Source organism: Candidatus Eremiobacterota bacterium, assembly GCA_031082125.1.
In the GTDB taxonomy this organism is placed as follows: domain Bacteria; phylum Vulcanimicrobiota; class CADAWZ01; order CADAWZ01; family Ess09-12; genus Ess09-12.
Map to the genome: position 1 here is coordinate 1 of JAVHLM010000008.1, position 57,671 is coordinate 57,671.

Here is a 57,671-nt window from a genome sequence, read left to right on the forward strand (position 1 = left end):
AAAAGAGCCTCGCCGTAAGCGCGCGGGCTCCTTTTTCTGTTGCCGCGAAATGGGATCGGGCCCTTGAGGTCTTCCGCAGGATCGAGGAGTCTGAGCTCCCTTCGGAGAGCTTCGTGGAGGCCCTTCTTGCGGAGTTCGCCGCTTCGGCGCCGCTCGGGGGTATCGGGGATCCTGGCACAACGGTGCAGTCTCCGGAGGATTCCGATTCCGGGACAGGGAAACCGGGGGCTCCTGAAGCTGCGGGAGCTGCTCTCTGCCGCCTGCAGGGGAATGGCTCCCAGGGAGCCTGCGCCACCCACGGCGAGGGGGCACACTCTCGGAATAGCCTTGATGCTTCCGACACAAGGGAGAACGGAGCCGATCCCGCTATCGAGGAGAAAGCCCTTCTCCTCGGCGCCCTGGCGGGTGCCATCGGCTCCCCCGATGACGAGGCCTCCTTCGGCGAGCGGGACAAGGAGCTTGCCCGCCAGGTCCACAAGGACCTCGAAGAGGTCTCTCATCTGTGGGAGTTTTTGCCATGGAAGCCCGTCACGGTGGAGCTTCCGTCGGAGTTTCAAGCTCCCGGTGGCTCTGCGCCTCCTGCCGCCGATCCTTTCGAAACGCTCGCACGGCTGAGGTCGATGGCGGCGCTCCGCCACTCCCTCTCCTTCTACCAGGGAAGGCTCCTGCGGACTCTCAACAATTTCGGACTCTATAAGGACATGCTCTTCCTCTCCCTGGGGCATTACACCAGGGAGCGCCTCGGGATGTCCCGCAGCACCGCGTATTCCCTCATCTCAACAGAAAGGAGCTATTTAGAGTATCCGGATATGCTCGACCTCGTCAAGGTGGGGAAGCTCACGCCCGAGCAGGCGCGGCATCTTGCCAAGGTCTTCAATGAGGGGACCCGCGTCCAGGGGGCGTGGCTTGACTACGCCCGGGAGGTCCCTGTGGCCACCCTCATGCAGGCCGTCGAGGGGTTTCTCCGCTTCGCGAAGAGAGCGGTTCACAAAAAGTGGGGCATCGCACCCGAGGCTTTCGAGGTGGCCGTCACGGGGAGGTCCGTCAAGAGGGTCCCCGCCCCTGCTTCGAATGGCACAGAACCCAATGGGGATATGGGTTTGGATGCCGCAGTCCAGATGTTCGCACACGAACTTGGGGTCCTCCCCTCACAGGACGGGACTTTCCCCGTTGCCTGGAAGGTCACCCAGGGCAGGGAGCATTCTGAGCTCCCTGAGATTCTCTCGATCCTCTCGGGAGAGACCCCGAAAGAAGGGACCTTCGGATCAAATCCCTCAGACCGGGGCGCCATCATCCGCTTCTTCATCAAAAAAGATCTTGTCCCCCTCTGGAACCACGCCGTGAGGCTCTGGGAAGCCTGCAGGCCGGAAGGGGCCGCCGAGGGCGGAGAGGTACTCCCCCTCTTCATCGAGGCCCTCCTTGATACCTTCCTTGCAACCTGGGACCTTCCCGAAAAAAGGGACCTCCACAGCCGCGTCCTCGCCCGGGACCATTACCAGTGCCAGGCTCCCGGCTGCCGTTGCCGGCGGAATCTCCACGGTCATCACATCAGGTTCCGCTCCCACGGCGGCCCCACAACCGAAGCGAATCTCATCACCCTCTGCAGGGCCCACCACCTCAGGTGCGTTCACGAGGGCCATCTCATCATCAGGGGCCGGGCACCCCACCGCCTCACCATCATCTTTCCCCGCCGAAAGTGAAAATGTGGTCACTGATGACGATACACGAATGCAGGGACTGAATTTATGCCAGGAGTCCAGGGGACATTCTCCTCTTCCACCGGCGTTTGGAATTGTCCTACAGGTGTACCGGAACGCAGACAATGCCTGCCGGCCGGGAGAATTCCCCTGGACTCACGGTGCACCACAGGGCTTCATGGCAGAGACTATTTTAACCTGCTGGAAATTAGTTATCTGTCCCTATTTTTCGATGAGCCAGCGGAGGGAAGAGCCCCAAAAAGGGCGAATCATCATTGAGAGACTTCAGGGGGGTGGCTGCCTGTGGGGGCCCGGTTCATTATCCTTGCGCTATTGACCATTATCCTTTTCACAGGCTCTGCCTGTGCCGATGAATCACTCTCCCAGGCAATACGGGAAGGCGATTTTGGAGAGGTGCAGGCCGTGCTTACTTATAACAGGGGCCTTGTGAACAGCCCTGACAAACACAAATCGATGCCACTTCACGTGGCAGCCAGGGAAGGAAGGCTGGAAATCGCACAGTTCCTTATCGAGCAGGGCGCTGATATCAATGCCCTTGACGGCGAGAAGTTCACCGCCATTAAAATCGCCCTTCTCAAAGAGCATTATGATATTGCTGAGGTGCTGAGACGGCAGGGCGCCGTGATGGATATCTTCGTGTACGCCATGATTGGCGAGACCGGGGCCATAGAAGCGCTTCTGGCAAAGGACAGGACCATGGTGAATGCAAGGGACCATGGGCTCCTCTCGCCGCTCCACTGGGCTTCCTGGGGAGGGCAGGTGGAAGCGGCGGGGCTCCTCATCGAAAGAGGGGCTCACATCTATGGGAAAAGCGCCACCGGCTCAATGGCGCTCCATATGGCCAAGAACGGCAGGATTGCTGAGTTCCTGCTGAAAAAGGGAGCCCGGCTTGAAGCCCTCAATAACTATGGAGAAACACCTCTTCACACCCTCTCAGGCCTCGGAAGGGTGGAAGCGGTGAAGGTGCTTCTCGATCAGGGCGCCAATGTCCTGATACAGGACACCCTGGGAATGACGGCCCTCCATATTGCGGTGAGAAAAAACCATCTTGACGTGGTGAGGCTCCTCATCGAGAGGGGTGCTGATGTGAACTGCCACGACAAGCAGGGAAACAGCCCCCTCAGGTACGCCAACCTCCTCAAGAGAAACGACGTGGGGAACATCCTGCGCGCCCATGGGGCAAGAGACTGAAAGGGTTTCGGGAAGGGACAGCTTCATCACCTGAAGAAAGGAGCGGGGACGAAATGGAGCCTATATCACGGAGGAGATTCCTCCTTTCGGCGCTCTCTCTCGCAGCCTTTGTCGCCCTTGACACCCTGCCCGCCGGCCCCCTTACGCCGGCTCTTGCCGCCGTGGGAAAAGAGGAGGGAAGCCCCCTTTCGGGTGACGCTCACTTTATAGAGATGCACACGGAGCTGCTGGGAAGAAAACGCGACGGGAGAGCCCGCTCCTACCCTTCGACGCCGGTCGGCGAGAAAATCGACATCCTCATCGTGGGCGGAGGCGTGGCGGGACTCGACACGGCCTATTATCTGCTTACCAATCCACGGATAAGGGAAAAAGGTGCCACCGTGAGGGTATTTGAGATGGATGACGAGCCGGGAGGCACCTCCAAGGAATACGAATGGTCAGGCATCCCCTACACCAATTCCGCCGCATATTTTTACGTGCCTGAGCCTGGAACGCCCGACAGGAAGCTCTACAGCGAGATCGGGGTCCTCGATGCAATGGTGCTGCCCTCGTCGGCCGACAAGGATTCAGTCATCATAGGCAGTAAAGGGTTTCCCGACCTCTTCGTCAAGGGAAGGGGGAAAGGCTTTGAAGGCGAGAAAGCGGCTTTTGAGAAAGCCCTTTCATTTTTCCGCCACATCGAGGAGAATACCTACCCCGGTGTTCCCTTTGAGCCGGGAGGGCCCTATGGAAAGGCTGATTTTACGGCCCTTGACAGGCTGAGCATGGGAGAGCTTATCGAGAAGGGAGGCACCATCAAGGCAGGGAAAAAGGTGGTAAAGGTTCCTGCGCCCTTCCCGCCCCTCCTCTGCGAGTATATTGAAAATTACTGCTACTCGTCGTTTGGCTGCTCGTCCTACCACGTGTCGGCCTGGCAGGCCCTCAACTGGTTTGCCGCGGAGTTCAGCGAGGGCGGCGTGGGAGTGCTTCCCGGGGGCAACGGCCGCATCTCCACTATGCTTGCCCGCAAGATTGAATCCCTTGATGCAGGGTGCCTCAAATGCGGCCACCCCGTCGTTGACGTGGCTTTCGATGAGAAATCGCGGACCAGCGCGGTGACCGTCGCTTTCCGGGAAAAGGAGGGGAGCTCATCATACAGGACTTACCAGGCCCGCTTCGTGGTAATGGCCTGCCCTCTCACGGTGACCAGGCGCATCCTGAACACTGAGCTCCCGGAAAGCGTGCGACAAGGTCTTGGAGAGCTTGCTTACAGCGGTTACGTGGTCGCCAATGCCCTTATCAACAGCAGGGTATTCACCAGCTACTGGGATACATACTGCCTCAATGATTACGGGACCATAGGAAAAGCCGGCGAGTCCTTTTACCGGCAGAAGCCCTTCCAGGACCTCGTCAATGCCACTTGGGCCCTGGAAAAGACCCTCGAGAGGCAGGGGAAACCATCAAGGCAGGACAAAACCGTCATTACCATCTATTCGCCCCACCCCTTCGACGGGCAGCGGAAGCTCCTTCTCAGCGACGATTATATGCACAACCTCAGGGTAAGGATAAAAGACGATCTGCTCTCCCGCCTTGCCCCCCAGGGCCTGAAAGAGCAGGCCATTGAAAAGATCACCCTGGCACGCTGGGGCCACGCCATGCTCCAGGCGCGGCCAGGGCTCCTCTCGGGGGGGCTTATCGACAGGCTCCAGGAATCAGTTGCCTCAAAAGGGATCTTCTTTGCCGGCACGGAGATAATGGGTGCCCCCACTATTGAGAATTGCCACATCACCGCAAGGGCTGCCGCGGCAAGCGCCGTCTCGGCCCTCTCGGGCAGGGCCAAGGCCTTTGCCGCCAATGACAGAGAGGAATGGGCCCGCTTATGATGAGGAAAATCAGGGACTTTGTAAAGACCAGAGGGCTCCTCTGCGCGGCAGCCTTTTTCGCGGGGGTCCTTTTCTTGTATCTTGCCTTATTTTCCATAGAATGGACTTCGAAGACATCTTTCTGCATGAAGTGCCACGAGATGAGGGAGACTCTCGGGGAGCTTGAGCACTCATCGCACTGGATCAACCGCTCAGGCTACCAGGTGCATTGCAGGGAATGCCATATTACGCCGGGGACGGCGGGCATGGTGAAGGCAAAGATGAACGGGCTCCGTGAAGTGGCCGTCCACTTCGCGGAGCAGCCCTCGAAACACCAGGAAAAGTGGAGGGCACGGCGCCTCGAGCTCAGGGAGAAGCTGGCAAAAGAGCTGCCCCAGCAGAACTGCACGCGGTGCCACGACCTTGCCACCATGGTGCCCTCAACGAAGGAGGCCGTGAAGGCCCACGACACCATCACGGGAAAGATGCGCTGCCTTGACTGCCACAGCGTCAGGGGCCTCACAAGGCTCGTCCATTCCACGGGGGAAGGCAGGAGAAAATGATATGATTTTGTATCATTTGATATTTACTCACCTTCCTTATGGGTGTATAATATGACTATCAAAATTACGGGGGTGCTTGGAGAGTGAAGAGACGGAATGTTTTGTCGGATTCAGGACTTATGGCAAAGCTTACCATGTTCATGGTGTGCCTCTGTATGGCAGGCCTCATTATCGGGGGGTGCGGCAGCGGAGGTGGAGGAGGCAGCGCTGCCGGCGGATCACAACAGGGCACCGTGCAGGGAACACGGGGGATTATTGAGATCACGGCGCCTTTCCCCGGGAATGCAAAGGCAGCCCCTAAATACATTCCCAGCAACGTGGCTCTCTATACGATAACAGTATGCGAGCTCGACACTACCACGGCAGTCATTGATCCGCTGGTCATCAACAGTCCCACCGACGGCTCCCAGGAAGTGACGCAGGTCATCCAGAACGTGCCCATCGGGTGGAAGACGGTCCGCATAGCGGCTTACGACAGCAGCAAAAACCTGCTCGCCCAGGGGGCTTCCGACGCCGAAGTGGTCGCGGGGACCACGGGCACGGAGGTCACCGTCACGCTGGTGCCCCTGAGCGAGCCCCCTTCCGTCTCAAGCACCACCCCGCCTTCAGGGGCCACCGGGGTGAGCATCAACACGCAGATATCGGCGTTTTTCACCACCACGATGGACCCCTCTTCCTTCACTACCGATACCTTCACCCTTACAGGCCCCTCGGGGATAGTACCAGGCACCGTGAGCGTCACGGGAAGCACGGCGGTCTTTACTCCCGGAGCAGCATTGTCCCCCCTCACTTCCTACACTGCGAAGATTTTCAGCTCAGTGAAGAACAGCGCAGGCGTCGCCATGGGCTCAGACTCAGCCTGGTCTTTCACTACCGGAGAAAAGCCCGACACCACGCCGCCCAAAGTGCAGACGACATCGCCTCAGAGCGGAGCTACCGGTGTTGCCCTCACTGAGATTATCTCGGTGGTCTTTACCAAAGACATCGATCCCGCCACGGTGAACGACACGACCTTCAAAGTCACCGCAGGCGGCGTTCCCGTTTCAGGCACCATCTCCACCGTGGGGAACTCCGTCACTTTCATTCCCACTACGCAGTTCACGGGCCTGACGAGTTACACCGTCACCCTTTCAGGGCAGATTAAGGATCTCGCGGGAAATGCCATGGGCACCGACTACACCTGGTCATTCACCACGGCCTCCTCGGGCGGCGGGGGCGGCGGGGGCGGCGGGTCATCCTACTCGTGGTATGTGGAAAATCAGCAGCCAACGAATAACAAGCTCAACGGCGTGTGGGTCGATCCCACCCTGAAAGACACCTTTGCCGTGGGAGATGGCGGCACTATAATACATTTCAGCATGTCCTCCAGGACATGGACCAACTCGACGAGCTCGAGCCTCACGACGGCTAATCTCAACGCCATATGGGGCGAGCATGTCGCCGGGAAATCATATGTGTGGGCCGTTGGTGACGGTGGTGTCATCCTTTATTACAATGGTTCATCATGGACTACTCAGACAAACCCCACAAGCACAAATTTATACGGAATCTTTGGAATCAACGGCTCGAGCATCACCGCAGTAGGTGCTGATGGAACTATAGTGTGGTTTAACGGTACCATCTGGGCCGATAAAACCATTTCTCCTTCAATTTCTGACGACTTCAAGGCGGTCTGGGGAACATCCGCTCCATTTTATTACGCGATAGGCCAAAACGGGATTTTTTACGGAGGAAATCCAAGTGTGGGAAGCTTCAGCAGTCTTCCCTCCCTGCCCTCGGCCGGTCAGACCGGCACGTGCATTTATGGATATGCGGGCAATGACATATATGCAGGCTGTACTGACGGAAATGAATATCATTATAATGGGGGTGCATGGAATACTCTCACACCGATTAATCTAGGATATGCAATTCGAGGGCTCTGGCTCTGCAGCGCTCCGAACAGACGATTTTTCGCAATGGACTATAATCCATCATCTCCCTCGAACAACATCTATTATTTCAATGCAACACCAGCCCTAAAGCAGATGCAGACTCAGAGTATCAACATCAATTTCAACGCGGTATGCGGCAGTGCCTCCGACCACGTGGTTGCCGTCGGCGATGGCGGCCAGGTGAGGACCTATGACGGCAATACCCTTGCCGGCCCATCAGGCATGGAAGGCATGTGGAACTCAAATCCCCCACAGTGGTGGGATGTGTGGGGCACAGGTGCCTCTGATATTTATATCTGCGGTGATTCAGGGGGAATAGGGCATTACAACGGCTCCTCGTGGTCAAATATAAGCGTTCCCACATTGGATCCATATCCTTCGTCATATGTCTTCAATACCGTCTGGGGAAGCAGCGCCACCGATGTCTATTTTGGCGGCGACTATATGTATAATAGCTCTCTCAGCACGAGGATTCTGCATTTTGACGGAAGTTCAGGATGGAATAACAACTCAATTGGAGGAGGTACTTCAGCGGCGATCTATAAAATGCTTGGATTCAACAGCTCCACGATATTTGCCACCGGTGGCATGGGATACGGGCTTACATTGAACGGTGTAAACACATGGATTCACAATGACATACCCACCACTGCTTCGCCAAACACGAACTTTGACGGCTATGGAGCCTGGGGTACCAGCTCCACTCAGGGATGGGTGGCAGGTTATGATCAGTCCGCCGGAGGCTCAGGGCTTGTTTATTACAATAGTGGCACAGGCTGGAGTATTGTCTATTCAATCTCGGGCAAAAAGCTCAATGACATCTGGGGCTCATCAGCCTCAGATATTTTCGTCGTCGGTCAGACCGGCACGATAGTCCATTTTTGCGGCTCTGCATGGACTCCCATGACGGGAATTCCCACATCAGAGGATCTTTTCGGTGTATGGGGCTCCTCGGGGAGCGACGTATTCGCTGTCGGTAACAACGGCACCGTAATCCACTACAATGGGAGCACTTGGAGTACTCAAAGCAGTGGTGCTGCTCCCCACAGTCTACGCGCCGTGTGGGGCACCTCGAGCAGCAATGTCTATGCGGTAGGCTCTGAAGGCACAGTAATCCATTACAAGTAACAGCAACATGACCAGTGGGGGCCGCGCAAAAGCGGCTCCCTTTTTATTTCTCCCGGGGAACCCTACTCCAGAAGCAGCCCCGCCAGAATCATCGCCCTGTCCGAGACCCCTGCACAATGAAATGTAATCTGTCAGCTTTGCTCCACATGCCTGCTTTTGGTTAAAAAGTTGCGGGTTTTGGAGCATTTTGAGGCAATAATTTACCCGAATTCACCCCTTATGCCGGCAAAACCGGCATAAGGGCATACTAACCCCTATGCGCTCGAAAATTTCAAGTTCCTCCTTGTCGTTGAATCCAGTAAATTCATTATTCTCTTAAAATTCATCGCCAGGAACGTAAATACAACCTGAAATGCTACCTTGCGAATGCCTCTGAACCTCGTCCATCTGAGACCGTGAAACATCTTGTCTTCACCGAACTTCTGTTCTATCCTGTATCTCAAGGCCAGCCCCTTTTTGTAAAAAGGCTGAGCCTTGAGATTTTCCCAGTTTTCATTGAGCTTCTTGGATTTATGCTCCGTCCCATGCTTTCTTATGGCAATAGCGGGGAATATACCGTGTTTCCCGCATAACCTGAATTTTACCCAGTGTGATGCCAATGCGCGGTGCACGCATAAGCACCCTGGGCACATCCTGATGGAGTCCCAGACCGACGAAGAACCGGGCAGGCATATTGTCTCTCACATAGTTCTCTGTCTGTTTGTCGCTTAAATTGGAGAGGAAAGAGAGAACGGTCATTTTCAGTAATGCTGCGATAGGATAACCGTGGGGGCCGTACTCCTTTTCACCTGCGTTATCGTCAAATTTTCAAAAGAATTCGGGTCCATGAAGGCTCTCTGCCTGTCCTGTGGAATCCGGAGCAGCCTGCGGAGTTCATGGCAAGAGCATCGGGCGCAAGCCGGCCGATCCTTTTGCCACTGTGTGAGCCCCGCAGGGGCGAGTTGTGGCAAAAGAGGCCGGCGAGCCCAGATGCACTCCAGGAATGGAGCCCAAGCTGCGGAGGATCCACAGGACAGGCACTTCACAGGCTGCATGGCTGCAGGTTCCCCTATTTTTCGGAAGTCTGCATGTTGTGTCCAAAATCTCCCACAGGCATTTTCACCGCGAGTTATGCAGGGCTCTCATCTTATCGTCTTTACTCTTCACCCTTTAAGGGTGTATAATATATCTATCATATTGATGGGGGTGCGTGGATAGTGAAAAAATGGAATGTTCCCTTGGCTTCGGGATTTACTGCGCAGCTTGCCATATTCATGCTGTGCCTCTATATGGCGAGCCTCCTTGCCGGCGGATGCGGTGGAGGGGGAGGCGGCTCAAGCTCCGGAGGCGGCGGCTTCTGGGGAGGCGGAGCGAGAACCGCTAAAATGGAAATAACGGTACCCTTCCCCAAAAAGGGCACCGAGGGAATCGTGAAACTCCAGGGCGGTATTCCCGGGGGAAAAGAAGCGATCCTCATGCGTGAGATCCCCGCGGGGACCACGTACTTTGCCATCTATATCTATGAGCGCGGCACCACCGAGAACGCCGTGCCCCCCGTGCGTATCGACAAGCCCGCCACGGGTGACACGGCCACAGCCACTATCAACGGCGTACCCATCGGCTGGAAGACCATCAGGATCCTCGCAAGCAACGCCTCTAACGAGGCACTCGCCGAGTCCACCTTCGACGTTGACGTAGTCGCCGGCGACAATCCCGAGGTCACCATGGTGCTCACGCCTACCATGTCGCCCCTTGTTTCGCCTTCAATAATGCCCACGCCGACGCTCTCACCGTCGCCGTCACCGACACCATCACCATCGGAATCGCCGCAGCCGTCACCATCACCAACCTCATCGCCCGGAGGAGGAGGCGGTGGAGGAGGCACGTCCTACACCCCCAGCCTTTCAAATGTGAGCCCCACTACGATTGCCCCCGGTGATTTCATCACTGTGACAGGCTCAAACTTCGGCGCGACAAGGGGCACACTCATCCCAAAAAGTAGCAGCAGCTATGTTCTCTTCGAGAAGATCTCTGACGGATCTTTTATCTCTGCCTTTGCATATGCTTCGTGGAGCGATACTCAGATAGTATGTGCCTCACCCAGTCTCGTAGACGGAGAGAGTTATTGCGTTTCGGTAAATCGCGTGGTCGGGGGGGTCACTTACACCTCATCGTGCTTGGTCATCTCCTGCTCGGCTGTTGCTCCTTTACCTTCAATTGCAACCGTTACTGATCCGGCGAGTGCAGGGGGCGCAATCACTATCTCCGGCGCTAATTTTGGCGCCACCCAGGGTCAGGGATATGTGGGCCTGATCAGTGGAAGCAACCAGTCAATATCAGCTACCGTGAATTCATGGGCAACCGGAACGATAATCGTCATAGTGCCTTCCAATTTTACGAGCGGGAGCATGGATGTCTTCGTGCATGTGGCAGGAAGGGGAAATTCAAGCACATATACTGTCACGTTGAACACCGATCCTATCATCAACTACGCGAGCAAGATACCGTTACGAAACGGCATACAAATCCTCATTGCGGGCTCCAACTTCGGCGCGGCTCAGGGTACTGGTTCAGCAACAATAAGCGGCAGCGGTACTTTGACAGTCAACTCCTGGAGTAATACCCAAATTCTGGCCACGCCATCCGGTCTCACTGTAAATACAAATGAGAGCATTACAGTGACAACAGACGGCGGCTTGACTTCTCTAGCCTTTCCTGTGCATGTTGACAACACCACCACCGATCCCACAATCACCACCACAAGACCATTATCGACATTAATTCCAGGTGAGCCTCTCCTCATCAATGGCACAAACTTCGGCGCTGTTCAGGGTGCCGGGACAGCCAAGGTGCAAGGCTATAACCTGACAGGCATAAGCTGGGGAGCCTCTAATATTACAGGGAATGTCCCTTCATCAGGCTTCGCTGCAGGTGAGGCGGTAGTTGTGCAGGTCACTGACAATTCAGGGCTCAAGGCAAATACCATGCCCTTCTCTATTTACAATCCCGCTACCGATCCTAAAATCACGAGCGCTCCCCAGAGCATCTTATCTTCATCGACAGGCCCATTGACGCTCACAGGCACCAACTTTGGTACAATTTCTGGCTCAATATTCATCTTGGACGGTACTACAGCCGTTGTCACTCCCTGCACTGTCTCTGCATGGAATGACACTTCGGTAACCTTCACACTTAATTCTTCAATTGGTTTTACGGGAACATTCTATATCTGGTTTATCACGGACGGGGGCAAAGAAGCCATACAGACTCTCACGTCCATTTAGCAGGAATCGACCTGGAAGGGCTTCTTGCTTGAAAGGGCTGAGGACTGTATTTTACCTGCAGTGACAGGGGAGTTGCACTACGCGCGGCTCTCCTTTTGTTTGTCGAAATCCGGGGCTCTCCCAACGGGGCATTCACTCACTCCAGAAGCAGCCCCGCCAGGATCATCGCCCCCTGGAGCTTCACCTGTTCTGCCAGGGGGAGCACCCGGTACGTCATCCTTTTTTCATACTCATTCCATGCCTTCTCAAAATCCCTCTCAAATCCAGCCCGCGCCTTAAGAGCCTTTACATCTCCGAGGCCCTGGAGCCTCCTCATCGCCATGAGGCTCAGCATGACCTGATCATGAAACCTCCCGAGGAAAAGGCTGTACAGGTGGCGCATGGCAGCCTTCTTCCCCTCGAAGCGCCCGAGCGATCCGCGGAGAGCCTTGATCTCACCGGGCTCCCTCGCGAGCATGAACTCATAGTAGTCATGCCAGAAGGCATTCTCCCCTGTCACGGCATATTCCCTGAGGCTCTCCCACAGGCTCACCATCGCCGAAAGCGTTTTCTCCTTATGGCGTATTATCTCTTTCCAGTAGTCCACCAGGGAGAACTCAGTCTCCTCGTTGCAGTTGAACTCCTCGTCAACGAGAAAAGGGAGCTCGGCGATGAGGGCAAGCTTTGCGCCGCGGCATCTCTTCATATACTGGATCAGGGACATCTTCACTTTGCGCCCCATCTCAGGATTGTCCCTGTAGTACTCGCTCATGTCCTCGTGGCGGGAGGAGGTGAGGAAGCCGGGAGCGAGCTTCCTGATGCCGTAGAGGCCATGAAGGTCGGCATCATCCATTGCAAGGCCGGACTCAGAGGCCCTTTCCCTCAGGAAGCCCATTATGGGCGCAAAATCAGCGCATTCGTCAGCCTCGATGAGGAAGACGGCGCCGCCCAGCACATGGGTCGTGTGGAGGGAGGCAAAATACTCCGTTGAGGGCAGCCCGTCCACATAACGCTTGAACGCCTCCACCTCGGGCCTCATCTGCTGCTCCTCGAAAAGGGGGATCCCGTGCTCCACATCCTGTGCGGGGTCATTCTGGCGGTAGCGGTATAGGGTATACTCCCTGTAGGAATAGGGGCCTTTCATCCAGCGCCAGTTGAGGTCAGTCCCGTCGGGATCAAGCTGTGGAATGAAGCAAAAAGTGCAGTCCGCCATGAAGCCCCTTTGCTGAAGGTCTGCAAGCTCACCTGCCAGAACAAGGAGCGTCACGGTGCCCGTGGGCTCATCGGCGTGGCTCCCGGCCGCGGCCACGATTACCCGGGGCCCCTTCCCCGCCTCAAGGGCAAAGATATCCCGGCCCCGCCTTGAAAGGCCGATTCTTATCCCCCGGACGCCTCTCCTCCCCAGCGCTTCTATCCTCGAAGGCATTTCGTCGGGGTGGACAAAGTGCAGATCCCTCTCATCCCAGGTGATCTCTGAGAGTATTGCGGTGAGCTCAGTAAAATTGGCCATTCCTTCAACCTGCCTCTTTAAAATGCCACTGCCTCCCTTTAGTTCTTTGCCGCCACGGGTGAGAGTTCCTCTTACGGCGCCTCCTCGGAAAAGGAAAAAAGAGCGCTGAGCAAGAAACTAGGAACAATGCGGCACCCGGCACTGAAGAACCGCCCCTTTCCCCCCGCCCTCTTCGCGGTCTTTGCGCTGCTTGTGCTGGGGATCTTTTTTATAGGTTTTCTTTCCTATACCCATGTCAAGTCAGTGACAGAGCGGGATGCGGAGAAAGACCTCACGGCCATTGCAAACCTCAAAGTGACGGAAATAACCCGGTGGCGCAATGAGCGCATTGATGACGCGCGGATGGCCGCAGCCTCCCTTGCTTCTCTCGGCCAAGACCTGCCTCCCCTCACTCAATCCGCTTCACCTGAAGCAGCCCGGAAAACCGAAGAGATCCTGACACTCTACAAGAACATCTACAGATACAATCATGTTTTTCTCACAGACACCTCCGGAACAGTTATCGCAAAGGCTGACTCTGCCGAAACAAGGCTCGAGGAAGAGGAAAAAGCTGCGCTTTCAAGGGTGCTTGGCTCCGGCGGGGCCGTATTCTCGGACTTTTACCGCCAGGGAAAAGAGGGCGAAATCTTTCTTGACGCCGCGGCGCCTGTCATGCAGGGAGATGATAAGAAAGCGTCCTTTGCCGGCGTCATATTCCTGCGCATCTATGCCCAGGAGATCTTCCCCTTCATCCAGTCATGGCCCACGACAAGCACGACAGCCGAGACGCTTCTTGTCAGGAAGGAGGGAGAAAATGTCCTGTTCCTTAACGAGCTGCGCCACAGAGAGAACACGGCGCTCTCACTCCACCTCTCCGCAGGCAGCGGGGAGCTCCCTGCTGCCATGGCAGTCCGGGGAATACAAGGAACAGTGAAGGGGAAAGATTACCGGGGCACCGATGTGCTTGCCGCCATAACCCCAGTGCCCGACTCGCCGTGGTATCTTGTGGCAAAAATGGACTCAAGCGAGATCCTCAGCCCTCTCAAGGCACGCCTTTACACCAGCATTTTCACAGGCATCATGCTCATCATCGCCTCGCTCCTCGGCATCCTGCTCCTCTGGGAAAGGCGGGAGGCCCGCTTTGTCTTGAGCCAGTCGAAGATGGAGAGCGAGCGCAGTCGGGCAGGAGAAGCCCTGCGGGAGCGCGAGGCGCTCCTCTCAACGGTCTTTGATAACCTCCCTGTGGGCATCTGGATCCTTGACCAGAGGGGAACGATCATTTTCGGCAATCCCGCGGGCAGGAAAATATGGGCCGGGGCCCTTTACATCAATGTTGAAGAGTTCGGGGAATACAAGGGATGGAAGCGTCCTTCGGGAGAGCCCATAGAGCCCGAGGAATGGACAGCCGCGCGGGCATTCAGGAAAGGTGAGTCCATTATTGATGATGAAATCGAGATCGCGTGCTTTGACGGCACCAGGAAGATAATCCTTGACTCGGCACTGCCACTGCTCGACGAACAGGGAAAGATTTCAGGCGTAGTCGTGGTAAACCAGGACATCACGGAGCGCGTCCGCATTGAAGAGAAGATAAAGAAGCTCAATGAGGAGCTTGAGGAGCGCGTCAGGGAGCGCACCATGGAGCTTGAGGCATCAAACAGGGAGCTCGATGCCTTCGCCCACTCGGTCTCCCACGACCTGCGGTCCCCTCTGCGCGGCATTGACGGGTGGAGCCTGGCACTGATAGAGGACTATGGAAGCGCTCTCAACGAGGAAGGGAGGCAGTACCTCATGCGCGTAAGGTCAGAGACACAGCGCATGGGGCAGCTTATCGATGCGCTCCTTCAGCTCTCCCGCGTCACCCGGGCCGACATAAGCCACGAGAAGATCAGCCTGAGCGCCATTGCGTCGGCACATATGGACAGCCTGCGCGAAAGGGACCGCAGCCGCCGCGCAGTGACAATCATTGCCCCCGGCCTTACCGTGGAAGGAGATGACAGGCTCCTCACTATTGCCCTCTTAAACCTCCTCGACAATGCCTGGAAATTCACCGGGAAATGCGATGAAGCGCTCATTGAGGTGGGCAAAGAGGAAAAGAGCGGCAAAACCGTCTATTTTGTCAGGGACAACGGGGCAGGCTTCGACATGGCCTATGCCGGGAAGCTTTTTGCACCCTTTCAGCGCCTGCACCGCCCATCACATTTCCCCGGGACCGGCATCGGGCTCGCCACGGTGAAGCGCATCATCACCCGCCACGGAGGGGACATCTGGGCTGAGTCTGAGCCGGAGAAAGGCTCTGCCTTCTTCTTCACGCTATGGGAAAGGCCATGATTACGGAAATTGAAAGGAGACGCCATGGATCAAAAAACCATCCTTCTTGTGGAGGACAACGAGAGCGATATAGGGCTCACCAGGAGAGCCCTCGAAAAGCACCACATCGGGAACAGGCTCGTCGTGGCCGAGGACGGGCAGGATGCCCTCGACTATCTCTTCGGGACAGGTCCCCATGGCGGCAGGGACACATCCCTCATGCCGACACTCGTGCTGCTTGACCTGAAGCTCCCCAAGATGGACGGTCTTGAGGTGCTCAGGCGCATCAGGGCCGACAGCAGGACAAAACGGCTCCCCGTGGTGATCCTCACCACCTCGAGCGAGGAGCAGGACGTGGCGGAAAGCTATGACCTGGGCGCAAACAGCTATATAAGAAAACCAGTGGACTTCACGCAGTTTGCGGAATCAATAAGACAGCTCGGCCTTTACTGGCTGGTGCTCAATGAGCCGCCGCCTTCCGAGGTATAAAGGCTCCCGTATCATAGTATCGTCTTACCGAAGGCCGAATGGGCCAGCTCCACGGCAAGCTCTGCTGACTTGTTGCCGTTATCCAGGATGGGGTTCACTTCCACGACGTCCATTGAGGTCATCTTCCCTGTCTCGGCTATCATCTCCATAACCAGGTGCGCCTCGCGGTACGAGAGTCCGCCCCGGACCGGCGTGCCCACACCGGGGGCATAAAGGGGATCGACGCTGTCCACGTCAAAACTCACGTGAAGGTAATCCACGCTCCGGGAGAGGGAGGCAAGAGCGCGCTCCATCACGCGGTGCATTCCCAGGCGGTCCACATCCTCCATGGTATAGACCGTCACCCCATGGCCGGCAATAAGGCTTCTTTCCCCGCCGTCAACCGTTCTGACCCCCATGATGACCAGGTGCTCCGGAGCAATCTTCGGGAAGCTCCCCGCCACTGAAGCGAGTCTTGCCGGCCCAAGACCAGTCACCACCGCGGCAGCCATGCCGTGAATATTCCCGGAAGGCGACGTCTCCGGCGTGTTGAAATCTCCATGGGCGTCAATCCAGAGAACTCCCGCAGATCTGCCGATCTTTCTGCAGTATGCGGCTATTCCGCTGATCGAGCCGATTGATATGGAGTGGTCGCCTCCCAGTATGAGCGGAAAATGGCGCTTTGCCAGGATTGCCTCGGTTTTTCCCGCAAGAAGCCCCGCCACTCTTGCAATCTCGGGGAGGTACCGGGCCCGCTGATCGAAAATGCGCTGGCGCTCCTGGATTTTCACCGGGAGATCACCCAGGTCAGCAACAGAGTGGCCGAGGGAGCGGAGCTTTCCAGAGACGCCGGCTATGCGGAGTGCCGAGGGACCCATGTCAACGCCTCTCCTCCCCGCGCCGAGATCAATAGGGACCCCAAGAAGATCAATATCCACAGGTGCTTTTCCTTTCCCCCCTCAGATGGGCGGCTCAAAGGCTTTCTTCCATGTTTTCACCAGGACGCGCCCGCCATTTACGCGGCGCGTCATCCCCTCGGTATCAAAGGACTCCAGGAGGTCAACGGCATAATGCCTCCCCGATCCGAGGCTTGCGCGTAACTCGGCGATGGTGACCGACTCCCGGCTCCTGAAAAGCTCCAGGAGCTTTTCCCTTATGGCTTCATAGTGGCGGACATGGATGACATGGTTCCCGAAGAGCCTCACCTGCCCTTCTTCTATCAGAAGCCGGAGAAACTGGGAGAGCTTTCCGGCATCAAGGCCGAATCGCTCCATGATGGTTCCCTGGGCCTGGGCGTCAAGGCCTCCCTTTTCAATAAAAGACAGGATCTTTTCCTTGAGCTCCATGTCAAAGCTCTTGAGAGAGGGCTTGAAATCGGGAAGAGCATAGCGGTTATGACGGAAAACGATCCTCCCTCCGGCCGCCAGCACCTCAGGGAGCTTCGGAAGGCTTCGCGCTTCAATCCCCATGAGGCGGCACACGTACGGTGTATCAATTCCCCATGACATGGGCTTGGTGCGGTGGTATCCCTCAAGTATCTTTACCATCTGGCTCTCGACAAGAGGAAGCCTCTCCCTCACCAGGAAGGCTCCCCCGCCAACGTCAATGAGGCTGCCGCTCTCCATCAGGGCCTTGAGAGCCGGCGCTGCATCCTTTTCCTCCATATGGGCCTTTTCGGCGAGATCGCCTTTCGTGACTACCGTGAAGGAGCCCGCCATAAGCTCACAGAGCAGAAGGTTCCCCTCGAGGGCCGCCAGGTGGGCCTTCTGCAGCACTTCCAGGAAGTTGGGCGCCGTTTTTTTCTTATGGAAAGGCGCCGTGGAGAGGATATCGCCCCCGCCGAAGGTCACCATGGGATTAAGAAGCCTTATCACATAGCGGTCTCCTGCAGCAAGCACCACAGGCTCTTCCAGAGCCATGTGCACAAAGGTCTCAACACCAGGCGGAAGCTGCGAGCCCTCCAGGAGCCTCACCTTAACCCTTGTCTTCGAGGTGCCGGAAAGAAACCACGCATCGGAGAGCCTCGGCAGCTTCAATGAATCTGTCGTATTTTTCAGGCTCGCCACCGCTGACGAGGTTGCCCCATAGAGCCCCGGAGCCCCGATGGTCATGCCCCTTGCCACTATCTCCGCTTCAATGTCACGAAGGTTGATGGCGGCGCATGCGTGGGCAGGGGCGATATCCAGATCATGCTTGTAAGCCTGGATGGACCTGATGACGTAATGGCGGCGTGCCGGGTGAAGCTCGACAGTGTCGCCGATATGGCCGCAGCCCGATATGGGGATCCCTGTCACTACCGTGCCGTATCCTTTCGCTGAAAAGACGCGCTCCACGTTCATCCGGAATGCCCTTGCATCGGGAGCAAAGGAGACCTGCGACGCAAGCTTGTCTATGGTGCGCCTCACCTGCTGATACCCCTCTCCCGTCACCGACGAGAAAGGGATCAAGGGCGCATCGGGATAGCCGTTCCTCGCCAGGAACTCCCTTACCTCGAGGGTCACCGTCTCGCGGATTTCGGCATCGACCAGATCGACCTTGGTGAGGACCACCATCACAAGGGGAGTTTTAAGAAGCTGCACAATCTGCAGGTGCTCCCGAGTCTGGGGCATGATGCCGTCGTTTGCCGCAATGACAAGCATGAGGACATCTATCGAGGCAGCCCCGGCAATCATGTTCCTTATGAAGTCCTCGTGGCCCGGCACATCGACGATTCCGACGATGCGGTTTCCCGGCAGGCGGCAGGGGGCAAAGCCCAGGTCTATGGAGAGGCCGCGGAGCTTCTCCTCGGGGAGGCGGTCCGTATCGCATCCCGTGAGGGCTTTCACAAGGCAGGTCTTCCCATGATCGACATGGCCTGCCGTGCCGATAATGACCTGCATGATCTCCGAGGGGGGGGCATTTTTCACTTCACCGGCCATGGAAGTACTCTCCTTTCCAGATTCTTTCTCTTTTTCCCCTGTGGCTCCTGCCTGTCAGGGTCCCGGGAACGGAATGGAGAAAAAGTTACGAATTGTTCATAGATAAAGCAGCAGGCCTGTGGTATAATGTCCTGTGCCATTGTGAATATTCCATTGGAACAGGTGATAGCATGCACATAGAACGCACCGGACTTCCTTCAGCTCCCCTCACCGGCTTCAGCAAGCCTCCCCAGCAAAACCCCGGGGAAGAGGCTCCCGATGCCCCCGGCGACAGCTACGACAGCACTGCTGCAAAGTTTCACAAGGAAACCTCATACACGTCCCTTGCTATTCCAGGTGAAAAGCCCATATTCTGCGCAAGAGACGAGGTCTCAATGGCCCTGGGAACCTCATCGCGCCATGCATGCTCGATGGTCCCCCCGCCTTTCGCCACTACCCTCGGCTCCCTGGACATCCTTTACACCAACGATATCCACGGCGCCATCACTCCCAAGCCCGACGAGAAAAACCCCGGGAATACCGAGGGGGGAGTGGCTTACCTGGGAGGGCTCATCAGGAAGAGAGAGGAAGAGAGCGGCGGGAACTTTGTCCTGCTTGACGGGGGCGACTGGGGGCAGGGCTCCTATGAATCAAAGCTCACCAGGGGCAAGACCCTTATTGACGTGATGAACAGCCTTCGCTACGATGCCGCAGAGATAGGAAACCATGAGTTTGACTGGGGAAGAAAAGCCTTGAGCGAGATGATGAGCCGTGCCTCCTTTCCCATCCTGGGTGCCAACATCATTGAGGACGGCGATATCATAAGCGGCGCGAAGCCTTATACCATCAAGGACGTCAATGGCCTCAAAGTGGGGATTATCGGCCTTATTACCCCGGAGACGCCCGGCACCGTGGACCCCAGGAATATAGAGGGGCTCACCTTCAACGATACGGCTTCAACGGTAAAGAAGCTCCTCCCCGAGCTCAAGAAGGAAGGCGCGGAGCTTTTCATAGTGCTCTCCCACGAGGGCGACGCCGCCGATGAGAAGCTCGCGAAGGCCGTACCCGAGATTGACGTCATTGTGGGAGGCCACAGTCACACGGCGCTTGCAGAGCCCAAAAAGGTGGGCAACACCCTCATCGTGCAGTCAGGCACGGGCGGCGTGGCCCTGGGAAGCCTCTCGCTCTCCCTTGACGATGAGAGCGGGGAGATCCTGTCCTTCAAGAATGTCCTCATCCCCGTCTCGAGCAAGGACATAAAGCCTGACGCCGACGTGGAAAGAATCATCGCCCCAGTCGTGAAGGAAGCCCAGGAGACCATGGGAGTCCCCGTGGGTAATACCGATGTAGATCTTACCCACGACAGGAAAAAAGTCTTTGAGACCGTCATGGGGAACGTGGTGTGCGATGCCATCAGGGAGTCTACCGGCGCTGACATCGCCATGCAGAACTCCGGCGCCATCCGTGACCAGATAATGAAAGGCGACATCAACTTCGGCGATCTTTACCGGGTGATGCCCTTTGATAAGTACATGGTAACCATTGAGCTTACAGGGACCCAGATCAAGGAGATAATGGAAAACAGCTCGGCCCGCAAAAAAGGGAACATGCAGGTCTCGGGCCTCACGATGGATATCGATCCCCGCAAGAAAACGGGGAGCAAGGTCTCCAACATCAGGGTGAACGGCGCAGCGCTCGATGAAGGCAAGACTTACCGCGTCACCGTCGATGATTTTCTCGCCGCAGGCGCCAACGGCTACGGCACCTTCCTTGCAGGGAAGAATGCTGCCTACAACGGCCTCTGCATCGACGCCTTCAAAGCCTATATGGAGAAGCACTCGCCCCTCACGGAGGAGTCGGCCCGCATAGAGGGAAGGCTCAACTTCCTCGTGCCGCCCCGGGAGACCAAATAGCGCCCATGAAGAGGCTGGCTGCTTTCCTTGCAGGCATGCTTTTCGCCGTGCTTTGCAGAGAGGCCTCCCCGGCAGGCGAGGCGCGGGACCCTGCCCTCTGGCAAAGAGCCCTGGCAATCCACCGCGGCGCCATAGTGATAGACACGCATTGCGACACGCCGCTCCTGATGGTCGATGAGCATTTGGACATCGGCACAGGCTCGAAAGATTCGGAAGTCGATATTCCCAAGATGATCGAAGGCGGCCTCAGCGCCTCCTTTTTTGCCGTCTTCGTCCCCAACTCGCTTGACGGGAAAGGCCCGGCGAAAAAAGCCCTGGAGATTATTGACGAGATCTACCTGCAGGCCGGGAAAAACCGGAAAAAAGCTGAGCTTGCCTTTTCGGCCGATGACATAGTGAGAGTCCACAGCACAGGCAAAAAGGCAATTCTCATCGGCATGGAAAACGGAGGACCCCTCGAGGGGAGCCTGGGCCTCCTCCGCGATTTCTACCGCCTGGGAGTCCGGTACATCACGCTTACCCACATAGAGAACAACGATATCTGTGATTCCTCGACGGCGCAGAAAGCCCGGTTCCACGGGCTGAGCCCCTTCGGGAGGAGCGTGGTGAGGGAGATGAACCGCCTGGGAATGATCATCGACGTCTCCCATATCTCCGACGAGGCGTTCCGCCAGGTTATGGACCTTTCCGAGGCACCCGTCATGGCATCCCATTCGTCGGTGAGGGCTCTCTGCTCCCATCCCCGAAACCTCTCCGACGAGATGATGAAAGCCCTTGCCGCGAAAGGCGGCCTTGTACAGATCACCTTCTATTCCGAATACCTTGATGAAGGCTTTTTAAAAAAGATTGCCCTGCTGAGGGAGAAGATCAAGCCCGAAAAGGAGCGCCTCAAGAAAAAATACCGGGATGATCCTGCGCGCTACCGCGCAGAGCTCACAGCCCTCTGGAACAGGGAGCTGCCTCCCCCTGTTCCTGTTGAGGTGCTCATCAACCATATCGACTACGCGGTAAAGCTCGTCGGTGCCGATCACGTGGGGCTGGGGAGTGATTATGACGGCGCGGGAAGCTACCCCGCAGGCCTCGAGAACGCGGCGCACTTTCCCCTTATTACCTACCATCTCCTCAAGAGGGGCTACAAAGAGGAAGACATAAGGAAAATCCTGGGAGGGAACGTGCTGCGCCTGATGAGGGAAGTGGAACAGCGCCGCACACACTATGAAAATAAAAGCGGCACTGAGCACCCGGCCAATGCCGCTTATCAGAACCTCAAGGACCCTTCTATATCTGCTGCATGCCTCCCTGGAAATATTGGCCTGCGAGGGGATTGGCCTGGAGCGACTGCTTCTGCTCGCTCACCATCTCCTTGATACGGGGCGCATCGATTCCCGCCTTTGCCAGCGTCGTATTGATGAGCTGCTCCGTCTCCGGCTTGAGGGGAAGCTCCTGGAAAAGAGCCTGGTAGTAGGTGTAGTAGAGGGCAAGCGTGGCATTCCCCCACTGGGCCTGGCCGCCTCCCTGGATAAGGGCCTGCTGGGACTCTATCTCTTTCATGGCCTCTTCACAGAGAAGGGTAAGCTGCTCGTCGATATTCGCTCCCTGCGGATTGAAAGCCATGGAATCCGGGGCCTGGGCGCCGTATGGCGAGCCATACTCGGGCGGCATGTAGCCTTCGGGCGCATGGGCAGTGTAAGGAGCCGTCTCGTGATAAGGCGCTGCAGTTCCTCCTGTCGCCGCCGGAGCTGTTCCGTGCGGCGTGATCGAAACCCCTCCCGTGCCTGTGGCAACGGGGGTATTGGGCACTCCGACGGCCTCCATGGCGGAGTTCACCGGCGGGAGGTTGGCGCTGTCCACGAGAGTGTAGCCGAACTGCTTGTTGGGATCCTGCTGGATAAGGGACTGGAAGGTGCCGTACTGATCAGGCCTTATCACCTGGCAGCCGGCAGACCACGAGCCCACATTCTCTCCGCTGCCGCCCGGATGGAAATAGATGCCCCACCCGGCGCCTTCTGTCTTGTTGAGCCGTTCGTTGTCCTGGATTACCGCGTCATTGTTGAAATCCACATTGATCCGCACGTCGCCCGACTGCCCCAGGGTGGTGTCAACACCCCACTTGCCGCCGCCCCGCTTCTCAAAGGTGCCTATGGGGTAGGAGCCGTCCGCCACGTGGGAGAACCCGCTTCCCTCGGGCCCGCTGTAACCGTACCCCGTGCCGCCGGGGTCCCTCCCCGCATCAACGGTGCCATTGAAGGCATATACCTCGGGGTTCCCGTTCACCATCCTCACGGCGTAGATGGTATCGTTGTACTTGTTCCCTTCCGTGGAGCCCGCCTGGCCATTCTGCCAGCTCCTTATGCCGATGAGGTTCAGCTCATTCTCTCCGGTGCGCCACTGGCTCTCGTCACCGCCTGCCATGGCCACTGCCACGTCATGGAGGTAATTGTACTGCTGCTCGGGCGTCATATCATTGAAATTCGCGGGCATGGTAGGCCCCTGGGCCTTTGTCATGTCGGTCTGGTATTTTTCCTCGATGGCCGCATTCTTCTTGGCCGCCTCCTCCTCTATTGCTTTTTTCTTGGCTTCAACTTCGGCCTTGAGGGCTTCCTCCTTCTTGAGCTTCTCCTGCTCTTCAAGCTGCTGGGCGTTGATCTCTTCCTGCTTACGCTTCTCCTCTTCCTCGAGGGCTTTCAGCTTTTCCTGGCGCTCCTTTTCTGCCTGGGCAAGGGCCTCCTGGCGCTCCTTCTCAACACGCGCCTTTTCAGCGTCCTTCTGGGCCTGATCGGTGAGGGCCACATTGTCCCCCTGCTCCTGGGGCTTGCTCTCTGCCGGTTTTGCCGCCGTATCGGTCTTGGCGGCCGCCGTTGTGGTTGCCGGTTTTGTCTGAGCAGCCTGTGTCGTGGATGCCTGTGAGCTTACTTTGTCGCTTATCATAGGTGCTCCTCCTTGCCCTCATCCTTGAAAAGTGCATTTTCTTCCTATTCACTATATCACGAAAAAACTCAATAAGTAAAGAGCACGAATAATTGGGACAAACTCATTTTCCTGCAAATTACGGCGATCGGTTCGAAGAAAACGAGTCAGTCCCCAAGTGTTTGCATATTTTTAACAAAGCACAGCCTTATCCCATGATATATGGAAGCGGTGCAGAACCAGATCCGTTCCCAGGGAGCATAGGTGCGGTGATCGCCCGCACAGGATTCAGGAGGCGGGGCACAGAAGAATAAAGGCATAATCATGGCAAAACTCTTGGACATCTTCAGGCCGGCGCCCTTCAAGCCCCTCCTTCCCCTTGAGGAGATTAAAGCCACCTATAGAAAATACCGAATCCAGATGATCTCCACCATTTTCGTGGGCTACGCGGGGTACTACCTGGTACGGACCAATATCAACATTGTGAAGCCCCTTCTTATTGACAATCTGGGCTTCTCCAAGGGCGACGTGGGGCTCCTCGCTTCGGCCATGACCATCGCTTACGGGATAAGCAAGTTCGTCATGGGCAACGTGTCCGACCGCTCGAATCCCCGGTACTTCCTGGCGACAGGCCTTATTCTCTCGGCTCTTGTCAACCTCTTCTTCGGGTTCGTCCCCGGTCTTTTTCTCATGACATGCTTCTGGTTCGTGAACGGGTGGTTCCAGGGGATGGGATGGCCTCCCTGCGGCAGGACCATGGTCCACTGGTTTTCCGACGGCGAGCGCGGCACCAAGATGGCCATATGGAACCTTGCCCACAACGTGGGAGGAATGTTCGCCCCCATAATCGCGAGCTATGCAATCCTGCTCACGGGAGCGTGGCAGAGCGGCTTCTATGTACCGGCCATATTTGCCATCATACTGGGATTCGTTATCCTCATCTTCCTGAGGGACACGCCTCAGTCCGTGGGGCTCCCGCCCATAGAGGAGCACATGAATGATTACCCCCCCACGGCGGCTGAAGATCCCGAGCGCGAGCTCTCAGGGAAGGAGATCCTCTTCAAATACGTGCTCAACAACAGGTTTCTCTGGATCTTCGCCATGGCCAACGTGCTTGTCTACATAGTGCGCTATGGTGTCGTCAACTGGGCCCCCACGTATCTCATGGAGGTCAAGCACTGCACGATCACCCACTCGGCCTGGCAGTCCTTCCTCTACGAGCTTGCCGGGATCCCCGGCATGCTCTTCTCGGGATGGGCAAGCGACAAGCTCTTCCATGGCCGGCGCTCGCCCATCATGGTCATTTTCATGACCCTCGTGACAGGCGCCGTGATGGTCTACTGGCTCAATCCCGCGGGGCGAGGCTGGGTTGATTCCCTTGCCCTCACTGCCATAGGCTTTCTTATCTACGGGCCTGTCATGCTCATCGGCATCGCCGCCGTGGACCTGGTGCCAAAGAAAGCGGCAGGTACCGCAGCAGGTCTCACGGGCCTCTTCGGCTACGCAGGCGCCACGGGGGCGGAGCTCGGCATCGGGAAGATAGTGCAATACTACGATTGGGACGCGGGTTTCATGGTCATTATCGCCTCGGCAGTGCTGTCGATAGTGCTCCTTGTCATGACATGGAACGTCCACGACAGGCGCCAGGCCCACAAGTGAAATAAAAAGAGGGACAGCTTGAGGCTTTCCCTCTGGTGCTGTCCCCCGGGGTATACGCTTTCTACATCTCGTCAATCAGGACCATGTTATGGCCGCAGCAGATGAGATCGCACTCTTCATCAACGCACTCGCAGTCCTGCTCGATTATGGCCTTCATGCCGCACGTGGGGCAGCGGTACATCTCGCCCTCGTGTGACATGACAAGCTCGGGCTCCTGCATCGGCTCGCCGCAGCAGAGAATCTCGCACTCATCCTTCCTGCACTCATCGTCAAGAAGAACGACCACCCTGCCGCATTCCTCGCAGACCAGGTACATGAGCTCATCATCGTAATGCTCCTCTTCAGGAGGGGGAGCCGCTTTCTTTGCCGGCTTCTCTTTCGCGGGCTTTCCGGGCTTTTCCGTCTTGGTGAGAGCCTTGCTCTCCTTCTTGGCGCCCTTTCCCTTTTTCTTCTCTTCCTTCTTTCCCTTCTTTTCCGCCTTGGCAGGCTTCGCAGGCTCTTTCTTCTTTTCTGCCATTTCACACCTCCTAATCGTCACTCTTTTCCCCTCATAGTAATTACTCACCGGCGCTTCCTATCCCTTCTCACTGACAAGAAGTTTCAGGGAAATGCGGCGCTTCCCGTAATCGACAGCCAGAACCTTCACGGTCACGATGTCACCGACTTTCACCACCTCGGAGGGATCGGCCACGAAGCGCTCCGCAAGCTGTGACTTGTGGCAGAGGCCGTCTGTGTGGACTCCTATATCGATGAATGCGCCGAAATTGGTGACGTTGGTGACCCTACCCTCGAAGAGCATCTCCTCCTTGACATCATCAATTCCCTCTATCCCCTCACGGAACGCCACGGTGCGGAACTCCTTCCGTGGATCCTTGCCTGGATTGAGGAGGCTGTCAAGGAGGGCGTCGAAATTATGGGCCTGGCAGGTGGCGGTGAGATACCTGCTCCTGTCGAGAGCCTGAAGGACATTCCTGTTTCCCAGCAGCGCGCTTACAGAGAGATTGCAGTCACCGGCCATCTTTTCAACTACACCGTAGGACTCAGGATGGACGCCCGTGCCGTCAAGGGGATTCTTTCCGCCCCTGATTCTCAGGAAGCCGGCGCATTGCTCATAGGCCTTCGGCCCCAGGCCTTTCACCTTCAGGAGCTCACCGCGGCTCTTGTAAAAGCCGTGATTTTTTCGGTGCTCCACGATGCTCCTGGCCACCTTGTCTGAAAGCCCTGAAATATAGGTGAGTATGGCATGGGAGGCCGTGTTGAGATCGACACCCACATGGTTCACGCAGATCTCGATCACCCTCTGGAGTGCTTCACGGAGCTTTTTCTGGTCAACATCGTGCTGGTACTGCCCTACCCCTATGGATTTGGGATCAATCTTCACGAGCTCGGCAAGGGGATTCTGAAGGCGCCTGCCGATGCTGATGGCTCCCCTCACCGTCACATCCAGGTCGGGGAACTCCTCGCGGGCCAGCTCAGAGGCCGAATACACCGAGGCGCCGGCCTCATCGACAAGGGCTACGATGATATCGTGGGAGACCTCCTTCACCGCATCCCTCACAAAAGCCATGGCTTCGCGGGATCCTGTGCCGTTGCCCACGCCCACGGCACCGATGCTGTGCTTTTTTATCAGGGCCACGAGGGACTCCTTCGCCTTTTTCGCTTCGCCGGCCGACAGGATATGGAAGACCCTGTGGTCCAGAAAGGTCCCGTCACGATCGAGAACCGCCACCTTGATCCCCGTCCTGAGCCCGGGATCCATGCCCAGCACGCTCCGGTAAGGGATGGGCGGCGCCATGAAAAGGGCATCGAGGTTGCGGGCAAATACCTTGATGGCCTCCATCTCGGCGGCTTCAGAGAGCTCATTCTGAATCCTCGTCTCCAGGGCCGGGCGTATATACTGCGAATAGGCAATCTCTATGGCCTTCTCCACGTATTCCTGGTAATAATAGGAGCGCAGCAGGAATCTCTCACGGAGCGCAAAAAGATGGGCTCCTTCGTCAACCTCGGCCTTCATGGAAAGAGCACCCTGCTCGGCACCGCGCCTGATGGCCAGGTACCGGTGGGAGTTCCTGGGAAGGCAGAGCGCCTTGAGAGCCTCGGTAAAGTCGTAATAATCTTCGAAGCGGTGGTCCTCCCCGTTGTAGCCGCGCTTCTTTTTCGAGATAAGCACTCCCGACGAGAAGGAGCTCTTGAGAAAAGACTCCATGAGATTGACAGACTCAAGAACCTGCTGGGAGATTATGTAAAGAGCTCCCTCAAGCGCCTTCTCCACGGTGTCATAATCGGTCCCGGCTTTTGCAAAGTCAAGGGCAAGGACTTTCGCGTCGCCAAGGTTTTCCTTCGCAAGAAGCATCCGGGCAAGGGGCTCAAGCCCTGCCTCCCTCGCCTTGTCAGCCTTGGTCTTTCTTTTTTCCTTGTAGGGGAGATAGAGATCCTCAAGTATCCTCGCATCGGTGCAGGTCTCGATTGCTGCCCGGAGCTCCATTGTGAGCTTTCCCTTCCTCTCAATCTCTCCAAGGACAAAAGCCTTTCTTTCAGACAGGTCCCTGAAATACTTTATGGCATCATAGACCCGTGCCACGCCCACTTCATCAAGGTTCCCCGTCTGATCCTTCCGGTAGCGCGACACGAAAGGGATAGTGGCCTTGTCGTCATAGAGAGCCACAAGGTGCTCCACATACAGTCTCTGCACTCCGGACTTTGCCGCTACAAGATCAACAAGCTGCGCTTCCATTGCCCCTCCTCAGTTAAATATCAATGGGATGTTCGACAGGAAAAGAACAAAGGCCTGCTGTGGCAGGCCCTTATAGAGTCCATCAGATGGCGGAGGTCTTATGATTTCAGGGGGTACCGCGGCACCACGGCGTCGCCATCGACCTTGAGATCGCATGTGTTGGTGATGAAGCCCACGACGGACCTGGCAATCTGCTCGAGGTCCTTGATCTTTGCATTTTCGAGCATGGTGTGCACGTCGTTGACTCCCGTCCCTATGGCGACGCTTTTCACAAGCTTGTTGTTCAGGGCCGGCGAGTTCGCATCAGTTCCGGCGCCGGCGAGGATAGGGCCATGAACAGGCTGAGGCTTTATCCCCGCGTCGGCCATGGAGCGCATGCTCACCTGGATGAGGGGATCCTCCTGGCTGAAATTGTACTTGGTGGGCTTCGAGGTGATGATGACGCCGTCATTGGTGAGATAGAGGGATCTCTTGTCGGTGGAATCAATCACAAAGCCAAGGGTGGGCCTGGTGGCAATATCTTTCGGATCGAGGGCCATCGAGCCCTTGAGGCCCACTTCCTCGCCGACGGTAAAGACAATCTTTATCTCAGGGTGGTCCATGCCGCGCTCCAGAACTGACTGCACCCCTTCCATGATCTGGGCGATGCCGGCCCTGTCGTCACCGCCGAGGATATGGCGCTCGTTAGTCTTTATCTTCTTGCCGTCATTGATGATGGCATCGGCCGATGTGGGCGAGACGGTGTCCATGTGGGCCGAGAGCATTACCGTGGGCGCATCCTTGGCGCTCTCCGTCGCCGGGATGGTGGCGATGAGATTTCCCGCCTGGTCCTTGGCGTGGTTCACTTTCATGGCGTCAAACTGTCTGCCGAGCTCAGAGGCTACGGCATCTTCCTGCTTGTACTTCGCATTGATGCCGGCAATCTTCGTGAAATTCGCCACGAGGCGGTCCTTGTTGACAGCCGGGAAGGGACGCTCCTTGAAATCGATGGTCTGCACAGGCTTCTCGGTGAGAAGGAGGTTGCAGAGCTTACTGGTATCGATGAGAAAACTCATAAGGGGCTCAGCCATTACGCTGTTAAGGCCCATGAAAGCCTTGCCCGCATAGCCCAGAAGAGTGCTGATGGGATTCTTTCTCTCCGGCGCTTTCTTTGCAGCCTGGACATCGAGGGAGAAGGTCTCTGTCGCCTGGTGGGCATTGTCCTTCTCCTGGACCTTCTGCCCGCTGCCCGTAAGCTTCCTGATGCCCTTGCCCACGGCACTCACCACCGTGCCCACGGCCTCGCCGGCAACCCTCCCTATTCCAATCGTGTTCTCCTCAAGGCTTCCTCCCACAATACCTATGAGAGAACCAATCATGGTGCCCATGATTGTAGCCACAGGCCCCCCGATGAGGGTTGCAGCGATTGTAGGTATCACCGAAGCAGCCACCAGAGAGGATCCAAAAAGGCCGATGGTTTCAGCGCGCTCTATCGCTCTCGTGCGCTCCGGCACGTGGCCGAGAATGGCCTTCTCCGCCTTGTGCAGCATCCTGGGAAGGAGAGGCTCCCAGGGGCCTTTCCCCTGGGGCGGGGCCTTGGGAAGCTCCACCTTCCTGTCGCCCTCATTGGGATCCGGGGGATTCCCGTGATTCAGCGCCGCCCTGACAAGACCCACACCAGCACCGACGGCGCTTCCTGCAAGTGCTCCGGCATGCTTCCCGATCCCGATGTATTTCTCCTCAATAGCAGCCACCACGAGGGCGCCTATCATACCGGCGGGGCCGAGGACCGTTCCCGCTATGGCCGGCGCTGCCTGTGCCACCATGAGGGGAAGGGACGCAGCCCCGGCTGACGCCGCGAGCAGCATGCCGATCTTCTTTCCCTGGAGCCGGCCGTCCTCGACCGATTCACCCACTGTATCCTTGATGCCCTGCCATGTGGAATGAGGCTCATCGGCTGAGGGAGCCTGCGCTGCCACCCCCGCCTGGGCCTTGATTCCCCTTGGTGAGATGTCTGAAGCGCTGAACTGCAATGAATCCATAAGACTTTCTTCCTTCCTCCCGTCCTGCATATGCAGGCTAGAGTATCCCCTCATCGTATCAATTCTACCATAGAGAGGGCATATTAAAGCATGCCTTTTTGTTAACATTATATTAAATATTGTCCACCTCCCGGCGGCAGGAAAAGTATGCTATAATTGGAAAGCCATGCTGCATATCGAAGTGAGCAGAGGAGCGAGTATGTCGGTAAAAGAGCTCCATTATTATGTGCAGAACGGAAAGCCTGAGGAGACGATAGCCCTTCTTACTGCAAAGCCGGACCTCGTCAACGCACCTGACCGCTCAGGCATGACAGCTCTTCACCTCGCATCAGCCGGGGGGCTGGACAGGATGGTGGAGCTTCTTCTCTCCCGCGAGGCCGATGCAGGCGCGGTCAACAAGTGGCGCCAGACTCCCCTCCATTATGCCGCGTCGGGAGGATTCGAGAGCGTTGCAGAGCTTCTCATATCCCGGGGCGCTCCCGTCGATGGCCGTGACAGTGACGGGCAGACGGCCCTCCACCTCGCATGCGCCTCAGGGAGTCTTTCCATGGTGAAAATCCTTCTCGATGAGGGAGCCACCCTCAACGTGGCCGACAATTACGGCGTGACGCCTCTCTTCCCCGCTATCAGCAGCGGAAACTGCGAGCTGGTGAAATTCCTCATCAGCAGGGGAATCAGCGTGAAAAGCATATCCCGCTCAGGCGTGGCACCACTCCACCTGGCAGCCCAGGGCGGCAGCAGGGAGCTTGCCGAGCTCATTCTTTCAGGGGGAGCGTCCTGTGCCGCGAGTGATCTTGAGGGAAGGACTCCGCTCCATTACGCCGTCGCAGAAGGCCACCTTGATGTCGCGGGAGTTCTCATTTCAAGCGGAGCCGATATCAACGCGATGGAGTGCGGCTTCACCGTGCTCCATGACGCCGCCGGAAAGGGGCTCAACGAGTTTGTAGCCTTCCTGCTCTCCTGCGGCGCTCAAGCGGATATCGCCAATGCAGGGGGCTTCACCCCCCTGGAGTATGCAGAGCGCAGCGGCCATGACTCCGTGGCGAAACTGCTGAAGAACGGCGCTGCAGAGACACCAGAGGACTCTTAATGAACTCTGTGAAGGATTTGCAGCCTTTCCGGGCGAATGGAAGGTGAACCTTTCAGAAAGGGGGGCTCCATTGATGGCTCAGAAGATTACCCTTATTCTCCTCTGGAGCATCTGCACCGTGGGCATGAATCTGGGCGCCAAAAAGCTTGCCATGATCTTCTCAGTGGAAAAAGGAATCCTCCATGGCATTTTACTGGCATTGAAAAATCCATGGTTCTATCTCTTCTTTTTCACCGCCATAGGCACTGCCGTTTTCTACCTCTGGCTTCTGAAGCTCATGCCACTCTCGATAGCCGGAGCCATCGTGTCGTCCCTCGGTATCGTGCTGGTGGTCATTACCGGCGCCGTATTCTACCAGGAGAATGTCCTTGATCCCAGGACAATGATCGGCCTCTTACTGGCCCTTGCCGGCGTCATTACCCTCCAGAGCGCCGGCGTACAATAAAAGCCGCCTGAAAGGACGGCTCTCATGCCGTCCCCAGGGGCTCCTTCGGCGGAAAACCCATTCTAAAGCATTACGTAGCGCGTGCGCTCTTCGGCGGCATCCTCTTTCTTGTCATCGTCAAGGAGAGCTTCTGCTTCCTTGCTGCTGGAGAGCTGTTTTTTCTTGCTGGCCATCGTGGACTCTCCTTTCATTTCATCTACACGAGGACAAAAGCCCTTATGAGACCCTGCCCGCAGGTGTCGCTATTGTTGAACCCGGCCTCCCTGCCATGGGCATCCACTTTCCCGCCATGCACATAGACTGCGTGCTGGTAGCTCCATGCCACGGCATTTTCCGCGTTTCTCAGCTCGCTCATTCTGTTGAGGTGCTTTATATTGTTCTTCAGTCCAAGGAACTTCGCGCTGTCATTGGGATCCTCTCCGTTGTTGAGGCTGTGGCAGGCCCTCGCAAAGGAATTTGCGCCTTCATGGCCCGCCATCTGAGCACGCTTGGCCATGGCGGCATAGCAGAGATTGGCATAATCCCTCGCTTCGCCGCTTCCCCTGAAACGGTTCATGCGGTTCGCCGTCTCCATTTCCTGGGCGGTGAGCTTGACGTTTGTGCCGTCTTTCATAGTGAGGTTATAGCCGCCGTCGGCGGATTTCTCGGTCTTTGAGAAGACCTGGTCGCCGTACTTGTTCATTGCCGCCTTGATCATGGCCACGGAAGAGCAGTTTCCTTCCGCTCCCTGGGCCCAGCCGTTGAAGAGGTTGCCCCAGTTCTTGCGGGTGCCGTTGTTGTTCATATTGTTGTCAACTGGATTCACGTTGTTGTTGTTTCCGCCGTTATTGTTGTTTCCGCCGCCGTTCGGGCCTTTGCCGTTATTGTTCATCTGCTGCATCATGGTCTGCATCATCTGCGTCATCATCGTCATCATCTGGGTCATGGTCTGCATCATCTGCGTCATCATCTGGTTCATCTGCTGCTGATTGTTATTGGGATTCGTGTTCGGCGTGTTATTCGGCGTGTTATTCGGCGTGTTATTCGGCGTGTTATTCGGCGTATTGTTCGGCGTATTGTTCGGCCTGTTATTTGCAGCGCCGGCAGGCAACGCCGTGCCCCAGACATTCCTGAAGCTCTCGCTCTGTGCCGCGCCTCTTTGCTGCGCCCCTTCAGTCCCTGAGGAGGCCTCGCGGGAAAACTGCGAATTGTCGGAAGGCCTCTGGTAAGCCCCCCCCGATGACTGTCCATCGTCTTTCTTCCCCTGGAACTGCTGTGAAGGCTGCACTGCAGCGGAGGACTGCACAGTGCTCTCCCCGGGACGCCCCGTGTCCCTCCGTGAGTTGTCTGATGATGACTGGATGCTTTGTACCTCGCTCATATCTTCACCTCGTTAGCTTGATTCTGCCCCTCCCGGTACCGTGCCCCCCGAAAAATGTAGTATGATCACTGCATGTTTCATCTCAAAGCCTGAAAACCAGGTGAAATCAGCCTGAAAAAAACCTGAAATTGTTACCACCTCTTATTCTTTTTGTTAACTCTTGCGCCGGGGAATGCCCGCTGCTGTTAACAAAAAGAGGCGGCATTGCGCCGCCTCTTCTCATATTCCATAAAGACCTGTGATCCTCAGACGAACATGTAGGCTTCCGTGAGGCGCCTGCCATTGGTGTCGGTTCCGTTGAAGTTATAGGCGCTTCCATAATGATCGACAGTGCCGCCTCTCGTGTAAACGGAGTGGGTGGCAGAAAGCCCTATTCCGCCGGCCCCGCTGTTGAGGGCGCTGGGATCCACCTTCTTCATCTTGTTGCCGAGGCCGAGAAACCTTGCCGAGGCCATGGGATTCTGCTCACCGTTATTAAGGGCATGGAGGGCCCTTGCGTAGGAATTGCGGGAGCCTTCATAATTCTCTCCCTGGGCTCTCTTTGCCATGGCGGCATAACAGAGCGTGGCATTATCCTTCTCTGCGCCGCTTCCTTTGAAATTGCTCATCCGCTCGGCCTGGGCATATTCTTCGTTGGAGAGCTGCACCTTTTTTCCGTCCTGCATGGTAATATTATAACCGTTGCCCGTCCTCTCCACATTTTTGAAAATGTTGTTGCCGTATTTATCCTGGGCCGCCTTGATCGTTGAGACGGCCACGCAGTTTCCCTCTCTTCCCTGGCCCCATGAGTTAAAGACATTGCCGCCCTGCTGGCCCATGGGGTTGGTGCCGTTCACTCCTCCGCCCTGGCCGTTGATGCCGTTCACCGCGGGATTGGCGCCGTTGGTGCCGCCAGGCTTTCCGCCCATCTGCTGCTGCATCATCTGCATCATCTGCGTCATCATCTGCGTCATCATCTGCATCATCTGCTGCATCATCTGCTGCATCTGCTGCTGCATCTGCTGCTGGTTGTTGTTCGGCTTGGTGTTGGGCGTATTGTTAGGCGTAGTGTTAGGCTTGTTGTTCGGCGTGGCGTTGGGGCCTGCCGCTGCAAAAGCGCCATTGGGACCGGAAGAGGCGAAGGCGTTGGGGCCTGCCGCCGCAGCCGTGCCACCGGGGCCTGCCGCTGCTGCAAAGCCACCCTGGGGCTGTCCCTGGCCCGTATATGAGCCCCATGTGTTCCTGAATGAGTTGATGGCGGGATTTCCCTGAGCCTGCATAGGGCCTCCACCGCTCATCTCCCTCGAGAAGAGGGAGGAATCGCCCGGCATCCCCATGCCTCCCTGAGGAGGCGCCATAGGTCCCGGGGGGGGAGCGGAGCGCATAGGCGGCGGCTGAGAAGGGCCTGACACCTGGGGGCTCTGGAAAGACGGAGCTGATTCGATAGGCCTCATTTCTTCATTCATGGTACTGTCTCCTTATCCCTCGTGCTGCCTCTCGTACATGGTACATGATACCCAAATTCCATGCACTTATCTGTTTTTCATCACAGGCTATGAAATTTTCGTGAAAAACCTTTGAAAAAAAACTGAAATTGTTACCATAAATCGTATTCTTTGTTAAAGTTTCCGCACCTGCCGGAATGCCCCCTTGATCCAAAAGATGCGGAAGGGAAGAGCGGACCGGGAGAGAATACCAATATTTCGATACAAGGAGTCCTATGGACGGCAATTTCATCAAATTTCTCGGCACTGCAGGGGCGCGCTACGTGGTGGCGCGCCAGATGCGCTCTTCGGGGGGGATTCTGATCTGCCTCGGGGGGCGTAAAATCCTGATAGACCCGGGGCCGGGGTCTCTGGTGCGCTGCGCCCTCTCGCGGCCTCCCATAGACGCCTCGAAGCTTGACGGCCTCGTGCTCACCCACTCTCACATTGATCACTCCAATGATGTGAATATCATGATAGATGCCATGACCTTCGGAGGAATTGAAAAAAGGGGAGTGCTCTTTGCTCCCGGTGAGTGCATCCAGGGCGCGAACCCGGTGCTCTTCAACTACCTGCGGCAGTGCATAGGCGACATTGTGCTCCTTGAGCCAGAGCGCCAGTATTCCCTCGGGGAGATCACCTTTTCCACCTCGATAAGGCACCGGCACCCCGTGGAGACCTACGGCCTCCTCTTCCGCCATAACGGCCTCACCATATCGTTTCTTGCCGACACAAAGTATTTCGAGGAGTTGAAGGAATGCTACCGCGGCTCCGACATACTGGTCCTGAATGTGGTGCGCGACACGCCCTTTGAGGATGACACCATAATGCACCTCTCCTTTGAGGATGCCCGCGAGCTTGTAGGGGCATTAAAGCCAAGGAAAGCCATTCTGACTCACTTCGGCAAAAGGATGCTCGCCGCAAAGCCAGCGCTTCTTGCAAAAGCCCTCGCCAGGGAGACAGGTGTCGAAGTATACGCCGCTTATGACGGCATGAGATTCCCCTTATGACTTCGGCGGGGCGGCCTTTTTACTGCTGAGCCATTCGCTCCATCCGGTCCTGAACCCGTCCTGGTTTTCACGGCAATACTGATAAAATTTCCTGACGAACTCCTCCCGCTCCTTCTCATAGGGATATTTCCAGCTTCCCGGCTCTGTGTGGGGGAAGAGGTTGGCACCGCCGAGGAGGTACTGCCTCAGGACAATGTCGTCAATGCTCACTTTCCTGGCGTTCCGCATCATGTCCAGCATTGCAAGGAAGGTGGCTGTCCTTCCTTTTCCCGCCTTGCAGTGGAAATGAAGCCACGTGCCCTTCTTCATGTCCCTCACGTACTTGACAAACCTGTCCACCGTGTCGTCGGAGGGTCTCCGGTGATCGGTGACGGCGATCCGCGAATACCACACTTTTTCCTTCTCGCAGGCCTCCTTTTCGCTGGCCGCCGATTTCACCGCCATCGACTCGGGAACGTACTCATCGTCATCATCCTTATCTATCACCCGGTAGATCACAATTATCTCATCGTTGAAAGCCTTCCTGAGCCTTTTGTTTTCCTCGGCAGTGACCTCGGCAATGCTCTTTCCCACGTTTTCCCAGTTATGGACGGCCTTCCAGCTCACGGGAGTGCCGTTAAGAAAGCCATGGCACTCCTGCCTGAGGTCCATGATGACGATATCCTTTCCCTTGAGTCTCTGCTTGATTCCCCTGAGGCCTTCCTCAGAAAACTGGGCGCTCCCCGAAGCCTGGAGGCTGTCGAGGCCTTCCCTTGAAGGGAGCTTCCCGGCGGTTTTTACAAAGGGATCGCTCATCTTCCTGAAGTTATGGATGTCCTTGTCATCGCCCACATTGGTGTCAATTATCAGAAGGGGAGTCTTTTCCGTGGGCGCCGGCTTCTGGCCGTAGCCCCACTGGAGAGCGACCAGGACAAACAGCAACGCCAGCACCAGTGAGTGAAGGGGGAAAAACTTCCTGTTTCTCATGTCAGTACCTCCTTATGGTAAGTTCCCGCTGTTATTCGACCCGGAGGTCATCAACCCCCCCCAGGCGCTCAGCGCGTCCTGGGGGAGCTCTTGTCACTGCCGCCGGAAAGCCTTCCCGCATGGGCCTTGATTATCTCAAGCACCGACTCTCCCCTTGTGTTCCTTATTATTGCATGATGTTTCTCCTCGGTGAGCTGCACTTCTCTGATGAGCTTCTCCAGGAACACGGGGTCATTATAAAGCTCCATGAGACCCTCGCGGTGGAGGGGGATCCGCAGGATAAGGTTCTCCAGTACCAGCAGAAGGGAATAATGGGAGGGACTGTCCAGGCTGTCGCCCACGTCTCCGCAGGAGCACCTGGAGTATACGGGCCTGCCGTCGAGGTCCGTGCAGGTAGCCACTCCCTCGAGGTAAAGCTCCCTGTAGGTGACGGACCGGGCGTCAAGATGGGAGAGGTCGGTGTAGGGAAGGCCGGGAAGGAGGCCGTCAGGGCTCACATGGATCGCGCTCCCCATAAAGGTGAAGGAGAGCCTTACGCCGTACTTGGTGCACACCTGCCAGGCTCTCACTGCCGTAAGGGTGCTTCCAAAATTGATATAGACGAAGACCCACGAGGGGAGCTTTTCTCCGGCGGACCTGAGGGTCTCGAAAATATCCACCAGCGTGGACTCCACCGTCTCGCCCGACGCCCCGGCGCCTTCGCTGATGACGAGTATATCGGCCTTGAAATAGTCAATGCCTCTCGCTTTAAGGACTTTCTCCTTGGACATGAAAGGATATTTCCTCTTTTCCTCGTCACTCAGGGGCTTGAAGGACTCCGCCATTTCAAAGTGCGGCGCATATCCCCAGCAGGATATCTCCCATCCCCGCTTCATCTCTTTTGCCGGCTTTCTCTGGTTCTTGAGCACAATGGTGCCCGGCACACTGGTGCGGTCAACGTGACTGCTGAAATGCATGGGGAAGTGAAAGGCCCTCGCTCCGAAAAGGATAGAGACCCACTTTATTGAGAGCCCCCTTGCGACAAATTCCTTGAACTGCCCGGAATGGACACAGACCCAGTCACCGAAAGCCTCATTCATCACCGCTGCCTTCGCGGCCCCTGCAAGGGAGCGGTCATAGGATCTCTTCCCCGCAGGGCTTATCATGATCGACAGAGGAATCTTCTCCTTGCCGCCGGGCCCATAGATAAAGCCGCTTCTTGATATTATACCTCTTTCGCGGTCCTCAAACTCAAGCACTCCCCATTGATCAGCAAAGACTCGCGGCATTGCTCTCTCTCCATTTCCCTGTATACTGACTATAAAAAAGGGGCTTTCTCAGCCCCCGGCGAATGGAAAACCTCTCCACGTCCCCTTAATGCTCAAACTGCCGGTGCTCCGTCTTTCTCTTCCAAAGGCAGGCAAGCTCTGCAGTGGCACTGTTGAAATGGATCTGCACAAGCTCCCAGCCTGCTGAGCCGCGCTCATTCAGAATCGCCACGAGAGCCTCCCGGCTCGCCGTGGGCATATCGCGGTACAGGCAGACCCCCTTGGGATCACAGGCAATCACAGTGGCCTTTTTCTGAGCCTCACCGACAACCTCTCTCACAGGATACGACTCAATCTCATATTCCCAGCGGTCCATCTGAATCCCTCCCTTGTGCGTGCTGTGTCATTGTCAGAAATTCTCCCTGCCGGGCCAAAAACCTTTTTGGGGACAGCCGACCGGTTTCTGTATGGGGAAAAACAGGGCAGCTGTGGCCTTTCATTGACAAAAGAAAGGCCTCTTGTTATAATGATTTGAGTATCCGGGAAGAGCCCCGCAAAAGAACAAGAAAGAGGATTAAGAGATGCTCCAGCGACTTCGTGGTCTGTTTCCTTTTACCATAACCGCTTTTTTACTGATCATCCTCAGCGCTTCCGCCCTCAGGGCCGAAGTGCTGCAGAGCGCCGAGGAGAAAGAGCTCCAGGCCTTTGCCAGGGAATATACCGTCAAAATGGCGCCGCTTGAGCGCGAAGCCAACCTTGCCGAGTGGAACGCTTACCTCACCGGCACGAAAAAGGATTATGAAAAAATGGCGGAGCTCTCACTGAAGCGTGACCTTCTCAATTCCAGCCGCAGGGACTATAGGAAGCTCATCAGGCTCCGCGATTCGGGGAAGATCAATGATCCCCTCCTGGCGCGGGAGCTCACCCTTCTCATCAACGAATTCGGCCCCAAGCAGATTGAGCCAGGCCTTCTCAAGAAGATAAATGACAAGGAGGCTGAAGCCCAGCGTGTTTTCAACACCTACCGGGGGATTATCAAGGGAAAGGCGGTCTCCGAGCGCGATATCTATGACATCCTCAGGACAAGCAACGACCGGGCGCTCAGAAAACAGGCCTGGGAGGCTCAGAAAGGCGTGGGTCCGAAAGTGGCCCCCCTCCTCATAGATCTGGTGAAGCTCCGCAACAAGGCTGCTCATTCCCTGGGTTTCGCCAATTATTATGTGATGAAGATTTCCTTTAATGACCAGAGTGTCGATGAGCTTGCCGGAATCTTCAACAAGCTTTATGAAACAACGGAAAAGCCCTTCACCCATTACAAGGGAAAAATGGATGAGGTCCTCGCCGCCCGCTTCGGAGTGAAGCAACAGGAGCTGCGCCCATGGGACTATCCCAACCCCTTTTTCCAGGATTCATCGGGGACCTTTGCGAAAAACCTTGACAGGTTTTTCAAGGGAAAGAACCTCCCCGTAATTGCCACCGCCTTTTACAGGAGCGCCGGTCTTCCCCTTGGCGATATCCTCTCAAGAAGCGACCTGTATGAGAAGCCCGGCAAGTCGCAGCATGCATTCTGCTACAGCATAGACAGGGGCCTGGACATAAGGATTCTCCTCAACATGCGCCCCGATGAGGAATCATGCGGCACGCTGCTCCATGAGCTTGGCCACGGAGTGTACGATCTTTATACCCGCAAGGATATGCCATGGCTGATAAGGGAGCCCTCCCATACCTTCACGACAGAGGCATCGGCAATGATGTTTGAGCGTCTTACCAAAAATCCCTCATGGCTCGTCAAGATGCTGAAGGCCCCCGCTTCTGAAGTGGAGGCCCTGAAAGAGGGCCTCGCCATGGACCTGGCCCTCAACCAGCTTGTGTTCTGCCGCTGGACCGAGGTGATGTTCAACTTTGAGCAGGAGCTTTACCGCGATCCCGGCCAGGATCTCAACAAGCTCTGGTGGGATACGGTGGAGAAATACCAGCACCTTGTGCGCCCTGAGGGGCGCACGGCGCCGGACTGGGCCTCGAAAGTCCATTTCGCCAGCGCCCCCGTCTATTACCACAACTACATGCTTGGCGAGCTCATGGCATCGCAGATGATGCATGCAATAGGGACCGGCGTGCTCAAGCGGAAGGACTGGTCGTCGATGGACTTCGTCGATATTCCCGAGGCAGGGGTGTGGCTCCGTGAAAACATTTACGGGCCTGGTTCTCATTACCGCTGGAACGATCTCCTCATCAGGGCCACGGGGGAGACGCTCAATCCTCAGTATTTCGCCGAACAATTCATCACGGAGAGCACGCAGTAAGGGGGAAGATATGACTCAGACTCCTGACAGCACAAAGCAGGGCAAGCTATTCGAGGTAAGCGATCAGAAAACCATAGAAAAGCTGATAAAAATCGGCACGGCCCTCTCCGTCGAGAGAAACCTCCCGAAGCTGCTGAACACCATCATAGGGGAGCTGAAATTCGTCGTCGCCGCCGACAAGGCCTCGCTCTTCCTGATAGACAAGGAAAGATTCGAGCTCATCTTCTTCATCACGAGCGATATCTCCCTCAAGGAGATGCGCCTCCCCCTCTCCAGGAAAAGCATCGCGGGCTTTGTGGCACTTACAGGTGAGATCCTGAGGATTGATGACGTCTATCTGATCCCCTCAGACTCGCCTTACAAGTTCAACAAGGACATTGACAAGCAGACGGGGTACCGCACAAAATCGATGCTTGCCCTCCCGATGATAGACCATAAGAACGAAATCATCGGCGTCATCCAGCTCATCAATAAGACCGTGAAAGAAGAGATTGTCCCCTTCGACACCGAGGACGAGAGCCTCCTCTTCGCCATCGCCTCCCAGGCGGCGGTGAGCATCGAGAACACCAGGCTTTACCACGAGATAGAGCAGTTCTTTGAATCCTTCGTGAGAGGACTTGCCATGGCCATTGAAGCAAGAGACCCCGTCACCAAGGGCCACTCCAGGAGGGTAAGGATGTACTCTGTCGCCATCGCAAGGGCAATGGGCACCTTCTCGGAGGAGGAGATCAGGGAGCTCTCGTATTCCGCCTGGCTCCACGACGTGGGAAAAATCGGGGTGCCTGAATACATCCTGAAAAAAAGCAACAGGCTTTCCGACGACCAGATCCAGGCCGTCAGGGAGAGGTTTCAGCTCATCAGGGCAATGAAACAGTCCCAGACCTACCTGGATATCTGCCAGATGCGCTGCGGCCCCGGGGAAAATCCCGAGAATCTTAAAAAGGCCCAGAATGACAAGGAAAAGGCCCTCGAGGCGGAGCTGGCGCTCCTCGCGGAGAGCATGGCCTTCCTCGAGAAAATAAACGGGACAGGCTTTCTCGGCGACGAGGACCTCCAGAAGCTCAACGACATCGCCGCCCGCACCTTTATAGACGCCGAGGGGAAGAAGCGATCCTTCCTCACCGCTGAGGAATATGAGTTCCTTGCCGTAAGGAAAGGCAACCTTACCTCCAGAGAGCGCGATGATATGAACGCCCATGTGCAGCATACCAAGCTCATCCTGGACAAGATACGCTTTACAAAGGACCTTAAGGATGTCCCTACGTACGCCTCGCTGCACCATGAAAAGCTTGACGGCACGGGATACCCCTGGGGCTACCCCGCCGACAAGATCCCCGTCCAGGCCCGCATCCTGGCCCTGGCCGACATCTATGACGCCCTCACGGCCCAGGACAGGCCTTACAAGAAGCCCATCCCCCAGGGGAAATCCCTTGATATTCTCGAAGAGATGGTACAGAGCGGGCACCTTGACCGCGAGGTCTTCATCACCTTCATCAAGAACAGGATCTACGAGATGAAGGACGAGTTCGACACCGTGGAAAAGGGAGGCGACATCTCCTTTGTGGAGGGAATCGTGAAGAGAGAGGAAGCCAATGCTGCTCTGCAGGCGGCCGAATAGTGATGCCTGCCGTCAGGAGCCGCCAGGAGAGAGCCGATGGCACGATTCTGCCCGGGATGCGGAAAAAAGCACAGTGACTCAGCCTGCAGGTGTATGGCATGCGGCCTGCCTTTCAAGGCCGTCAGCGGCCGGGGAACGATGCTGGATAACCGCTATGAGATTGAAGGCATCATAAAAGCAGGCGGCATGGGATGCGTCTTAAGGGCATTTGACAGGCACCTCATGCGGGACGTGGCGGTAAAAAAATGCGCCCCCAGGCTCACCACCCCCGAAGAGCTGCGCTATGCCGAGGAGCGCTTTAAAAAAGAGGCTCACCTCCTCACCAGCCTCAGCCACCGTGGGCTTCCCAGGGTCACTGACTTCTTCATGGATGCCGATCCCGGGCAGCCGGGGAAAAGAGCCTGTTTCCTCGTGATGTCCCTGGTTGAAGGCGAGGACCTTGAAGCCCTCATCCAGAAAGGCCGGCCCCTCCCCTTCCCCCTTGAAGAGGCCCTGGGCATCTTCAGGCAGCTTCTTGATATCCTCCATTATCTCCACTCCCACGATCCGCCGGTGATATACAGGGACCTGTGCCCCCGCAACGTGATGCTGGACGGGGGAAAGGTGTACCTCGTGGATTTTGGCATAGCCCGTCACTTCATGCCTCACGAGAAAGGCACCGCCATCGGGACTCCCGGCTATGCGGCGCCCGAGCAGTATAAGGGTGAAGCGAGCCCCCTGAGCGACCTTTTTTCGCTGGGGGCGCTCATGCACTACCTTCTTACGGGAGAAAACCCGGAAGACCGACCTTTCATGCACTATGATCCTGTAAGATCCCACAATACTGCAGTTCCCCGTCAGCTCGCCGCCCTCATTGAATCCATGCTGAGCATCGCTCCCCAGAAGCGCCCCCCTTCGGCGCACCGGGTCCTCGAGGCCCTCTCTGAAAAGGGCGCCCTCCTCGCATCATTGAGAAAATTCCTTGCTGCTTCGCCGGAAGCCTCGAAATTACCGCCAAAAACTATTCATGAGGCCATAAGGGCCGGCGATCTCAAATCGGTGAAGGCGAGTCTCTCGGCAGGAGCATCGCTTGAGGCAAGAGACTCAAGATACGGCGCCACTCCCCTTCACTGGGCAGCATTCACCGGGAGAGATGCTATCGCCCGGCACCTTGCTGCCAGGGGGGCCGACCTCGATTCCCGTGCCGGAAAGGGCCAGACGCCCCTCCACTGGGCAGCGGCGGACAACCAGAGAAAAACGGCGGCCCTTTTCCTGAGGCTTGGGGCAGATCCGGCCGCGGCAGACGACGACGGGAGGACAGCCCTTCACATGGCCTCCATGAAAGGCCACGAGGAGATGGCGGCCCTGCTTGTGAAGGGAGGCGCCTCACTGCAGGCCAGGGACCGTGACGGGCTCACGCCGGCGCTGCTTGCGATCCGCAGGGGGCACAGGGGGACTGCCAGGAGGATCCTGAAGGCATGCGCGACGCTTTTCCAAGCCATAGAGAAAAACGACGCCGCCCATGTGAGGGCCTGCATCGCCGCAGGGTTCAGGCTCGGCGAAAAGGATGCCCTCAACGGCGATACGCCTCTCCACAGGGCGGCATCATGCGGACGCCACGAGCTGGTGAAGCTTCTCCTGGAAGCCCGCCCCCCCCTCGACGAGAAGAATGCCCGGGGTCAGACTCCCCTCCACCTGGCGGTTCTGGCCGGTGACACCTCTTCGGTCATTCACCTCTCGCAGGCTGGCGCAGCGCCGTCAATTGAGGACGACTACGGGAAAAAGCCCCTTGATTACGCCGTGAAAGCCCATAGGCGCGAGATGATATGCGTGCTGCATTCCCTCTCGTACGCCACTGTCGCAGGTGCCATCGCAGAGCACGATCTTGTTGCCCTTGAGGGATTCATAGCAAGGGGCATCAAGGTCAACGGGAAAGACGGCAATCTCGGGGCTTCTCCGCTCCACTGGGCTGCCTTTCACGGCGCCAGGGATATAGCGGCCCTCCTTATCTCCCGCGGCGCCTCACCTGCCGCGAAAACTAAAAGAGGCGAGACACCGCTTGACTGGGCCATCCGGCAGGGGCACTCCGAAGTAGCTTCTCTGCTTGCCGGGAGGAATTCCCCCCCGCTGCCTCTAACTACTCCCTGTGACAAAGACTACCCGCCATAAGGAGCTCCCCATGGAAAAGTCAAAGGCGCAGCTTGAGTCCCTGGTGAACCTCAACTCATTCCTTATCGAGGTGAACAAGGAAATCATAGAGGACGACCTCTCGAGGCTTGCCGCCATCGTCAATTCATCCCATGACGCCATTATCGGGATGACCTGCCAAGGCACCATCACAAGCTGGAACCCGGCAGCCGAGAAGCTCTACGGCTACTCTCCGGGCGAGGCCGCTGGCATGGAGGCCTCCCTTCTCTTCGCGCCTGAGGGCTTCCAGGAGCTCGGGCAGCACTGTTCCCGGGCATCACGCTGCAAAGAGCCCGAAAGATTTGAAACAATCCACGTGAGGAAGGGGGGCGGCTCGTTCCCCGTCATGGTGAGCATATCACCGGTCCCTGCCCCATCCGGCGGCCTTGCGGGGATATCCCTCATTGTCCGTGACATCTCGGCGGAGAAGGAGGCTGAGGAATCCCTTAGAAGAGCGAGGCAGGAGTTCATCGCCGTCCTCTCCCATGACCTCAAGAACCCTCTTAACTCAGTCATCGGCTACACGCGCCTTCTTGAGCAGCAGCTCGGGAGCGAGCCGCCGGGGAATGCTCACACCTTTGTGACCATGATCAGATTTTCCTGCTCTATCCTCAGAAATCTCATCGAGAATATCGTGGGAGCCTCCTACCTCAAATCAGGGAAAATGACCTTTCATTTCACGGATTTTCCCCTTCATACTCTCTTCTCCAAGCTCTCGGCCCTTTACGAGCCCGTGGTCCTCCAATCCGGCATTGCCCTCACCCTCCAGTGCCCCGAAGGCTCAATGGTCCATGGTGATGAGGAGCGGCTCCTCCAGGTTTTCATGAATCTCATCGGGAATGCAGTGCGCCATGTCAGCGCGGGGGGGAGGATTGAAGTGGTGGCCCGCAGGGAAGGAGACCATTACGGCATTGAAGTCCATGACACGGGGAGGGGAATTGCTGAAGAGGAGCTGGAGGCAATTTTCAAAAAGCACGGGCAGGCTAAGGATGAGCTCACCGGCTCGGGCCTGGGCCTCTTCATCGTAAAGCAGTTCATTGAAAAGCACGGCTCAGAAATCAAGGTCAAAAGCGCCCCTGGCCAGGGAGCGCACTTCTTTTTCAGCCTTCCCGCCTCACAGGCCTTTACTGATCACGAAAGGAGGATGCCCTGATGAGCTTTTCCAGGATTATCAGCCTCATAGCATGCATAGTGCTCTGCGAGGCGGCGGGGGCCCTGGGGGCCCTCTTCACCTCCCGGTCCGTCAGCACGTGGTACCAGGCCATCAAAAAGCCTTTCTTCAACCCTCCGGGCTGGGTTTTCGCCCCTGTATGGACTTTGCTCTACGCCCTCATGGGCATATCACTTTTCCTGATAATAAGGGAAGGATTTAAGAACAGGCCCGTGCAGATTGCCGTGGCGCTCTTTGCCGTGCAGATGGCCTTCAACGTATCCTGGTCATATGCCTTTTTCGGCCTGCGCTCACCGCTTGCCGGGCTCGTGATAATCATCCTCCTGTGGATTTCCATCATCGCCGCCATGATAAGCTTCTGGCCGATCTCCCGATGGGCTTCCTCCCTGTTCATCCCCTACGTGCTGTGGGTCACCTTTGCAATGATCCTGAATCTCTTTCTATACCTCCTCAACAGGAACGCCCCGCCGGTGTGAACGAGCCGGCAGGCCATGGCGGAGCCAGGAAAGATATACTTCCTCTGTGACAGAAACCATCTTTTCTCTGGAGAAATGCGCCTTTACGCGCTCCCTGCTCTTCTCGCCCATTTCACGCCTTTTCTTCTCATCATTGAGAAGCCCTGTCACCCTTGACGCCAGGGCTTCATGATCACCGGGAGCCACCATATAGCCCGTCTCGCCTTCCAGAATGAGCTCCGGCACGCCGCCGACTGCAGTCGCCACGACAGGAACCCCCGCCGCCATTGACTCGAGCACCGCGTTGGGAAAGCCTTCTTCATTCGAGACAAGCACTGAAATGTCAAGGAGAGGAAGGATGGCGTGCACATCAGGCCGCGGCCCGAGCCAGGCTATGTCACCGGCCACGCCGAGGTTTTCCGCAAGGCGCTCCAGATCCTTCTGGATCCCCGAATCCCTCCCGATGCAGAGGAGGCACAGGGGCTGCACCTCTTTCTTTATAAGCGGAAGGGCTCTCAGCAGCATCTCGTGATTCTTGTAGGGGATGAGGTTGGCCACGATTCCTATCACGCCGGCGGTGCCGGCAGGGATAAGGCCTTCCTGCCGAGCCCCGGGTCCTTGACCGTATTTGTCAAGGGCCACGCCGTTATGAATCACCATGACCTTCGAGGGATCGAGCTTCTCTTTTTTTATGGTGTCTTCCCTTACCGCCTGAGAATTGGCTATCACGAGATGGGTCCAGCTGTTGGCGATTATCTCAAAAAGCCTGTGGAGGGGGGTCCAGGTCCTTGTCTTGGAGGTGGACAGGCTTCTCCTGCTCGTGATGACAAGAGGGACGCCGGTGAGATGCCCCATGAAAGCGGCTAAGACATTGGCAGTGTAAAGATAGCCATGGAGCACCTGGATCCGCTCTCTCTTAATCTTTCGTGCAAGGGCCAGGATGTTTCCCAGTACTTTCAGCAGCCTGAGGGGATTCAGGATGTCGCCGAGGCCCCCGATGCGGAGAAAATGGGGAGAGATTCCCTTAGCCAGGCACCGGTCAAGCAGGTCATCCTCTCCCTTGAGCACCACGAGCCCGGGGCTGAAACGCTCCCTGTCAAGCCCCTCAATGAGCTCAAGGAGCTGCCCCTCGGCGCCGCCGCGGCCCAGGGTGCCGATAAAATAAAGTATACTGACCTTCTCCACTATGGGCCCTCGGGAGGTAATGGCTCACCGGTGAGATTGAAAAGGCCCTCAGCCTCGTCAATGGCATTGAGGGCAGGGGGGCAGAAGGATTGGGCAGGGGTATCGAGCGTGCAGTGAGGGCAACGTATGAACATATTGCACCACCTTCTTCCTTAACTCCTGTACCTCTTCAGGATGTCACCGTAAGAATCAATGCGCCTGTCTCGCAGAAAAGGCCAGATACGGCGCACTTCCTCTGTTCTTGCAAGGCTTATCTCCACGGTGACCACCTCATCCCTGTCATAGGAGGCCCGCGCCAGAATTTCGCCCTGGGGCCCGGCGACAAAGCTGTTTCCCCAGAAGAGCTGACCTCCCTTCTCTGCTGAGCAGCCTTCAAAGCCCACGCGGTTCACCGCCACCACGTGGAGGCCGTTGGCTATGGCATGGCCACGCTGCACGGTAATCCACGCTTCAAGCTGGCGGTTCTTTTCCTCCTGCAGGTCCCGGGGATCCCACCCGATTGCCGAGGGATAGATAAGGATATCGGCACCCGCCAGGGCCATGAGCCTTGCAGCTTCGGGGTACCATTGATCCCAGCAGATCATGACTCCCAGGGTGCCCAGGGAGGTTCTCACCGGCATGAATCCCCTGTCACCGGGGGCGAAGTAGAATTTCTCGTAATAGGCGGGATCGTCAGGGATGTGCATCTTGCGGTAGATGCCGCCGATGTAGCCGCCCTTGTCGAATATCACGGCAGTGTTGTGATAGAGCCCTGGGGCGCGGCGCTCAAAGAGCGATGCCACGAGCACGATGGAGGTTTCCTTGGCGAGAGCGCCGTAAAAGTCTGTAAGGGGGCCGGGGATTGGCGCGGCATCGTCAAAGAAGGCCACATTCTCTTCCTGGCAAAAATACAGGCTCTCATGAAGCTCCTGAAGCACCACGAGGCGGGCTCCCCTCCCGACAGCCTCCCTTATGCCTGCGATGGTCCTGTCGATATTATCACTTCTCTTTTCCGTGCAGTGGTGCTGCACAAGTCCTAATGTCAAGGCGCACATGGCAATACTCCTTCCGGCAGGTGCATGGTGACGCAGTGAAGAGAGCCGTGCTGGGCAAGAAGGGGCCGGCAGTTTATTCCCACGGCGCATCTTCCGGGGAAGGCCCCACCCAGTATCTTCAGTGCTGCGCCATCTTGTTCATCATCATAGAGAGGCACCAGCACGGCGCCATTAATCACGAGAAAATTCGCATAGGTGGCGGGGAGTCTCTCTCCTTCTTCATCAATGATGGGCCGCGGCATCGGGAGAGCAACAAGCCGGTACGGCCTCCCCTCGGGAGTCCTGAATTCCCGCAGCCCCGCTTCCATGGATTTCATGGCTTCATAGTGCTCATCCTTTTCATCTTCACATGAAAGATGAACGATGGTGTCATGGGGGCAGAACCTCGCAAGGGTATCCACGTGGGAATCGGTATCATCGCCTGCAAGGTAGCCGGATTCAATCCACAGCATTCTCTGGGCCCCGAGGAGCCTGAAAAGCCTGTCCTCCAGCTCCTCCCTCGTGAGGTGGGGATTTCTGTTGGGGCTGAGAAGGCACTCCGAGGTGGTGAGAAGGGTGCCCTCGCCGTCGCTCTCGATGCTCCCTCCCTCCAGGACAAGCCCTACCGTTTCCAGGGCCACGTTTCCGAAAGCCCCTGCGCGGTGAAGAGTCCGCGAAATCATGTTGTCGAAGCATGCGGGAAACTTCAATCCCCAGCCGTTGAAACCAAAATCCAGAAGCCTTGGCATGCCGTTCTCAAAGACGGTGAGAGGGCCGTGGTCGCGGGCCCACGTGTCGTTCGATTCCATGTAAAAAAAATAGATGTTGTCAAGAGAGGCACCGGCATCGCCCAGTTTCTCTTCGAGATTCTCCCTCGAGGGGATCGTGATGAGCACTTTTTCAAACTGGCTTGCCGTGGCGGCAATCTCCAGGAACACAGGCTCAACAAGCTCAAGTGCGGGAGCCCAGTCCGTCCTTTCGTGGGGCCAAGTGATCAGGATGCCCGACTGTTCTTCCCATTCGGCAGGCATTCTTCTTTTCATTAAAAGATATGTTCTCGGTGGCACCATCTCGTTCCTGCCGGAAAAGCCCGGAAGGAGGCCTCTCTCTCATTCCTCGACCGCGGCAGGATAAATGCCGGAAAGGACGAACTTACATGCAATTTCTGCTATTTCGCGGGGACTTCAAAAATGTCGGCAAAGCCTGGTACACACTCTCACTCTCTCGCGGTGATTCTCATCATAGTCTTGCTGGCATGCCTGTGCCCCTGGCAGCAGTCCCGGGCATCGGCCGTCGAGGCCCCTGCAGCACCTTCGCCGGGGCTCGATACTGAGTGGATACGCCACGCCCGCATTGCGGGAGCAACCTTTCTTGAGAACATGTCAGAAATAACCATAGAAGGCATTATGGACAGCCTTGCCGCAGAAGGCGTCACCGTCGTGGAAGCTGACAGTTTTCTCGCATGCTATCTCACCGATGCCCAGTACAACTCCCACATGGACCTGGTGAGGAAAGTGGCGGCCAGCGCCCACCGGAAAGGCCTCAGGGTGGTATGGTGCTCACCGGCCCTCGCTTCGGTTACCCCCGGCGGGAGGCTCAGAGACAGGGGCACCATGGCCCTCGATCATGCCGACTGGCTGCAGCAGAGCTTTGACAGGCGCCGGGTCCTCGACCTCAAGAACGAGGAAGAGAGGGAAAAGGCCTGGCGCAGCGCTTTCAATGATGAGACGCTTAACTACTTTTACGGAGCGGGCGCCGCGGGAGAGAGCTCGCCCGATGAGACGGCCATCCTCTGCCCCAACTCCCCCTACCGGGAGTATTATTTCGAGAGAATCAAAAAGCTGGCCGCGACTGGTGTGGACGGCATATGGTTCGACGGGGCGATCTTCAACACGACGGCAGCCAGGTGGCCCTGCGCCGACAGGCACTGCCAGTCGAGGTTTTCTCAGGACACCGGCCTGGGGTTCCCCGGGAGAGCCTTCTTCAGCGAGCCCTCCTTCAGGGCCTGGATAGCCTGGCGCCACAGGAACCTGGCAGATTTTCTCGGTGAGGCGGCCAGGGAGGCCCGTGAAAAGAACCCGGAGCTGCGGTGCATCGTTTCCGTGCCCGGCTGCGATCACCTCGCGGTGACGCAGACAGGGCTCGATGGCCTCTTCCTCGGGAAAGGGCTCGACACCGTCTGGATCGTCGATGCCATAAGCGACACTACGGGGATGAGAGATGCAGAGACCGCTGACTGGCTCTCTCTGATGGTAACTTTTAAATACTGCGGGAGCGCCGCCGCCACGGAGGGGAAGTGGGCTTTCTCATACGGCTCTGAAGAGAGCGACGGCCAGCTTGTCCTCGCGGCGCTGCTGGCGGGACAGTTAAATCCTTATGAGACCCGCATTCCCTCAAAAGCCACCTCGGTGGGCAGGAGCTACAGAACCAGAATGTTCTCCTGGGTAAGAGACAATGAAAAGTCCCTTTTTGACACGCAAAGCGCTGCTCCCGCCGCCATCCTCTACTCGCCCGAGACAAGGGATTTTGTCGATGGCACAAGGAGCGGGGGGTTCTATCTCACGCCCACGCCGCCCACGCCGGCCGTAAAGTGGTGGATAAGCTCCCGCGACATGGTGCTCGGCGAATCCTTTTACCTTTCAGAGTATAAGGGCTGGGGCATCTTTTTCATCGTGAATCACATTCCCTTCGACATCATCTCCCTCACGGCGGCAACAGCCGAATCCCTTGCACGGTACCGCGCCGTCGTGCTTCCCAATACGGTGTGCCTTTCAGACTCATCGAGCGCAGAGCTCCACCAGTATGTGAAAAACGGCGGGAATCTCATCGTCACGGGAGGCGATGCCGCCCGTTGCGATGAAAAGGGCACCACGAGAGCCGAGCCCTGCTGGAAAAAATACACAGGCCCTGATTTCCGGCAGTTTACCGAGACAAGGGAAGGCCAGGGCTCCTTTTTCATTGAGCCTGCACTGGCAGGAAGGGCTATGCTCCCCGGCGGCTCGATGAAAGAGTCTCCCCGGATCCTCTCCTATCTTGAGAATAAGGGCGTGAAACCCCTTATTGAGGGCAAGGCCCCCATATACGTGCAGTGTTACGAAGGCAGGGGCGAGCTGGTGCTTCATGCCGTCAACTACGGCTGGACAGGCAATAAGCCTCTCGCCGTGAAAAGCGAAAAGGCAAAGATAGCGATCCCCCTCGGCGAGGGGAAAAAAGCCGCCTCAATCACGGCCTCGGCGCCGGGGGAAGAGGAGCAGACGGTGCCTTTCTCCATGGAAGGGAACAGGGCCGTCTTTACCATTGAAGTGCCCATCAACAGGCTGATCAGGGTGAGGCTGGAATGAAGCACCGGAACCATCTCATGCTGTTTTTACTGGCCCTGCTCATGGTGGCGCTCACCGCGTGCCAGGCGTCCGCTGCTTCTCCGGGGGGAAAGCTCCTCGTGCTTTACAAGGAGCGGGACAAATTTGGCAGGCCCAATGCCGATTACGTGGCAACCTTCCTTAAAAAGGCCGGTTATATCACTGAGTTCAGGGACATAGAGGCCCTCATTGCAGAGAAAGAATCTGATCTCACGGGCTTCCAGGGCCTTGTCACCTGCTACCAGGGGACCGATATGAAAGGCGCGGACCGCTACCCTGCCTTCCTCCTCAAACAGATGGCCCAGGGGAGGAAAGTGGTGATCATAGGGAGCTACGGCGCATTCCAGGGCCTTGACATGGCTCCCGAGGGCCATCTTGTGCCGTGGAATGTCTCAACAAAGACCATCAACACCTTCTTCTATCCTTTCGGCCTCAAGTTTCTCTTCGGGTGGACCGGAGATTCCTCCAAGCTGGAGGCCACCTTCCGCGACCCCTCGATGGTGGAGTACGAGGCGCCCCTGCTGAAAGAGCACCTCACCTATTACCAGTATTTCAAGAGCGTCAACAAGGACAACAAGGTCTTCCTGGAGCTCCAGAGGACAGACTTCCGCGATTCGAAAAGCGCCGCCGTCGTGATTACGCCGTACGGCGGACTTCTCATGGAGGGCTACGGCTTTTTCTGGGACGCAAAGACGGGGAAAGTAATCCAGCGCGTCAACATGGAAAAATTCCTGGCACGTGCCCTTGAGGGGCCCTGCCCCCCCGTAGTGCCCCAGTTCACCGTCACTTCCCATGAGGAGCTGCTGAAAGCCAATCCTCTTCCTCCTTTCAAGGAAGCAAGCCTCGGCACCCCGAAAGGGAGCGAGAAGCGAAAAGTCCTGGTGCTTTATAAGAAGAGCGAAAACAGGAAGCTCGATGAGAATCCCTTGAGGAGGCGCGGTGAGATTGTCCTCAATTACCTGGGGATGGTGCCTGTCTATAAGCCTGTGGAAGAGGGACTCCCCGGCGCTGATGAGATGACTTCATACCGCGCGGTCATTACATGGTTTTCCGGCCCTTACATGAAGCAGGCCGAGGAATACGGCAAGTGGCTGATAAGACAGGTGGAGAGCGGCATCAGGGTAGTCATTCTGCAGAACTACGGGGCCTTCATCGACGGCGACAACTTCGTGGAGTCGCCGAATTACCGCAAAGTTTTCAAGGCACTGGGCATGGACTGCAGGAAGCTGAAAGACACGGCGGCCGGAAACCTTCCCGGTATCACCCTCTGCGATCAGGCCATGATAGGCTTCGAGCACAGGCCCGCAGTGCAGGATCTCGATTACTATTATGTCTATACCTCGAAAGATGAGGCGAACAGGGTGTACCTGAGCCTTCTCGACAACGTGAACGGCACCGTTGATCTTGCCGTCATCACCCCCCATGGAGGTATGGCGCTTGATACCGCTCCCTACTATGAGCCCCTCATGAACAAGGGGAAGAGGCTCAAGCAGATAAAAGAAGCACAGGCCGGCTATATCGAGGAGCCTGAGCCCCTCGGTGCATGGATAATAAATCCTTTCCTCTTTTTCGAGAAAGCGCTGGCGCTTGAAGCCGTCCCGGTTCCGGACTGCACCACCATCAACGGCAACAGGATCTTCATGTCCCATGTTGACGGCGACGCCTTCACCTCCATCTCGCTCATCGACAGGATGCGCCTTGCCGGCGACTATGTCATCGAGGAGATCTTCAAGGTTTACCCGGGGCTCCCGTTCTCCGTATCACTGATTACCAACGACATCGAGCATGACGGCAACGAATATTACAACCAGGCGCTTGAGCTGGGCCGGGCCATGTACCGGCTCCCCAACGTGGAGCCGGCAACGCACAGCGCCGACCACCCCTTCGACTGGCAGAGCGGCGAGCTCTACGTGGCCAATCCCGAGCACTATCCCTGGAAGATCGGCTACCGCGACCTGGACCTCACCTTGGAGATATGGGCGAGCAAGCTTTTCATGGAGAAAAACATACTCCCCGCGGGAAAGCCCTGCCCCTCCATCTTCTGGAGCGGTGCCTGCAACCCTGATGCCGCGGCGGTGAAAATAGCCGGGCAGTCGGGCCTTCTCAACCTCAACTATGGCAATCCCATGCTCGACGGCACCCATCCCTCCATCGCCTACCTCGTGCCCCTGGCCCTCTCCCACGGCGGCCTTCTCCAGGTATGCAACATGGGGGCCAACGATTACATCTACACCGGCTATCTGCTGGGCGACTGGGGGGGAATGAAAAACGTGGTGGAGACCTTCAAGAATACGGGCTCGCCTCGCAGGCTCACGGCCATCGATCTCTATTATCACTTCTACGGGGGTATCAAGCAGGTGAGCCTCGACGCCCTCAAGTACGCCCTGGATTACTGCCTTGCCTGCGAGATCGCCCCCGTGTATGCAAGCCACTACTGCAGGATCGTCAATGACTTCTATGCCACCTCCCTCGTGAGGGAGCGTGACGGCTGGTCCGTCATCAACGGGGGGAACCTGAGAACTGTGCGGTTCAATGGCACCGTATACCCCGACATTGAGCGCTCAAAGGGGGTAATCGGTTATTGCCACTCCCAGGGGCAGACCTATGTGCATCTTGACGGCAGTGCTGAAAGAAGGATTGTGCTTGCCTCCGGGGCCATTCCCTTCCCGCACCTGCGGCAGGCCACCTTCTCCGTTGACAGGGCCTCTCTTGCAACGGGCTCAATTGAAATGGAAGCCTGGGGATTCGGGAAAGCCCGTTTCCTCATTGCAGGCCTCGCTCCCTCGACGTCATACAGAGTGAGGCTCTCCCTTGAAGGGGGAGAGATGCTCTGGGAGAAAGATCTCCCCGCTGCAGAGAATGGGACACTGCTGGTGGAGGAAATGCTCAAGGCGCCGGTGAAGCACTACCGGCTCAAAATCACAAAGGAAGCCCGGATATGAGAGCACTGAGAATCTTTCTCATCACCACCATAATCGTGCTCGCCATGGCAGCGGCGTGGTGCGGCGCTGTCGAATCGGGAAAGCCCGAGATTGCCCCTGCCCTCACTGAAAAGGAGCTTTCCGGGCCCTCGGGGGAAGATGACCCCACCTTTATCAGAGAATATACCGATGCCCTTCTGCTTGAAACGAACGGCCACAGGGAGGCGGGACTCTACAAGCTCCAGCTCCTCGCGGAAAAGTTTCCAAGGAGCGTCAAGGTGTACCGCAAGCTTGCCGAGATGGCCATCAACGTGGACAACAGGGCCTACGCCATCCAGATGCTCCAGAAAGTGGCACAGCTCTCGCCCGGGGACGCGGGAGTGCGCCAGACCCTCATGGAGATTTACCGCAGCTACCAGATGCCGGTGCTGGAGATCCTGGCGGCCCGTGAGCTGCTGAAGCTCGAGCCGAAGAACACCAGGGCCCTTGAGCGCCTCGCCGAGCTTTATCCCGCCCAGGGCGTCACCTCCCTGGAAATCGAGATGAGGGAGCGCCTTAAAAAGCTCGAGCCCAAAGATTACCAGAACCTTAAAAGCCTCGCGCAGGCCTTTGTTTCCGAAAGCGACCTCTGGGAGGAGGTCCTCGTCTACCGCGACATCACAAGGCGCTTTCCCGGCAAGGTCAATGACCTGAAAAGGCTTGCCTATCTCTATGGCCTGAATTTCGACCGCTACGACCAGCTTCTTGCCCTCAAGGAGGTGCTCCGGCTCCAGCCGGGCAATACCACCATAAAGAAAGATTTCAGAAATGTCTATGAGGCTCACCGGAGAGACCAGGGCATAAGGGATTACATGTATATCGGCTCCCTTTTCCCCGGCTCACGGCTCCAGGGCTACGCCTACAAGGATGAGCTCTCCACCCTTTACCGCAGGAATTACCTTTTCAACATTTATCCCTCACTCCCTGCGGGCGTCACTTATATACACTCCAATTATGACGACATGCGCGATGCGGGCGTAAACCTGGGATACGAGAAGGTCTTTCTCTTCGGCAGGGGCCACGTGGGCGTTGATGCGATGTACCGTAACTCATGGTTTGCCCCGAAGCCCCTCTCCGGGCTTGAAGGGCAGCTCAACATCAATTCCACTTACGTGGGCCTCAATTACGAGCTGAGAAACCGATGGGAGAGCAACATCCTCTACCTTCAGGGAGGCCTTGTCTCCGTAGACTGCCCCGACAGGCTCAGGGCCCTGCCGGGCTCGGGCAACACGCCGGAAAACAACGCGTGGCTTCAGCAGAACAATCTCGGCGGGTCCACGCCGGTGTGGCGTGCTGATTACTTCACAAGGCACGCCAAGGGCTTCTGGTCCGATATATACGTGGACAAAGATATCGTCCAGGACACGGGGGCCTTCGTACGGCTCATGACAAAAACCGGCTACGGCATCGGCATGGCTTATATATGGCCCAACGGTGCGAATCTCTCCGCCTGGGGCGATTTCGCCACCCTCTCCGACGGGAATGCCCGCCAGTATGGAAGGGTTCTTTTTGACTACCCCCTGCTCTCCACGGGCCAGATAAGGGATCTCAAGACCGCTGTGCGAGGCTACATGCGCGATCTCCCCGACGCGGGGCTCGACGTGATTTACCAGGGCGACTCCATCAACAACAACTTCATCAGCCCTTACTATGAAAGCTTCCAGGGCGAGTGGCAGAACAGGGCGAAGCTTGCCGGCGTCGCAAGGCTCGGCAAAAATGTCTATTTCAACGCAGAAGGATCGTATATCTGGGGCAAGGTCCTGGAGTACGGCAGGGAGTACCGGGCAGGCTTCCTTATCGTGGAGCCCATCCCGCAGAACACCCTCGAGGCTTATTACGTGACGGGCTTCCAGAAAATCCGCGACAACACCCAGGGCTCGGTCTTCTACTCAGGCGACAGCTGGGCCGAGGGCTTCGAGGTCCGCCTCGGCTGGCATTTCTAGACGACGCGCCTTCCCTTGAGAAACACTGCCTTTACGGAGAGCTCCCTGTCGGCAACTACTATATCGCCGTCGGCACCGGGCCTGAGAGAGCCTATGCGGTGCTCAAGCCCCAGCAGCTCGGCCGGGTTGAGCGTCACCGTCCTCAGAGCTTCCTTGAGCTCCACTCTCCCATGCGTGATGAAATTCCTTACCGCGCCGGGAAGAGGCAGGGTCCCCCCCACGAGGACGCCGCTTTTTGTCCGCGATGCCGAGGACTTCACCGCGAAATCAGGCGATGCGTCGGTGACCAGGATGATTCGTTTCATTCCCTTGGTGCGGGCCACGATGGTGAGGAGCGCCGGATGGATATGCTCGCCGTCGGCAATAAGCTCCGTATAGACCTCATCATTGACTAGAAGGGCGCCGGCAGCACCGGGCTCCCTCTGGTGGATGCCCCGCATGGCGTTGAAAAGATGGGTGGCAAGCCTCACCCCCCTCTTCGCCGCCTCCTGCATCTTGTCATAATCGGCGTTGGTATGGCCTGCCGAGGCGATAATGCCGCGGGAGCAGAGAAAGCTGATGAAATCGAGGGCTCCCTCTTTCTCAGGAGCAACAGTGACGATGCGGATCGCTCCCCCGGAGAGGGCTATGAGCTGCTCCATCTCGCCCCGGGGTACCATGCGTATAAACTCCCTGTCGTGTACCCCCTTCTTCTCCTCTGAGATGAAGGGGCCCTCGAGGTTGACTCCCAGCACCTCCGGGATATCCCCATGGACCCCTCTGAGTGAGACGATTGCCCTGGCTATCGTGCCGTAAGGGGCCGTCATAAGGGTGGGAAGGCATGAGGTTGTTCCCCTTGCCAGGTGGGCGCCGAGAGCTCTTATGGCGGAATGGAGGTCTCCCTCGTTGAAGTTTACGCCCAGCGCCCCATGAAAATGGATATCGATGAATCCCGGGAGGATCAGGCAGTCTTTGAAGCGGTGCACCTCAGCATCATGGGGGGAGTCCATGGCCCCTACGGCCTCTATTTTTCCTTCTCTCAGCAGCACGGCACCCTCTTCAAGCTCCTGAAGAGGCGTAATCACCGCTCGGCCTGTAATAAAAAGAGCCTTGTTCCCTTCAGGCAAGATACTCCCCGACCCTTCCCTTGTGCTCATAGACATACCGGTAATACTCCTTCTGCGCGAGGAGCGCCGAGGACTCCTCATCGACGATGAGCTTCACCGAAGGGTGAAGCTGCAGGACCGATCCGGGCACCGACGCCGTCACGGGCCCTTCGACGGTGGCGCGGATGGCATCCTGCTTTTTTACCCCTGACGACATCAGCACAATAAGCCGGGCCTCCATCAGGGTGCCGATGCCCATGGTGAGCACGAAGCGGGGCACCATCTCCCCCTCGAGAAAACACCGGGCATTATCCTGGACCGTGGCCTCCGTGAGGGTCTTTACCCTGGTCCGGGACCTGAGCGAGGAAGTAGGCTCATTGAAGCCGACATGGCCGTTCCTGCCGATGCCCAGGAGCTGAACATCAATGCCGCCTGCACGCCTTATGGCCTCCTCATACTCCCGGCAGTGGCCGTCGATATCCCGGGGCTTTCCCTTGAGACGGTGGATATTCTCACGCTTTATGTTGACCTGCGAGAAAAGATTGGTATCCATGTAAAAGGCGTAACTCTGGGGATGGCTCTCTTCCAGGCCTATATATTCGTCGAGATTGAAGGTCCGGACATGGCTGAAGTCCATCTCGCCTTTTCGATAGAACTCAATGAGCCTCCCGTAGACGCCCAGGGGAGTGCTGCCCGTGGCGCACCCCAGTACGAGGCCGGGCTTTTTCTTCCACTCCTCGAGGACAATCCCGGCGGCCTCGTCGCAGATGGCATCATAATCAGCCTTGATAATCACTTCCATGCCATTATCTCCTCTATC

General features: G+C 57.0%; 42 protein-coding genes (1 of these 42 running past the window's edge). 22 read left to right on the forward strand and 20 right to left on the reverse strand.

What is annotated here, in order from left to right:
* From RDV48_10710 to RDV48_10730, 5 genes are all read left to right on the forward strand, one after another.
* Nucleotides 1-1,700 (forward strand): HNH endonuclease signature motif containing protein (locus RDV48_10710; GenBank protein ID MDQ7823255.1); only part of this gene is annotated, 1,700 nt, incomplete at its 5' end.
* A 300-nt stretch (nt 1,701-2,000) separates the two neighbouring features.
* A complete protein-coding gene (locus RDV48_10715; protein ID MDQ7823256.1) occupies nt 2,001-2,909 on the forward strand; it encodes an ankyrin repeat domain-containing protein in 909 nt (302 codons plus the stop codon).
* A 53-nt stretch (nt 2,910-2,962) separates the two neighbouring features.
* A complete protein-coding gene (locus tag RDV48_10720; protein ID MDQ7823257.1) occupies nt 2,963-4,771 on the forward strand; it encodes an FAD-dependent oxidoreductase in 1,809 nt (602 codons plus the stop codon).
* The gene (locus tag RDV48_10725) at nt 4,768-5,313 is read left to right on the forward strand and encodes a NapC/NirT family cytochrome c (GenBank protein ID MDQ7823258.1); all 546 of its coding nucleotides are present in this window, start codon (nt 4,768-4,770) and stop codon (nt 5,311-5,313) included. Before RDV48_10720 ends, RDV48_10725 begins: the two co-directional genes overlap by 4 nt.
* A 101-nt stretch (nt 5,314-5,414) precedes the next feature.
* Nucleotides 5,415-8,375 carry an Ig-like domain-containing protein gene (locus tag RDV48_10730; protein MDQ7823259.1) on the forward strand — a complete coding sequence of 987 codons (2,961 nt, stop codon included), beginning with the start codon at nt 5,415-5,417 and terminating at the stop codon, nt 8,373-8,375.
* 254 nt (nt 8,376-8,629) lie between these two features.
* Here RDV48_10730 and RDV48_10735 read toward each other — a convergent pair whose 3' ends face one another.
* Nucleotides 8,630-8,986, reverse strand: coding sequence for a transposase (locus RDV48_10735; protein ID MDQ7823260.1), 357 nt, complete (start codon nt 8,984-8,986; stop codon nt 8,630-8,632).
* 585 nt (nt 8,987-9,571) lie between these two features.
* Between RDV48_10735 and RDV48_10740 the strand changes: the two genes are divergently transcribed.
* Nucleotides 9,572-11,638, forward strand: a complete 2,067-nt coding sequence (locus RDV48_10740) for an IPT/TIG domain-containing protein (GenBank protein MDQ7823261.1) — start codon at nt 9,572-9,574, stop codon at nt 11,636-11,638.
* Nucleotides 11,639-11,774: 136 nt separating this feature from the next.
* On the opposite strand, the gene RDV48_10745 is transcribed toward RDV48_10740, so the two are convergent.
* Nucleotides 11,775-13,127 (reverse strand): M14 family zinc carboxypeptidase, encoded by a 1,353-nt coding sequence (locus tag RDV48_10745; GenBank protein MDQ7823262.1) that lies wholly within the window; start codon nt 13,125-13,127, stop codon nt 11,775-11,777.
* Nucleotides 13,128-13,253: 126 nt separating this feature from the next.
* Here RDV48_10745 and RDV48_10750 point away from each other — a divergent pair, with 126 nt between their 5' ends.
* Both RDV48_10750 and RDV48_10755 read left to right on the forward strand, forming a co-directional pair.
* A complete protein-coding gene (locus tag RDV48_10750) occupies nt 13,254-15,434 on the forward strand; it encodes an ATP-binding protein (protein MDQ7823263.1) in 2,181 nt (726 codons plus the stop codon).
* Nucleotides 15,435-15,458: 24 nt separating this feature from the next.
* Entirely contained in the window at nt 15,459-15,902 is a 444-nt protein-coding gene (locus tag RDV48_10755) for a response regulator (GenBank protein ID MDQ7823264.1), read from the forward strand.
* Between the two features lie 11 nt (nt 15,903-15,913).
* Here the strand turns inward: RDV48_10755 and rocF are convergent, their stop codons facing one another.
* Complete coding sequence (gene rocF, locus RDV48_10760) at nt 15,914-16,819, reverse strand: arginase (protein MDQ7823265.1); 906 nt, start codon at nt 16,817-16,819, stop codon at nt 15,914-15,916.
* Between the two features lie 21 nt (nt 16,820-16,840).
* The gene (gene selB / locus RDV48_10765; protein ID MDQ7823266.1) at nt 16,841-18,799 is read right to left on the reverse strand and encodes a selenocysteine-specific translation elongation factor; all 1,959 of its coding nucleotides are present in this window, start codon (nt 18,797-18,799) and stop codon (nt 16,841-16,843) included.
* 170 nt (nt 18,800-18,969) lie between these two features.
* Here selB and RDV48_10770 point away from each other — a divergent pair, with 170 nt between their 5' ends.
* Together RDV48_10770 and RDV48_10775 are read left to right on the forward strand one after the other, a co-directional pair.
* Nucleotides 18,970-20,691, forward strand: a complete 1,722-nt coding sequence (locus RDV48_10770; protein ID MDQ7823267.1) for a bifunctional UDP-sugar hydrolase/5'-nucleotidase — start codon at nt 18,970-18,972, stop codon at nt 20,689-20,691.
* A gap of 5 nt (nt 20,692-20,696) precedes the next feature.
* A complete protein-coding gene (locus tag RDV48_10775) occupies nt 20,697-22,058 on the forward strand; it encodes a dipeptidase (protein ID MDQ7823268.1) in 1,362 nt (453 codons plus the stop codon).
* Here the strand turns inward: RDV48_10775 and RDV48_10780 are convergent.
* Nucleotides 21,970-23,619 (reverse strand): cell envelope integrity protein TolA, encoded by a 1,650-nt coding sequence (locus RDV48_10780; GenBank protein MDQ7823269.1) that lies wholly within the window; start codon nt 23,617-23,619, stop codon nt 21,970-21,972. The two genes, RDV48_10775 and RDV48_10780, sit on opposite strands and share 89 nt — an antisense overlap.
* A gap of 303 nt (nt 23,620-23,922) precedes the next feature.
* Here RDV48_10780 and pgtP point away from each other — a divergent pair, with 303 nt between their 5' ends.
* A complete protein-coding gene (pgtP, locus tag RDV48_10785) occupies nt 23,923-25,257 on the forward strand; it encodes a phosphoglycerate transporter protein PgtP (protein ID MDQ7823270.1) in 1,335 nt (444 codons plus the stop codon).
* Between the two features lie 61 nt (nt 25,258-25,318).
* Here the strand turns inward: pgtP and RDV48_10790 are convergent, their stop codons facing one another.
* From RDV48_10790 to RDV48_10800, 3 genes are all read right to left on the reverse strand, one after another.
* Complete coding sequence (locus RDV48_10790; protein ID MDQ7823271.1) at nt 25,319-25,774, reverse strand: hypothetical protein; 456 nt, start codon at nt 25,772-25,774, stop codon at nt 25,319-25,321.
* Between the two features lie 57 nt (nt 25,775-25,831).
* On the reverse strand, nt 25,832-27,991 hold the full coding sequence (locus RDV48_10795) for a Tex family protein (protein MDQ7823272.1): 2,160 nt from the start codon (nt 27,989-27,991) through the stop codon (nt 25,832-25,834).
* Nucleotides 27,992-28,089: 98 nt separating this feature from the next.
* Nucleotides 28,090-30,012: a M20/M25/M40 family metallo-hydrolase gene (locus RDV48_10800; protein MDQ7823273.1), complete on the reverse strand. Its 1,923-nt coding sequence runs from the start codon at nt 30,010-30,012 to the stop codon at nt 28,090-28,092.
* A gap of 199 nt (nt 30,013-30,211) precedes the next feature.
* On the opposite strand from RDV48_10800, the gene RDV48_10805 reads away from it, so the two are divergent.
* Entirely contained in the window at nt 30,212-31,102 is an 891-nt protein-coding gene (locus RDV48_10805) for an ankyrin repeat domain-containing protein (GenBank protein ID MDQ7823274.1), read from the forward strand.
* A gap of 73 nt (nt 31,103-31,175) precedes the next feature.
* Entirely contained in the window at nt 31,176-31,547 is a 372-nt protein-coding gene (locus RDV48_10810) for a hypothetical protein (GenBank protein ID MDQ7823275.1), read from the forward strand.
* Between the two features lie 196 nt (nt 31,548-31,743).
* On the opposite strand, the gene RDV48_10815 is transcribed toward RDV48_10810, so the two are convergent.
* Both RDV48_10815 and RDV48_10820 read right to left on the reverse strand, forming a co-directional pair.
* Nucleotides 31,744-32,907 (reverse strand): hypothetical protein, encoded by a 1,164-nt coding sequence (locus tag RDV48_10815; GenBank protein ID MDQ7823276.1) that lies wholly within the window; start codon nt 32,905-32,907, stop codon nt 31,744-31,746.
* Between the two features lie 245 nt (nt 32,908-33,152).
* Complete coding sequence (locus tag RDV48_10820; protein ID MDQ7823277.1) at nt 33,153-34,352, reverse strand: hypothetical protein; 1,200 nt, start codon at nt 34,350-34,352, stop codon at nt 33,153-33,155.
* A gap of 254 nt (nt 34,353-34,606) precedes the next feature.
* Here RDV48_10820 and RDV48_10825 point away from each other — a divergent pair, with 254 nt between their 5' ends.
* Nucleotides 34,607-35,380: an MBL fold metallo-hydrolase gene (locus RDV48_10825; protein MDQ7823278.1), complete on the forward strand. Its 774-nt coding sequence runs from the start codon at nt 34,607-34,609 to the stop codon at nt 35,378-35,380.
* Here RDV48_10825 and RDV48_10830 read toward each other — a convergent pair.
* The 3 genes from RDV48_10830 to RDV48_10840 form a co-directional block, all read right to left on the reverse strand.
* Nucleotides 35,375-36,346, reverse strand: a complete 972-nt coding sequence (locus RDV48_10830) for a protein-tyrosine phosphatase family protein (GenBank protein ID MDQ7823279.1) — start codon at nt 36,344-36,346, stop codon at nt 35,375-35,377. The two genes, RDV48_10825 and RDV48_10830, sit on opposite strands and share 6 nt — an antisense overlap.
* A gap of 68 nt (nt 36,347-36,414) precedes the next feature.
* Nucleotides 36,415-37,614: a hypothetical protein gene (locus RDV48_10835; protein ID MDQ7823280.1), complete on the reverse strand. Its 1,200-nt coding sequence runs from the start codon at nt 37,612-37,614 to the stop codon at nt 36,415-36,417.
* An 85-nt stretch (nt 37,615-37,699) separates the two neighbouring features.
* Entirely contained in the window at nt 37,700-37,969 is a 270-nt protein-coding gene (locus RDV48_10840; GenBank protein ID MDQ7823281.1) for a hypothetical protein, read from the reverse strand.
* Nucleotides 37,970-38,174: 205 nt separating this feature from the next.
* Here RDV48_10840 and RDV48_10845 point away from each other — a divergent pair, with 205 nt between their 5' ends.
* The 5 genes from RDV48_10845 to RDV48_10865 are packed head-to-tail and all read left to right on the forward strand — an operon-like array spanning nt 38,175 to nt 45,327.
* Nucleotides 38,175-39,896, forward strand: coding sequence for a M2 family metallopeptidase (locus RDV48_10845; protein MDQ7823282.1), 1,722 nt, complete (start codon nt 38,175-38,177; stop codon nt 39,894-39,896).
* A gap of 10 nt (nt 39,897-39,906) precedes the next feature.
* The gene (locus RDV48_10850) at nt 39,907-41,514 is read left to right on the forward strand and encodes an HD domain-containing phosphohydrolase (protein ID MDQ7823283.1); all 1,608 of its coding nucleotides are present in this window, start codon (nt 39,907-39,909) and stop codon (nt 41,512-41,514) included.
* 36 nt (nt 41,515-41,550) lie between these two features.
* On the forward strand, nt 41,551-43,662 hold the full coding sequence (locus RDV48_10855) for an ankyrin repeat domain-containing protein (GenBank protein MDQ7823284.1): 2,112 nt from the start codon (nt 41,551-41,553) through the stop codon (nt 43,660-43,662).
* A gap of 10 nt (nt 43,663-43,672) precedes the next feature.
* A complete protein-coding gene (locus RDV48_10860; protein ID MDQ7823285.1) occupies nt 43,673-44,833 on the forward strand; it encodes a PAS domain-containing sensor histidine kinase in 1,161 nt (386 codons plus the stop codon).
* Nucleotides 44,833-45,327 (forward strand): TspO/MBR family protein, encoded by a 495-nt coding sequence (locus RDV48_10865; protein MDQ7823286.1) that lies wholly within the window; start codon nt 44,833-44,835, stop codon nt 45,325-45,327. Before RDV48_10860 ends, RDV48_10865 begins: the two co-directional genes overlap by 1 nt.
* On the opposite strand, the gene RDV48_10870 is transcribed toward RDV48_10865, so the two are convergent.
* Genes RDV48_10870 through RDV48_10885 form a run of 4 tightly spaced genes read right to left on the reverse strand, consistent with a single transcriptional unit; the run spans nt 45,292 to nt 48,547 of the window.
* Nucleotides 45,292-46,491 carry a glycosyltransferase gene (locus RDV48_10870; GenBank protein ID MDQ7823287.1) on the reverse strand — a complete coding sequence of 400 codons (1,200 nt, stop codon included), beginning with the start codon at nt 46,489-46,491 and terminating at the stop codon, nt 45,292-45,294. The genes RDV48_10865 and RDV48_10870 overlap by 36 nt on opposite strands.
* On the reverse strand, nt 46,491-46,625 hold the full coding sequence (locus RDV48_10875; GenBank protein ID MDQ7823288.1) for a hypothetical protein: 135 nt from the start codon (nt 46,623-46,625) through the stop codon (nt 46,491-46,493). Before RDV48_10875 ends, RDV48_10870 begins: the two co-directional genes overlap by 1 nt.
* 18 nt (nt 46,626-46,643) lie before the next feature.
* Nucleotides 46,644-47,525, reverse strand: a complete 882-nt coding sequence (locus RDV48_10880; GenBank protein MDQ7823289.1) for a carbon-nitrogen hydrolase — start codon at nt 47,523-47,525, stop codon at nt 46,644-46,646.
* Nucleotides 47,513-48,547: an agmatine deiminase family protein gene (locus RDV48_10885; protein ID MDQ7823290.1), complete on the reverse strand. Its 1,035-nt coding sequence runs from the start codon at nt 48,545-48,547 to the stop codon at nt 47,513-47,515. The genes RDV48_10880 and RDV48_10885 overlap by 13 nt, the downstream gene beginning before the upstream one ends.
* A gap of 147 nt (nt 48,548-48,694) precedes the next feature.
* Here RDV48_10885 and RDV48_10890 point away from each other — a divergent pair, with 147 nt between their 5' ends.
* The 3 genes from RDV48_10890 to RDV48_10900 are packed head-to-tail and all read left to right on the forward strand — an operon-like array spanning nt 48,695 to nt 55,766.
* Complete coding sequence (locus RDV48_10890; protein MDQ7823291.1) at nt 48,695-50,845, forward strand: beta-galactosidase trimerization domain-containing protein; 2,151 nt, start codon at nt 48,695-48,697, stop codon at nt 50,843-50,845.
* A complete protein-coding gene (locus RDV48_10895) occupies nt 50,842-53,805 on the forward strand; it encodes a DUF2194 domain-containing protein (protein ID MDQ7823292.1) in 2,964 nt (987 codons plus the stop codon). Before RDV48_10890 ends, RDV48_10895 begins: the two co-directional genes overlap by 4 nt.
* Entirely contained in the window at nt 53,802-55,766 is a 1,965-nt protein-coding gene (locus RDV48_10900; protein ID MDQ7823293.1) for a hypothetical protein, read from the forward strand. The genes RDV48_10895 and RDV48_10900 overlap by 4 nt, the downstream gene beginning before the upstream one ends.
* On the opposite strand, the gene nagA is transcribed toward RDV48_10900, so the two are convergent.
* The 3 genes in view from nagA to glmM are tightly spaced (each overlapping or abutting the next) and all read right to left on the reverse strand, a layout consistent with a single transcriptional unit that may run on beyond the window.
* The gene (gene nagA / locus RDV48_10905) at nt 55,763-56,908 is read right to left on the reverse strand and encodes an N-acetylglucosamine-6-phosphate deacetylase (GenBank protein MDQ7823294.1); all 1,146 of its coding nucleotides are present in this window, start codon (nt 56,906-56,908) and stop codon (nt 55,763-55,765) included. The two genes, RDV48_10900 and nagA, sit on opposite strands and share 4 nt — an antisense overlap.
* A complete protein-coding gene (gene nagB, locus RDV48_10910) occupies nt 56,865-57,653 on the reverse strand; it encodes a glucosamine-6-phosphate deaminase (GenBank protein ID MDQ7823295.1) in 789 nt (262 codons plus the stop codon). The genes nagA and nagB overlap by 44 nt, the downstream gene beginning before the upstream one ends.
* Nucleotides 57,644-57,671, reverse strand: partial view of a phosphoglucosamine mutase gene (gene glmM / locus RDV48_10915; GenBank protein MDQ7823296.1) — the 3' end only. 1,346 nt of this gene lie beyond the right edge of the window; 28 of the gene's 1,374 nt are visible here — the last part of the coding sequence; its start codon lies beyond the right edge, outside the window; it ends in the stop codon at nt 57,644-57,646. Before glmM ends, nagB begins: the two co-directional genes overlap by 10 nt.

Bases quoted from the DNA above. Each gene is read 5' to 3' on its own strand.
- RDV48_10845 (MDQ7823282.1), top strand. From the start codon at position 38,175: ATGCTCCAGCGACTTCGTGGTCTGTTTCCTTTTACCATAACCGCTTTT.
- RDV48_10855 (MDQ7823284.1), top strand. From the start codon at position 41,551: ATGGCACGATTCTGCCCGGGATGCGGAAAAAAGCACAGTGACTCAGCC.
- RDV48_10835 (MDQ7823280.1), bottom strand. From the start codon at position 37,614: ATGCCGCGAGTCTTTGCTGATCAATGGGGAGTGCTTGAGTTTGAGGAC.
- RDV48_10830 (MDQ7823279.1), bottom strand. From the start codon at position 36,346: ATGAGAAACAGGAAGTTTTTCCCCCTTCACTCACTGGTGCTGGCGTTG.
- RDV48_10815 (MDQ7823276.1), bottom strand. From the start codon at position 32,907: ATGAGCGAGGTACAAAGCATCCAGTCATCATCAGACAACTCACGGAGG.
- RDV48_10775 (MDQ7823268.1), top strand. From the start codon at position 20,697: ATGAAGAGGCTGGCTGCTTTCCTTGCAGGCATGCTTTTCGCCGTGCTT.
- pgtP (MDQ7823270.1), top strand. From the start codon at position 23,923: ATGGCAAAACTCTTGGACATCTTCAGGCCGGCGCCCTTCAAGCCCCTC.
- RDV48_10720 (MDQ7823257.1), top strand. From the start codon at position 2,963: ATGGAGCCTATATCACGGAGGAGATTCCTCCTTTCGGCGCTCTCTCTC.
- RDV48_10890 (MDQ7823291.1), top strand. From the start codon at position 48,695: ATGTCGGCAAAGCCTGGTACACACTCTCACTCTCTCGCGGTGATTCTC.
- RDV48_10880 (MDQ7823289.1), bottom strand. From the start codon at position 47,525: ATGTGCGCCTTGACATTAGGACTTGTGCAGCACCACTGCACGGAAAAG.
- RDV48_10825 (MDQ7823278.1), top strand. From the start codon at position 34,607: ATGGACGGCAATTTCATCAAATTTCTCGGCACTGCAGGGGCGCGCTAC.
- RDV48_10780 (MDQ7823269.1), bottom strand. From the start codon at position 23,619: ATGATAAGCGACAAAGTAAGCTCACAGGCATCCACGACACAGGCTGCT.
- RDV48_10875 (MDQ7823288.1), bottom strand. From the start codon at position 46,625: ATGTTCATACGTTGCCCTCACTGCACGCTCGATACCCCTGCCCAATCC.
- RDV48_10865 (MDQ7823286.1), top strand. From the start codon at position 44,833: ATGAGCTTTTCCAGGATTATCAGCCTCATAGCATGCATAGTGCTCTGC.
- RDV48_10725 (MDQ7823258.1), top strand. From the start codon at position 4,768: ATGATGAGGAAAATCAGGGACTTTGTAAAGACCAGAGGGCTCCTCTGC.
- RDV48_10755 (MDQ7823264.1), top strand. From the start codon at position 15,459: ATGGATCAAAAAACCATCCTTCTTGTGGAGGACAACGAGAGCGATATA.
- RDV48_10885 (MDQ7823290.1), bottom strand. From the start codon at position 48,547: ATGAAAAGAAGAATGCCTGCCGAATGGGAAGAACAGTCGGGCATCCTG.
- RDV48_10810 (MDQ7823275.1), top strand. From the start codon at position 31,176: ATGGCTCAGAAGATTACCCTTATTCTCCTCTGGAGCATCTGCACCGTG.
- RDV48_10805 (MDQ7823274.1), top strand. From the start codon at position 30,212: ATGTCGGTAAAAGAGCTCCATTATTATGTGCAGAACGGAAAGCCTGAG.
- RDV48_10850 (MDQ7823283.1), top strand. From the start codon at position 39,907: ATGACTCAGACTCCTGACAGCACAAAGCAGGGCAAGCTATTCGAGGTA.
- RDV48_10770 (MDQ7823267.1), top strand. From the start codon at position 18,970: ATGCACATAGAACGCACCGGACTTCCTTCAGCTCCCCTCACCGGCTTC.
- RDV48_10800 (MDQ7823273.1), bottom strand. From the start codon at position 30,012: ATGGATTCATTGCAGTTCAGCGCTTCAGACATCTCACCAAGGGGAATC.
- RDV48_10750 (MDQ7823263.1), top strand. From the start codon at position 13,254: ATGCGGCACCCGGCACTGAAGAACCGCCCCTTTCCCCCCGCCCTCTTC.
- nagA (MDQ7823294.1), bottom strand. From the start codon at position 56,908: ATGTCTATGAGCACAAGGGAAGGGTCGGGGAGTATCTTGCCTGAAGGG.
- RDV48_10895 (MDQ7823292.1), top strand. From the start codon at position 50,842: ATGAAGCACCGGAACCATCTCATGCTGTTTTTACTGGCCCTGCTCATG.
- RDV48_10840 (MDQ7823281.1), bottom strand. From the start codon at position 37,969: ATGGACCGCTGGGAATATGAGATTGAGTCGTATCCTGTGAGAGAGGTT.
- selB (MDQ7823266.1), bottom strand. From the start codon at position 18,799: ATGGCCGGTGAAGTGAAAAATGCCCCCCCCTCGGAGATCATGCAGGTC.
- RDV48_10790 (MDQ7823271.1), bottom strand. From the start codon at position 25,774: ATGGCAGAAAAGAAGAAAGAGCCTGCGAAGCCTGCCAAGGCGGAAAAG.
- RDV48_10795 (MDQ7823272.1), bottom strand. From the start codon at position 27,991: ATGGAAGCGCAGCTTGTTGATCTTGTAGCGGCAAAGTCCGGAGTGCAG.
- nagB (MDQ7823295.1), bottom strand. From the start codon at position 57,653: ATGGAAGTGATTATCAAGGCTGATTATGATGCCATCTGCGACGAGGCC.
- RDV48_10860 (MDQ7823285.1), top strand. From the start codon at position 43,673: ATGGAAAAGTCAAAGGCGCAGCTTGAGTCCCTGGTGAACCTCAACTCA.
- RDV48_10900 (MDQ7823293.1), top strand. From the start codon at position 53,802: ATGAGAGCACTGAGAATCTTTCTCATCACCACCATAATCGTGCTCGCC.
- RDV48_10745 (MDQ7823262.1), bottom strand. From the start codon at position 13,127: ATGGCCAATTTTACTGAGCTCACCGCAATACTCTCAGAGATCACCTGG.
- RDV48_10820 (MDQ7823277.1), bottom strand. From the start codon at position 34,352: ATGAATGAAGAAATGAGGCCTATCGAATCAGCTCCGTCTTTCCAGAGC.